Below are 57671 nucleotides of genomic sequence, written 5' to 3' on the forward strand. Positions count from 1 at the left end.
CAGATGCCGAAAGCGAAAGCCTGAATCCCGACAATAAGGCAGGAAGCCGATGAAGATTTATCGCCCGTTATGGGAAGACGGGGCCTTTTTGGCCCCACAACAGTTCCAGCAACAGGCACAGTGGGACGCGCATGTCACCGATACCGTGGCACGAATGGGGCTGGCTCAGCCATGGGGCGTCATCGCCGCAGAGTTCGACGATGCCGGACTGGCCCTGTCCCGCCTCAATGCAACCCGCCTGGTGGTTCGCTTTCCTGATGGCACGCTGGTGAATACCGATCTGTCGGACAATCTGCCGCCGGTCTGTGACCTGTCCGCCGCAAAAAGTCAGGATGCTGTGGAGGTGGTACTGGCCCTGCCGTTACTGAGCGCCAACGGCGGCAATCTTGACGATAGTCGTGACAGTGAACGTCCGCGGCGCTGGAAAGCTGAGCGGGTAGAGGTGCAGGAGCTGGCCGGGAGCGAGAGCAGCGAGCTGGCTGTTCTCCGCTATGCTATGACGCTTCGCCTCTCTTCACAGGAAAATACCGCCTGGCTAACCTGCCCGGTAACGCGCCTCGTTCGCAATGGCCAGGGGCAGTGGAGCCGCGATCTCACCTTCATTCCGCCTTTGCTGTCTCTGTCCGCGAGCCAGCAGTTGACCGCCGGACTGGGGGACATGCTGAAACGGCTTCAGGCACGGCGTCAGCGCCTGATGGCGATGCGGCGTGAAAGCAACGAACGAATGGCGGATTTTGCTGTAGCGGATGTTTCCCTGTTCTGGCTGCTGAATGCGCTGAACGGCGCTGAACCGGTACTGGCGGAGCTCCTGCAGACGCCCACCCGCCATCCCGAGTTGCTTTACCGGGAGCTGGCCCGTCTGGCTGGCAGCCTGCTGACTTTCTCACTGGAGCAGAATGCTGGCGACATTCCTCCTTACCGACATGACGCCCCGGAGCAGGTATTCCCGCCATTATTGACGCTGCTTGATAAGCTGCTCGAAGCCAGCCTGCCGTCCCGGGTGATCGCTATCCAGCTGGAGAGTGACGATCAGATCTGGAAAGGATCGCTGCACGATGCGCGCCTGCGTGAAGGCGCGGATTTCTACCTCTCCGTACGTTCCTCAATGCCGAACCATGAACTGCAGATGAAATTTCCGCAGCTTTGTAAGGCGGGCAGTTTTGATGATGTCTCTGAGGTGGTCAACGTAGCCCTGAGCGGCATGGTGATTAAACCGCTGAGCCATGTCCCGGCGGCTATCCCGCTACGCCTTGAAAACCTCTATTTTGCGCTGGACCTGAGCAGTGCGGCGGCCCAGTCGATGTTGGAAACCGGTAGCTGTACCTTCTACACCCCACGGTCGCTGGGGGAGGTAAAACTGGAACTTTATGCGGTGCTACGTACATGAATACCTCCGATCTTAGCCAGATAGAACGCATTTTCTACCCCGGATGGCTGATGGTCAGCCAGCTGCGTGGCGGACAGGAAGTCCGGGAGGGTAACACCCTCTATCGTCAGGCCTGTCGTCTGGTGGAAAGTGCCCGTATCGCGTTGACCGAGGCCGGTTACAGCGACACCCACCGGGATCACATGGTCTATGCCCTCTGCGCCCTGCTGGATGAAAGCGTACTCAACCGCGGCGCGTCCGATGATGGTTATCTGACCTGGCGTCGGGACCCGCTGCAGGCACACTTTTTTGGCACCCTGAATGCCGGTGAAGAGTTATGGCAGCGCATCCGTACCATATTGAAAGAAACGGCGCCGGACACCGCCGTGCTGACCTGCTTTTATCGTACGGTACAGCTGGGCTTCGTCGGGCAGTACCGCGCCGGGGATGACGAGCGCCGGGAGGATGTGGTTCGCAAACTGGGCGAGCGTGTACCTCCTTTCACTCTCGTACAGGATGCGCCGATCGTCGCCAGACCTTCACCACTGCGCAGCGGCCGTCGCCTGTACTGGCTCTCCTGGATTGTCGGCGTAGCGGTGCTGGCCGCACTCTGGTTTTTCCTCTCCTCTTCGCTCACCGAAATGGTGAACCAGACAATCAGGCTGGGGTAAGCGATGCGTGATGTTTACCGGGTCCTGCTGAGCGCGCTGACGGGTTTTCTTGCCCTGTGGTTGATACTGGGATTCTGGCCGCTTTCTGTTGGCAGTCGGGTGGCACTCAGTCTGCTGGTGATTCTGATCTGCGGGGTAACGTTGTGGCGACAGTGGGGTACATCGCGTACCCGTCACGATGCTGTCCGGGAAATCACCGATGACAGTTTGCCGCCGGAAGATTTTCAGGGCGCGTTCATTCTTACCTGCGGGGACAGCGCGGCCCTTTTTACGGCTGGCACTCAACACCGTGAAACCCGACAGGGCTGGTATCTCCAGGTAAAAGATGCCGAGCAGCTTCCTTTGCTGGCGCAGCACCTGAGTATCGTGCGTCCGGCGCTGGTCTCACAGATTTCCGTGTTGTTAACGATCCTGCCTGAGCGTCATTACTCCACGGATGATTTCACTCAGGAACTGCGGGGCTGGCAGCGTGCCGTGGCGCAGTGCCGCCCCTGGTTCAACGGCTTGCCGCCGATATGGACCGTGACCTGGGTTTCACCGCCGGGGGCCTGTGCCGGTGAAAATCCCGTCTGGTTTACCGTCGTCAATAACCGGGCTGGTATACAGGTTCACCAACCCGGGCAGGGAAATCTGCCGCTCGCTGACTGGATTAACGAAAGCGGCGCCAGCGGGCGTTTTACCCGCCTGAGTCAGGCACTGTGGCTCGACAGCCTGCTGAGTTGGCAGGGAAATGCGGTAGACAGCCTGCTGACGGAACGGCAGGGAGAACTCGCTGCGTTAAGACCCTGCGCGCAGGGCTTTTGCATGGTACCGCTTAGTGGATGGGCTGACAGTCTTTGGCAACAGCATATCTCCGGCATTACGGCACTGTCGCCGGACAGGGTTGATCCGCCAGATGCGCTTCCTCTGCCGGAACTGCTGCTTTCAGGCCTGCCGCATTGCAGGGGGATCAGCCGACGGATGGCGTTCTGGCGTTATGCAGGCTTACTGGCCGCCATCTTCCTCGTACTGGCGATGCTGGCGTCTTTTATCCATAACCAGCGTCTTATCCGCAGCGTGGCCGATCATCTGACGCTTTACCATCGCCTCAGTGGTGAACCTCCGTTACCGAAAGTGCAGGCGCAGCAGCATCTGCGCGCTGACGGTCGTCTGCTTGATGACTGGCAGCGCCGTGGCGAACCGCTGCGTTATCGCATGGGCCTGTACCAGGGGCTGCGTCTGCTGGGCCCCGTTGAAGCGGCTGTCAGCGACTGGGCTCCGCCTGCGCCGCCGACGCCGGTTATCCAACAAATCGTGCAGGGCCCCAGCACTGTTCATCTCGACAGCCTGTCGCTGTTCGATTCGGGCCAGTCTGAGCTGAAACCCGGCTCGACCAGAGTGCTGGTCAATTCTCTGGTCGGTATCAGGGCCAGACCGGGTTGGCTGATCGTGGTGTCGGGTCATACCGATAACACCGGCAGAGCGCAACTGAATCAGACGCTGTCCCAGCAACGCGCCGGATCGGTGCGTAACTGGATGCGTGATACCGGCGATGTGCCGGAAAGCTGTTTTGCCGTACAGGGCTATGGCGCTGGCCGCCCTGTGGCAACCAACAACACCCCGGAAGGGCGAGCGCTTAACCGTCGTGTTGAAATCAGTCTGGTACCGCAGGCCGATGCCTGTCAGTTACCCGATACAAAAGCAGCGTCACCGGATGTAAGTGACGCATTAACTCAATAAATGGAGAAGTAAATCATGGCAATTCCTGTTTATCTTTGGCTGAAAGACGACGGCGGCGCAGACATTAAAGGGTCCGTGGATGTTAAGGATCGTGAAGGTAGCATCGAAGTGGTAGCACAGGAACACAACCTGTACATCCCAACCGACAACAATACCGGCAAGCTGACCGGTACCCGTATCCACACGCCGTTTGAGTTCACCAAGGAAATCGACTCTTCCAGTCCGTATCTGTACAAAGCGGTGACTACCGGTCAGACGCTGAAATCCGCCGAGTTCAAATGGTACAAAATCAACGACGCGGGGCAGGAAGTGGAATATTTCAACACCCGGCTGGAAAACGTGAAAGTGGTGAAGGTGAACCCGCTGATGCATGACGTCAAAAATCCGGCTTATGAGAGGCACAATCATCTGGAGCGGCTCGAACTGCGTTACGAAAAAATCACCTGGACTTACAAAGACGGCAACATCATCCACTCCGACTCCTGGAACGAACGCGCTACGGCGTAATTTATTGAGCGGGCAGATTTTCTGTCCGCTTTTTTTGGCTGAGTGTCTGCATGGCGGGCACTCAGCCAAAAAACGTAGTTAAACACAATGTGAAAACCTGACCTTATGCGCTTTGGTAAACAGTGATGGGCGGTAGCGTCTCTGGCTGTTAATCGCGGAAATAGAAAAGAGAGTATGAAATGGAAAATTCAGCGGTGCTGTTACGTCGTCTTAATCCCTATTGCGCCCGTGCGCTGGAGAGTGCCGCCAGTCTTTGCCAGACCCGCGCCCACGCTGAAATTACACCTGAGCACTGGTTGCTCAAACTGCTGGAGCAGGGTGAAGGTGACCTGACGGTTCTGGCGCGGCGTTATGAGTGGGACATGGATTCCCTGTGGCAGAGTTTACTGGACTGCCTGGAGAAACTGCCGCGCTCGTTACGCAGCCGCCCGCAGTTGTCAAAGGCTACTGACGCTCTGCTGAAGCAGGCATGGATGTCTGCCTCTCTCGAAGGCAGCGGGCAAATCCGCAGCGTTCATCTGCTGGCGGCGATGATTGAAATGCCAGAATTGCTGCGCTGTGATGGCTTGTGGCCATTGCTGATCTCCGGCCAGAGCCAGCTTGAGCGTCTGCGCCCGCTGCTGGATGCGCAGTCTGACGAACGTTCTGAGGTCCAACAGCAGGAGGAACTGGCGCATATCGGCGGCGGCAACGTGGAGTTTTTCGGTCGGCCGGTTGATGCAGAAATCAAAGAGGGCGAACTCTCCCCGGCGCTGCAAAACGCACTGGATAAATTTACGCTCGACGTTACGGCAAAAGCGAAGGAGGGCAAAATCGACCCGGTATTCGGGCGCGATAGCGAAATCCGCCAGATGGTGGATATTCTCTCCCGCCGCCGTAAAAATAACCCGATTCTGGTCGGGGAGCCTGGCGTGGGCAAAACCGCGCTGGTGGAGGGGCTGGCGTTGCGCATTGCCGAAGGGAATGTCCCGGAGAGTCTCAAACCGGTTAGCCTGCGGGCCCTGGATCTGGGGCTGTTACAGGCCGGGGCTGGCGTGAAGGGAGAGTTTGAACAGCGATTAAAAAACGTAATTGACGCGGTGCAACAGTCGCCGAACCCAGTGCTGCTGTTTATCGATGAGGCTCACACCATCATCGGCGCCGGCAACCAGGCCGGTGGCGCGGATGCGGCCAACCTGCTGAAACCGGCGCTGGCTCGTGGCGAACTGCGCACCATCGCCGCCACCACCTGGAGCGAGTACAAGCAGTATTTTGAACGTGACGCCGCGCTGGAACGCCGTTTCCAGATGGTGAAAGTGGACGAGCCGGATGATGATACCGCCTGCCTGATGCTCAGGGGGCTGAAATCCCGTTATGCAGAACATCACGGCGTACATATCACCGATGATGCGGTACGTGCAGCCGTTACCCTTTCGCGTCGCTATCTGACCGGACGTCAGCTGCCGGACAAAGCGGTCGATCTACTTGATACCGCGAGCGCCCGCGTGCGCATGAGCCTCGATACCGTGCCGGAAGCGCTGACCCGGTATCGCACGCTGCTTACTGCTCTCGATATCGAAAAACAGGCGTTACTGGAGGACGCCGCGTTCGGCAACAAGACAAACGATCGGCGTCTGACGGCGATTGAACAGCAGCAGATCGCCCTGGTAGTGGAACTTGATGAGCTGGAAAGCCAGTATGGCCGCGAGCTGAGCCTGACAGAGCAGCTGCTGGAAGTGCGTCAGGATATCAACCGTCAGACCGACATTTCCAATCTCCACAATCAGCTATTCGCACTGCGGGGCAATACGCCGCTACTGTCGCAGGATGTTGATTTTCGCACCGTGGCCAATGTGATTGCCGACTGGACCGGCGTGCCGCTCTCTTCATTAATAAAAGATGAGCAGAGCGAACTGCTGAGTCTGGAAAATCAGCTGGAAAAACGCGTGGTCGGCCAGCCTGCTTCGCTCAATGCCATCGCGCAGCGTCTTCGCGCTGCCAAAACCGGCCTTACTTCCGAGAACGGTCCACAGGGCGTGTTCCTGCTGACTGGCCCAAGCGGCGTGGGTAAAACCGAAACTGCGCTGGCGCTTGCCGATGTGCTGTACGGCGGTGAAAAATCCCTTATCACGATCAACCTGTCTGAATATCAGGAACCGCACACCGTCTCCCAGTTAAAAGGCTCGCCGCCTGGCTACGTGGGTTACGGGCAGGGCGGTGTTCTCACCGAGGCGGTACGCCAACGCCCGTACAGCATTATTCTGCTGGACGAAGTGGAAAAGGCCCATCGCGACGTGATGAACCTGTTCTATCAGGTGTTTGACCGCGGCTTTATGCGTGATGGTGAGGGCCGTGAAATCGATTTCCGCAACACCGTCATTCTGATGACGTCCAACCTTGGCAGCGATCGGCTGATGCAGTGGCTGGATGAACAGCCAGAGGCCAGTGAGGCCGATTTGCAGGAGCTGCTGCGTCCAGTCCTGCGCGATCACTTCCAGCCTGCGCTGCTGGCCCGTTTCCAGACCGTGATTTATCGGCCGCTGGCAGAAGCGGCGATGCGCACCATCGTGGAAATGAAACTTGCGCAGGTGAGTAAACGCCTTAACCGCCATTACGGCCTGACCACCCGCATTGCGGAACCTCTGTACGATGCGCTGACCGCCGCCTGCCTGCTGCCGGATACCGGCGCGCGTAATGTCGACAGCCTGCTCAACCAGCAGATCCTGCCGGTGCTGAGTCAGCAACTTTTGCAGCGCAAAGCCAGGCAGCACCCCACCGCCGCTCTGATGCTGGGCTGGAATGAGGAAGAAGGCATCATGCTGGAATTTGGCGGCCCGAGGGCGATTGACTAAAGGATTACCATTGTGGACAGTGCGAAAGAAATGGCCAGAGACATGCTGGAAGCCATTAATGTCGAGAGTACTGGATTGCTGAAGGCAGTGGCGAAGGGATTTATTTCATTCCCGGTTAGCCTCGGCTATCTGGGATATGACTTTATGGATACTGAGCATCGACGGGAGAACCTGGAGGATAAACACCGTCTGGCCCGACTGGTTAAGAATGGTGCTTTTAATCGCGGTGCTATTGAACAGGTTATTAGTGTATCGCTCAATAATTTTGTCGCTCTTGTCAATTCAGAAAGGACGGCGCCCGTAGTGAAAAATATTTCTGGCGCGTTAGTCGGTAAGATGATCTTTACTGAATTTACAGGTTTTAAACTTGGCGAAACCCTAACCTCCCGAGGCGTATCTGCTTTTTTCGCCGGAAGTTCGGTTGGGCTACTGCTCTCCTTAGGGGCTGAAACATCCAGAGCTATTTATACATCCAGATACCTCAAAGGCAGAAACCCGGTATTGCATTATAAGCTGATGATATTGGGGGATCTGGATCTGCTCTATTTCCTTGTTGAAGATATTGTGAAACCTTTTGAACTGGCCTGTGATGTTGGTGACAGAAATCCCGCAGAATTTGATAAAATTTGTGAGTTTTTTTTCGGTGGCATATGAAAATAAAAATAATTTTCCTGATAATGATATCCAGACTTGTTCGCGGGATTGGGATGGGGTTAGGAGCTTCAGCTATCGCGTTTATTATTTGGTTCCTTTTTTTCTCTGTCGATGAGTATAAATACTTCTGGGCCTTTCTGGCGATATTGCAATTCTTTGTTGGCTATCTGATGTATCGCTTCGCATATTCATACATTTATGATGAGTGATATCGAGTAAGTCTGGCGTATCTTCTTTACGTCTTCATTGGAAGATAGCATTATCGGCTTTATTGCAGGGCGGGGCATTTTGCTAATCGCTATTGGTTTTTATGTATCGCTTTGCATTTCCATATGTCGGGAAAATGGAATGATTACAATTGAGGTGCAGAATGAGTATGAAAAAAATTTTTCCTTTTAATTATTTCTCAACTTGTAGCTGGAACAGGAATGACGCTAGGTCTTATTAGTACGGTTTACTCTGTTTGTAAATTATTTTTCCCGAGCAAGCCTTATGATTTTTTTTGGGGATGCATAGGTGTTTTAGGGTTCTTTGTTGGTTATGGCCTTTATAAGTTCGCTCTGACATATATATACAATGAGCAGGATCATTATCATTAGCCAGAAATATTAATGAAAACTAGAGTTGTCTTGCTTTATATTATTACTTATGGAAAAGGAAATTATAAACATGGAAAAGATATTTGAGATGACGGGAACCACGCTTAATCGCTACAGTCTCAACATGCCTTCCTGTCCTTATCCGCTGGATGTGGAGAGTTTTGAAGGCCTGGAGCAGATGAGTGTTCTCTACCATTACACTATCCGCTTCACCAGCCCTCACCCGGATCTCACCGCTGAAATGATGCTGAGTAAACCTGTCACCTTGAGTATGGAGAGGGGGGAACTCTTCAACCGGCTGCCGGGGAAAGTCGTACACGGAGTAGTAACGAGTTTCCGACGCCTTAACGGTTCCCGCGACCAGGTCCAGTACGAAATTATTATCGAACCTTTCCTCGCATTGCTGAACAAGCAGTTTCGATCGCACCGCTTTTTTGTTAACAAATCGGTGCCCGAGGTGGTAGCGCAGATCCTTGATGAGCACAGCCTTAAAGACTGGGAATATGAATTCGCCCTGAAAGCGGAATACCCGAAACGCGAGCAGATTAACCAGTATCAGGAAAGTGACCTGGACTTTATTGAGCGTCTGCTGGCGGAAGTGGGGATTTTCTACTTTTTTACCCTACAGCCGGATACGCAAACGGAAGTCGTGCATTTTGCTGACCGGCAGAGTGCCTGGCAGTTTGGTAAAACGCTCCCGCTGAGCAGCCCCTCCGGCACCAATGATAACGGTGTTGAATCCGTCTGGAATGTGACCGTCCACCACAATGTGGTGGAAAGCTCGGTGACGGCCAGCGATTACAACCATCGTGAAGCGCAAAAGGTCCTGACGTCCGCTGCGGCGGATATGACCCGTGGCGAGGGTGACGGCGTGACCTACGGTGAAGTGTACCACTATCGTCCGCGTCATCTGGAAAGCGGCGACAAGATTGACCCGGCGGCGGAGACTGGAAACTTCTGGGCGCGCCTGGAGCACGAACGCTATCTTTCCAGCCAGACGACGATAACCGGCAGCAGTACCGACGTGACCCTGAGCCCGGCACAGGTGCTGACCATCACTGAACTGGCGATACCGGCAACGCTACCCGAGATCGTCGGGAACGGGCTGGTTATTTTACGTACCGGCTACAGCGCCAGCCGCAAGAATGCGCTACGGGTTACGTGGTCTGCGATGCCCTATAGCGAAATCCGCTGCTGGCGTCCGCCAGCCAAACCGCGACCGGTGGTCAGCGGCACCCTGACGGCGCGGGTCACCAGCGCCAAAGATAACGATATCTATGCCTGGCAGGATGAATCGGGCCTGTACCGGGTGAAATTTGATGCTGACCGGGATAATAAAAGCCAGGGGCGGGAGAGTATGCCGGTACGGCTGGCTAAACCCTATGGTGGTGATAAATACGGTTTTCACTTCCCGCTGATCCAGGGCACCGAGGTAGCGATTGCCTTCCACGAAGGCGACCCGGACAGGCCGTACATTGCCCACGCCCTGCATGACTCCCGTCACGTTGACCACGTCACTGAGAAGAACAGCACGCGCAACGTCATGCGAACCGCCGGTCTGAATAAGCTGCGAATGGAAGATAAGCGCGGTGAGGAGCATATCAAGCTCAGCACCGAGTATGGCGGTAAAACGCAGCTGAATTTAGGGCATAACGTCAACAGCGCTCGTGAACTTCGCGGTGAAGGGGCCGAACTGCGTACTGATGACTGGGTGAGCATTCGCGGTGGGAAAGGCGTGTTTATCAGTGCTGATGGTCAACCCCAGGCGCAGGGACAGATGCTGGCGATGGATGAAGCCCTTTGCCAGCTTCAGCAAGCGCAGCGTTTAACTGAGTCATTGTATAGCGCAGCTGAGACAGCAAAAGCAGAATTGGCGGATTTGCAAACGCAAAAGATACTACTCAGTGATGCGCTCACCGCACTTAATCAGTCCGCGTTGATATTCACAGCCCCTGCAGGTATTGCGCAAACGACGGCTAAAAGTTTGCAACTGTCTGCGGGGGAAAACCTCATGTCAACCAGTGGTAAAAATACTGACTTTAGCGTGCTTAAAGCCTTTACGGTAGCCGCGGGAGAGGTTGTCAGCCTGTTTGCGCAAAAAATGGGAATGAAGTTTTTCGCGGCGAAGGGCAAAGTGGATATTCAGGCACAGGGAGATGAGATGTCGCTGGAAGCGCTAAAAGATGTGCGTATCAGTAGCAGCGAAGGGAAGGTAATCATCCGCGCCGAGCAGGATATTTTACTGGTGGGTAGCGGCGGTGCTTATTTACGGATAGGTAATGGCGAGGTAGAGAGCGGAGCCCCGGATAAGGTAATACAGCGGGCAGCAGTATGGCAGAAATTTAACGGACAAAGCGCTAGCGAGATGGCACAGAAGTGGGATAAAGCTGAATACGGCCTAACCCCAGAGGTACTTTGGCCTTTTGATAATGCACCAGCGGTAGGGCTGCAGGTAGAAGCTTTTAGCGTTGAGGGGAAAAACCAGTTGCTAACCACCGTAGCAGGTGAAACGGCCCTGCATAAGAGTCCAAATGCTGATGTTGTTAATTTTATTGTGCATAACAAGGAATAGTGCATGAGTAAACAAAATCCCAATATTCTCCCTCCCATCTATACCGATGGCCCTCAGCCACATTATCAGGCAGTAACTGCCTCTATTGAAGAAAATGCCAGAGCCCTTATCTATAAAATGCCAGACCGGGTTATACCCGTTATTTTTCTACCGGGTGTGATGGGAAGTAATCTGAGATCGGATGATAAAAAAGCGCCTGTCTGGACGGTTAACGATAAGGCGTCGATGCTAAATTGGGCTTTTAAAGGGCCAGATAAAAGAAAGAAACTGCTCAATCCATTGAATACAGAGGTTGATCCCGGAGGGGAGGTTGTTGCAGAAAGTGCCCATGAACGTGTCATGTTTAAGTCACGAGCTTCCCGTGGCTGGGGAGAAGTGGCAGCAATGAGTTACGGCACCTTTTTGCCCTGGCTGCAGGATGCACTGAACGATCATCAGTCGCTGATAAGTCATCGCACTTCGGGTAACGGTAAACAAACGCTCAGGGAAAAATTAATAGCTGGCATTACTAACAGCGCTGTTAAGGAGTTGACGCTGGCAGCTGATGAGGTTTCGCTGAGCTATAAGTATCTGTTTCCGGTACATGCGGTGGGCTACAACTGGCTGCAGTCGAACGAGGATTCCGCAGTGAGACTGAATGAGCAGGTTGAAAAGATAGTCCTTGATTACAAGACTGCCGGTTTCAGTTGCGAAAAAGTCATTCTGGTAACTCACTCCATGGGCGGCCTGGTAGCCCGCTATTATTCAGAAAAATTGGGCGGGAGAGACCGAATATTGGGGATTGTTCACGGCGTAATGCCGGTTCTGGGGGCACCTATTGCTTATAAACGCATGAAAACGGGTGAGGCTGGTACGATCGGTAAGGTGATTGGGGCAAACGGTGCGGAGATGACTGCAGTAATGACTCAGTCGCCGGGGCCTCTGCAGTTGTTGCCGGGTAAGCGTTATGGCAGTGGCTGGCTGCAAATTGAGGGTATGCAGCAGGCGCTGCCAAAAGAAGCCGATCCCTATACCGATATTTATCTTGAGCGTTCGGCCTGGTGGGGGTTGTGTGAAGAGCGGTTTATTAATCCGGACAATAAAATAATGGATAAAATACAATTGGACAAGGACTGGAAAGATTATGATTTTCTAGTGCAAAGCAAAGCAAAGCAAAGCAAAGCAAAGCAAAGTTAAGCCTGTTATTGAAGAATTACACGGCCATTATCATTCCTGCACATATGTATTTTATGGAAATAACGAAAAAAAATGTCTTTCCTATGCCACTCTGCGTTGGAAAGATACTAGCTATAAAAGTTTTCGGGGGCCAGAAAGTCAGCCAGCGACTGAGAAAGGGGGCATTTTTTATCCACCGCAGCGTTACAACCAGACAGTCAGAATTGCCGGTTTTGTTCCTCCTGATGGAGAAACCATTTTAAAAGAGTTTACCCTCTCGCCACCGCAGGATGCGGGAGATGGAACGGTACCGGTGCGTGCAGCAGTCATTAACTCCCCCTATGTCCAGACTCAAACCGAATTACGCGTCGACCATGAAGGGGCTTATAAAGAACTCGATGACGGGAGTATAGATTCCCGCTGGTTCACCCTGTGGTCAATTATAAAAATCACACAAAAAATTAAAAAAACAGAGCTGGCATATGCTGAGTAAATATAAACCGCTAATGCTGGTAGTGCTGTTAATTATTGTTATTATAACCGGCTGGTATTTTACCCGTTCTTATCCGCCACAGAGTAAACTATCATCAGTAGAGGAAATACATGTGAAAGCCCTATTAAAAGAGATGAAGACCCACTGTGTTGGTCGTTATCTGGTTGACCTGCCTACCTCTTTTACGCTATCGACGGGGGCTGAACCGCTGGATAAAAACCAGTGGATTGCCAATGTCAAGTGGCCAGAACGGTCTTATAATACCTATATTACCAGCAAACGCATGTACTATCCGGCTTTTGAACAGATGCTTAAACGGCGTGAAAAAGAGCTGTCGAAAACACGAACTGACAATCCGGCCAACATGCCGTTTCTAAAAAAAATTTGGCCGCTGCCGGCGGGAATGAATGGCGTTATTTTTGAAAGGAATCTGGGTATCAGTGCGGATGACGCGATAAGGACGTTAGAGGCCTATATTTATTCTGAAGGTGTGGCAATGAAAATTCAAAAAGAAAGCATTAACGATCTGGCTCCTCGATATAAAAAGGATCGTGAAAGACGAGGAAGTGAAACAAATTATATTCCTGGTGATCTTGATAAACTCAGCAATTTGCTCTCTCGTTTAAGAGGGCGGGAGGAGGATGAAATCCCTCGTGGGGCAGGGAGCTGTATCGCTAATGCATTTATCGCGGCGCAGACATCATGGCGCGAAGAGGAAGATATCGCATTCGTATTTTCCAGTGAAAACCTGCTAGGGATTAACTTTGTTATCGATACTGATAATTCCACTCGGGAGGAAATTAGTTTACTGGATAGGGCTGATGAAATAACTAAAATATTGTCCGAGGTTGATGCGAAAATTATCAGGAAAGGTCGTCGTGAAATAAATAACATGAAGGCGGAAGAAATGCTGGCGTCAGGGCCTAAGTGGGGCAGTGTCAACCCGGTTTATATATTTAATCTTTTTATTAATGAAACGCAGGGTAGTAACAAGACTCCTTACTTTAACGCAATTTTAACAAATGAAGGGAATTCAGATATCCCTTTCACAGGCTACAATCAGGATGAATTGATGGCTATGTGGGATACCATCACCCAAACTGTACGGATGCGGCCGGGAACACTCTGATAGTAGATTTTTTGTAGTACAGTATATTATTTTCAGAAAATAATTTTTTGCTGCTGTCGAAATTGTCTGTGGAAGGGGTTTTATTTTAATTGTAAGTTTATGGGTTTTTTATAAATTATAATCGTTGTTCCTGGAGTGACGTCTACCTAAATACTTTACTAATTAACTATTTTTTAAACTTCTTAATTAAAAAGGTAAACATTATGTCAGCACTGGCTTGTCTGGGAGATGCCACTACGCATGGTGGTAAAATTATTTCTGCCACCTCTACTATATTTATTAATGGCATCCAGGTGGCACTGGTTGGCGACCTGGTGTCTTGCCCTGAACACGGCACCAATCGAATTGTTGAGGGGGACCCTACAGCCTATGAGAATGGTGTGTCCGTTGTGGTTGATCGTTGTTTATGTGAATGTGGTTGCAGAGTTATCAGTTCCCAAACTGACAGCGCTATCGAGTCCTGATTATGCTATGGCCTATTCCAAAAATTCCCGCAAAGGCGGTAATGTCTAAGCCGGACTATAAGCGCTGGATAATAATTTTGCTGATTATGTCTCAGGTAGGAACATTGCTTGCGCTTTTTCTGGGGAAAGTGACAAGTTACGATCAAGCTTTGCTGTATGGTATGTTGCCAGCAATATTACTCTGGTTGTTATTTTTTGGTCTGGCATTTTCTCGCTATGAGCACTCTGTTAATGCGGCTCTGCTATGGAATGAAGAAACAGAGATAACCAAACGTCACTGGCAGCGCTGGAGCAGAAAACAACAGATTGTGGTGAGTAATGTCGTACTGAGCCCAGAGGAGAATGGCATAGGGGCATTGCTCGGAAACCTTGCAGATATCCCTGCATATCCTGCAAAAGCAAGACCTCTTTTTATTGATTTACCGGGACTGATTAATCGATTGGAATTTATTGACCAAGAAACAGAAAAGCAATGTCCTGGCTATCGTCATTATCTCAGTGAAATTTTTATTCAGTTTTCAGGGAAATATCAAAAAGAAATGATAGGTCAGGAAGTTTATAAACAATGGGACCTGTATCCGAAATATTCGGATAAAGTAGAATTATTTTGTGCTAATGATGAAAATGAACTGAGTGGTTTGGTCCTGCTGATTTTTTTGCAGGGCTGGGACAGCAGGCATACAGAAAAGTACAGCGAATTTATCACCGCGCAATTAATCGCTTCTGACCATTTCGTTAGCCAATATACTCTCCCCATCATCTCCGCAGTAGGGAGATGTCTTTCTTCTGACTCATTGTTCGGGGCATTGGATATGTTATCTGAATATAATCGATTGAAGAGTGAGTCGATTCGTTATGTCTGGGTCTCGGGTATGGATGATGAACGGGAGAAGTTAGTAAAGCACCTTCTGGAAAAGTCTTGGGCTTTGCCTGACAAACGTCCTCTGATTTCCCTGGACCACTCATTCGGTCCGCCCGGTCCGCTAATGTTTCCGCTGTCGGTTTCCCTTTTGGTTGACGCAGCAAAGAACACTGGGGAAGTTCAATTACTTATTCTTCGAAACGAGGAAAGCAGGTATTTACTTTGTCTTATTGTCCGGGAGCTTTTTTTATGACAACGGATATGTCATCGCAAAAATTCCGCCTTGGTATTACTGGATATGTCATTGTCATTATGTCTCTGGCAGGAATATGTGCTTTCCTGATATGTATGTTTCAGAATGAACTTGTTTCCAGGAATATAACAAAGCAGACGGCGTGGACTGTCTGGGGATGTTCTTTTTCTTTTTTTCTGGTTCTGATAGTTATTGTTTTTTTTCTGCAACGGAATAAATATAAAAAAGAGCAGAGTTCATACCGTCCGGAAAGTATTCTGTGTAATTGTGATGGAAAACCATTAAAGACACTCTCTTCTGTCAGGCATTTTCCCTCCGTCGCCGAGATCCATGCAGCGATGCGCAATCTCTATGGCCGGGGCTGGTCACGCAAAGTCCGCATTCTGCTTATTACTGGCAGTTCCAGTGACGTTGAGCAGCTCACGCCTGGCCTGACCTCGCAATACTGGCAGGAAGACCGGGGAACGCTGCTGCTATGGGGCGGTGACCTGAATAGTCAGCCGGACATGCAGTGGTTAACCGCACTACGCAAGCTTCGGTATCGTCCGGCAGACGGGATGGTATGGGTGACCACGGCGTTTGACCGGTTCTCCACAGCGGATCTGTCGCCGCCGCCGTCAGTGCCTGACGACAGCACCATGGATAGCTTTGCCCATGCCATCAGCGCCTGCAATGAGGTGCTGGGCTGGCAGTTACCGCTGTACGTCTGGTCTTTGCATCCGCGTGCGGGGGCGCAAAATGGCCGTATTATTCAGGCCACAGGGTGTCTGTTGCCTGCTGGTTGCCCGCCTGGCGCGCTGGCTGACCAGCTGCGGGAGCTTTCTCCGACGTTACTCTCACAGGGTATCCAGCAAATCAGCGGTGAGTCGCAGTTCGCCTTTCTGCTGATGCTGGCTGACCAGCTAATTAATCAACCTGAAAGCATAGCCGCGCCGCTGGCGGTCCTGCTCAACCCCTATCGTCCATTACCGCTGGCGGGGGTGGTCTTTAGTCAGCCCTCTTACGGTGCTGAACGCAGCGTGAAACATCACTGGGGAATGGATAAGCGCTGGGAGGTCTTGCCGGAGTCCATACGTTCGCTACCGTCCGCGCTGCGTCCGCGAAAACCGGGTATCAACTGGCGGCAGGGGATAGCTTTCACCCTGAGCCTGCTGATGGTGTTATGGGGGAACTGGCTGCTGGTCTCCTTTGTCAGTAATCGCAACCTGATTGTCGGTGCCCAGCAGCAGGCGGCGCTGGCTGCAGAGCAACATCAGCCGCTGGCAGAGCGTTTACACGCGCTTCTGGCGTTACAGAAAACGCTGGCGCGCCTACAGTACCGTGCAGAACACAGCGTGCCCTGGTACAGCCGGGCAGGACTTAATCAGAACGGTGAACTGTTAACTGCGCTCTGGCCACGCTACTGGGATAGCGCACGGCCGCTGCTGCGTGATGCCGCCGCCACCCATCTTCAGCAACAGCTCAATGCCTTCGTACAGCTGCCGCCCGGCAGCCCGCTACGCGAGCAGATGGCCAAATCCACTTACCAACGGCTAAAACTGTATCTGATGCTGGCTCGTCCAGAGCATATCGACGGGACGTGGTTCAGCACGGCGTTAGCGGATGACTGGCCGAAGCGGTCGGGCGTAAAAGAGAGCCTGTGGCAGGGGATGGCCCCGTCGCTGCTGGCGTTTTATGCCACCAGTCTGGCGCTCCATCCGCAATGGAATCTGTCGGCAGATGAGAATCTGGTCAGCCAGGCACGTTCGCTATTGGTTCGCCTGATGGGGATGCGTAACAGTGAATCAACCCAGTATCAGAAGATGCTGGCGCAGGTGGTGAATCACCATGCCGATATGCGACTGGCAGAGATGACTGGCGACACTGATGCCTCACTTCTGTTCACGACGGATCGCGTGGTGCCCGGTATGTTCACCCGTCAGGCCTGGGTGCAGGCGGTACAGCCAGCTATTGAGGCCGTGATTAAAGCGCGCCGCGACGAAATTGACTGGGTGCTGAGCGACAATAAACCGCAACCCCAGCAGGAAACCTCACCAGAAGCGCTACAGCAACGGTTAACGGAACGCTACTTCGCCGACTTCAGTCGCGCCTGGCTGGATTTCCTGAACAGCCTGCGTTGGAACCGCGCGGCGACGCTGTCTGATGCTATTGATCAGCTCACCCTGATGGCCGATGTGCGTCAGTCTCCGCTGGTGGCGCTGATGAATACCCTGAATGTGCAGGGGCGGACCGGCCAGAGCGGCGAGGCGCTGTCCGATTCACTGGTGAAATCCGCTAAAAATCTGCTGGGTGGCGGAAGTAAAGATGCCATCGATCGGAGCGTCGGGGCGCAGGGGCCACTGGATGCCACCTTTGGGCCGGTACTGTCGCTGATGGAGAAAAACAGAGCGGGAAATCAAACCCAGAGCCTGCAAACTTATCTGACCCGTGTTACCCAGGTGCGTCTGCGTTTACAGCAGGTCACCAACGCCGCTGACCCGCAGGCGATGACTCAGGCGCTGGCGCAGACCGTGTTTCAGGGCAAAGCCGTGGATCTGACCGAAACCCGTGATTACGGCAGTCTGATAGCGGCTGGCCTCGGTCAGGAGTGGAGCGGATTTGGACGGACGGTGTTTGTCCATCCGATGGAGCAGGCCTGGCAGCAGGTACTGGCCCCGGCGGCGGACAGCCTCAATGCCCTGTGGCAGCAGGCGGTCGTCAGCGACTGGAACAGCGTTTTTGCTGGTCGCTATCCGTTTAACCACTCCGCCAGCGAAGCCTCTTTGCCGCTGCTGGCAAAATATCTGAATGCGGACTCGGGGCGCATCGCAGAGTTCCTGCAAACGCGTCTCAAAGGCGTGCTGCACCGTGAAGGCAGCCACTGGACGCCGGACAGCATAAATGCTCAGGGGCTGACTTTTAACCCGGCATTTCTTAGCGCCATCAACACCCTGAGCCATATCGCTGACGTGGTGTTTACCCAGGGCCATGCCGGGATGAGCTTCGAGCTGCGTCCGGGCACGGCGAGTGGGGTGATGCAGACGAATATGATTATCGACAGTCAGAAGCTCACCTACGTGAATCAGATACCGGCATGGAAGCGATTTTCCTGGCCTGGCGATACCGAATCGCCGGGCGCCAGTCTGAGCTGGATCAGCGTTCAGGCCGGCACCCGCCAGTATGCGGATATGCCGGGCTCATGGGGATGGATTCGTCTGCTGGATAAAGCCTCGGTCACTGCGTATCCGGGCGTCGGCAGCAGCTACAGCCTGCTCTGGAAGGCGCAGGACGGCCGTCATCTGAACTATACGCTGCGTACCGAAGCCGGAGAAGGCCCGCTGGCGCTGCTTAAACTGCGCAACTTCCGCCTGCCGGAGACTATTTTTAGTGTCGACCCGTCGCAGGTGCAGGCCTCTCTGGCTGCTATGGACGATGCCGCCAGACAGGAGACGTACTAATGCCATCGCTAAACTCTCTGCTCAATGCCTGCCAGGCAGAACAGGAAACACTGTTACAACAAACCCATCAACGTATTGCGCTGTGGAACAACTGGCTGCTGCCGGTGCCAGGTGCTTCAGCCGTCGGGGAAGATCCGGGTTATGACGATGACTTCCAGCAGATGCGTGAAGAGGTGAATAAGCTTTCCGGAGCAGACAGCGAGCTCGTCTGTCGGCTGGCGGAAAAACTGCTGACCAACACCGCGAAGGATATCCGCGTGGCCAGCTATTATTGTTGGGCCAAACTGCACCGTGAGGGCGAAAGCGGACTGGCTGACGGCCTGGCGCTGCTGGCGGGGCTACTTGAGCGCTATGGCGCGCAGCTCCACCCACAGCGAGCCCGCAGCCGCAAAGCGGCGCTCGAATGGTTAGCGGGTTCACGCATGGTGGACAGTCTGTCTCTCTATCCCGAAGTCGTCAGAAAAGACGCGCTGCACACCGTAGGAGCCCTGCTGGTCATAATGCAATGGGTCGACGGCGAGCCAGACGAAACGCGCCCGCAGCTCAATGGCTTGTTCAGTGCGCTGGAATACCGCCTGATGAAATCCGGCGGTGTGGATGCGGTGGTGCCGCAGAACGCCAGCGATACGCCGTCGTTCTCTTCAGCCATCAACGGTCATGCCCCCGAGCTGAGTCGCGTTACCTCCGGGCAGGAGCTGCTGGCCCAGGGACGCACGCTGACGGCTTACCTGCAGGAACAGCCTGGTGGCTGGCTGCCTGCGCATCATCTGATGAAAAGCCTGCGCCACGACACGCTTCAGGAGCTTCCTGCGATGGCAGGCGATGGTCGTACCCGTATTGAACCGCCTAAGGCTGACCAGCGGGCGCTGCTAAAACGTCTGTACCTACAGCAGAGCTGGGGAGAAATACTGGAACAGGCCGACAGTCTGTTCTCACGCGGCGCCAACCATTTGTGGCTGGATTTGCAGTGGTATATCCATCAGGGATTACTAAAATCGGGCCAGAATACCCTGGCCGATATTATCGCCGCTGACCTGAAAGGGCTGCTTACGCGCCTGCAAGGTCTTGAAACGCTGGCTTTTAACGACGGCACGCCGTTTGCGGATGAAGTGACGCTGAACTGGATACAGCAGGGCGTGATGGAGACGGCTGGCAGTTGGGGCTGCGAAATCACGACCGTAGCGGATAGCTGCGGCGATAACGATATTCTTCAGCTGGAACCGGAAGCGGTGGCACTAGCCGACAGCGAAGGCACTGACGCGGCGTTGAACTGGCTCCAGAACCGTCCGGGGATTGCCAGCGAACGCCAGAAATGGCTGCTGCGTTTGCTGATGGCACGCGTTGCGGAACAGTATGGTAAAAACGAACTGGCAATGCACCTGCTGGGTGAGCTGGATACGCAGGCTGGCGGCGTCACCCTGGATAAATGGGAGCCGGGGCTGCTGTTCGAAGTTCGCGCGCGGCGTCTGAAGTTGCTGCGGATGAAAGCCGGACGCAGCGAGGCCGACAAAGCCCGTCTCAGCCCGCTAATGGAACAGCTGCTCGCCGGACTTATCAGTCTCGATCCGGTAAGAGCGGCGGTGCTGTGTGGCTAACGCCTCATGGGGAAAAATAAAATGGAAGATTTAACCCTGCGCTATTACGACGCAGAAATGCGCTATCTGCGCGAAGCCGCAAAAGAATTTGCTCAGACCCACCCCGATCGCGCAGCCATGCTGGACCTGGATAAAGCCGGCACGCCGGACCCGTATGTGGAACGCCTGTTCGAAGGCTTTGCCTTCTCAATGGGACGGCTGCGCGAGAAGATTGACGACGATCTGCCGGAGCTGACCGAAGGGCTGGTCAGTATGCTGTGGCCGCACTATCTGCGCACCATCCCGTCACTGTCCGTCGTCGCCTTCACGCCGGCGTTGCAGGCGATGAAAATGGCCGAACAGGTGCCTGCCGGGCTGGAAGTCTACTCCCGGCCAATCGGGCCGAAGAATACCGTCTGCCGCTATCGCACTACCCGTGAGGTAATGCTCAACCCTCTTAGCGTATCCCGCGTCACCATGAGCATGGAACCAGATGGACGATCGCTGCTGCGAATTCGCTTTGCCTGTAGCGATCAGGCCGACTGGTCACAGGCTGACCTCCGTCGTCTCAGCCTCTACCTGGCTGCCGAAGCCCCGGTGAGCAGCCATCTGCATCTGATGCTTACCCGGCGGCAGGCGGCACTCTATATGCGTCTGCCGGGGCAGGCCGATCGTATCCGGCTCGATGGCTATTTCTCGCCGGGTGGATTTGCTGAAGAAGATGGCCTGTTGCCAAAGGGGGAGTCGGCATTCAGTGGTTACCAACTGCTGCTGGAGTATTTCACCTTCCGCGAAAAGTTTATGTTCGTCCATCTCAACGGGCTGGATGGGCTTACGCCACCGGTCGGCGCGGCCTATTTTGACATAGAGGTAGTACTCAGTCAGCCGTGGCCATCAGAGCTGCCGGTGACGGATGAGGCTATCCGTCTGCACTGCGTACCGGTTATTAACTTGTTCACCCTGGAAGCTGACCCGCTCACGCTCTCCGGTCTGGAAAGTGAATACCTGCTGCGGCCAAAGCGCCTGCAGGATGGACATACCGAAATCTATTCCGTTGACGCGGTCATCGGCTCTGGCCGCTCCAGCGACGCCGAATACGTGCCGTTCAGCAGTTTTCGCCATAAGGGCGGGATGATGCGCCGCCATGCGCCGCCGCGTTATTACCACACGCGGGTAAAGCGTGGCGTCACCGGGTTGCACGATACCTGGCTGATCCTGGGGGGACAGCAGTGCGATCAGGACCGCAGCATTGCCCGTGAAACCGTCTCATTACGTATCACCGGCACCAACGGCCAGCTACCGCGCCGCGCCCTGCAAGGCACGTTGCTTGACCGCAGCGAACAGGTGGTCCAGACCAGCGTCTCGGTCCGAAATCTCTGCAAGCCCACGCTGCCGGTCTATCCGCCGGCGGAAGACCGTTTTCACTGGCGCGTGTTAAGCCATTTGGGATCGGGTTTTCTCAATATGATGAGCAGTGCGGAAGTTCTGCGTGGGACGCTGGCGCTGTATAACTGGCAGGAAGACGAACTGAATAACCGCCGGCTGGAAGCCATACAGCGTGTGGAGCACCATCGGATTCAGCGTTTTGAGCACGGTTTTTTGCTGCGCGGTCTCGATATTGCGGTAACCCTCGACAGCAGCGGTTTTACCGGCGAAGGCGACATCCATCTGTTTGGTGAAATGCTCAATCGCTTTTTTGCGCTGTATACCGATATGAACCAGTTTAATCAGCTCACACTGCTCGTTCAGCCAGAAGGAAAATGCATCCGGTGGAAAGAGAATCACTGTCCGCGCCTGCCAGCCTGATTGCGCAGCTGGGTGACCGGCTGCCTTTCATCCACTTTTACCGCTTCTGCCAGCTACTGGAGCAGAGCCAGCCAGATAAGCCGGTGACCGGCAGCAGCTGGCAGGTTCGTCATGAGCCGGTACGTTTTCGCCCGCACCCCGGCATGGGGTTTCCGGCGGCGGAAATTAAGCGACTGGAGCCAGCGCAGCATCCACACCTGCCGCCAACGATCAGAGTCACCTTTATGGGGCTTTACGGGGTGGAGTCGCCGCTGCCTTCGCAGTATATCGACGATATCACTCAGCGGCGGGAAGGGCATGAGGCCACGACGGATTTCCTCGATATCTTCAATCATCGGCTGATTGCTCAGTACTATCGCATATGGCGTAAATACTCTTACCCGGCGACGTTTGAAGCCGGAGGAAAGGACAAAACATCGCAATACCTGCTGGGGCTGGCGGGGCTTGGGATTAACGGCTGTGCGGAAAATATTGCCACTCCGGCCTCCCGCTTTCTGGCGCTGCTTCCGGTGTTGTTGCTGCCAGGGCGCACGGCAGAAGGGATGGCGTCTCTGGTCAGCCTGCTCGCGCCGGATACTCAGGCTCAGGTCTGGCACCACGATCGGCGGCGTATCCCGTTGAAAAGGCCCCTGACGCTGAGCGTGCGCCAGCCGGTGAGCCTGCAAGGTCGCCCCGTTATGGGGGGCTGGGGGACCGACGTCAACAGCCAGGTGTTGATGCGTCTGACCAGCAGCAACCCGGAAGAGGCCAGAGGCTGGCTGCCGGGCGGCGATCTGCATACTGACCTGATCGCGCTGCTGCACGTTTATCTGGGAGCCCGGCTGGATGTGCGCCTGCAATTGTGCGTGGACAGGACTCTGCTGCCACACGCCCGGATAAGCAGCGCGCCCGGCCAGGCCAGCGTGCTGCTGGGACGCACGGCGGTCATGCGCCAGCTGGGAGCGGATAATGTACCGCCAGGCAAGACCATTATTATCAATTTGGGGCGCTACGAGCGTGTTCAGGAGAATATTTACCGAAGGGAGTCAGATGAAGATGGAGAATATCGCTGGTAACACCAGGTTATGGATTATGGCGTCTGGGATCGCGTTGCTGCTCGCCGGTTGCGGGCTGGGCCAGAAAGTCACGGAGGGAACGGTTGCGGTGACCAAATCTATTTTTTATAAGCAGGTGAAAACCCTGCATCTCGATATCCGCGCCCGTGAAGCGGTGAACAGTAACGCCAGAGGAGAAGCGCTTTCCACCGTGGTCCGTATCTATCAGTTAAAAGAGCGTAAAACGTTTGACGCCACGGATTATCCTTCGCTGTTCGCCGATGACAGCCAGGCTGTTAAGGCGGATCTGCTGGCTGAGAAAGATGTCCGCCTTACCCCTGGCGGCGCCGTGCAGGTGGATATGCCGGTGGAAGAGGGAGCCAGATATGTGGCGGTGGCCGGGATGTTTATGTCGCCGGAGCTGGCTAATAACAGCTGGCGGCTGGTGCTTTCCCTTGACGATCTCGATCCTGACCGGGCCAGAATTATCGAAGCTGGTAACAATCGTCTGACGTTGAAAGCCTTCAGGAAAAACTGAAAGCAGGCAATGAGTCAGGCAAGGCGAAAGTGCTGTTGATAAGCAGATGAGCGCTTCCGGAGAAGCGCTCCGTTCAATTACTCAAAATCAGCGTGCCGGGTAAACATGCTTTCGCTGGTTTCGCCAAGCTGGGCCATCAGCTCAAGCACAATGGCATCATAAGTGAGGAAGCACAGCTGCTCAAAGGCGGACCCCATCGGCTGAGAGAACTGGTCAGATCCCCGGGCGTTTTCATCTTTCACCGTTCCCGGTAAGACCAGTACGCTGGTTGCCAACTTACCGATTGTCGAATCTGCTTTCATGGTGACCAGCGCCACCTCGACGCCGCATTCCACGGCTTTTTGCGCCAGGCTTTTCAGGCTGGACGTTTCACCACTGCCGGAACCAATAATTAACAAATCTCCCGGTTTTGAATGAGGTGAAGAAATTTCACCTACAACGCTGACGGAGAAACCCAGATGCAACAGACGATTAGCAAAACCCCGGATGGCGATCCCGCTGCGTCCTGCGCCTTGCAAATAAATATGCTTTGCGCTGCGAAGTTGAGAGATAAATTTTGATGCCTGCGCATTATCAATCTTCAACGCATTCTGCTCTAATTCCTTTAGAATACTTACTGTAAACTCTTGAACACCCATTTCTTTTCTCCCATTCAGGCAATAGTGCGGCCGCCATCCATGAGGATTGTTTGCCCCTGGATGTAGGAGTTCGCTTTGTCAGCCAGAAAGATCGCCAGATTGGCGACATCTTCAGTCGTACCCAGACGGCGCACCGGGATTTTTTCCAGCACCGCATCCAGATCCGCCTGAGTAGGGTAGTTGACTCGCATCATTTCACCGGTATCGATTAAACGCGGCGCGATGGCATTGACGTTAACGCCTTTCGGTCCCAGCTCTTTCGCCAGCCCGCGAATTAAACCTTCGCCACCGGCCTTGCTGGCTGGGTAGCTCACGCCGCCGCCGGTGCCGGAAAGCGCAGAACCCGAGGAGATGTAAACAATGGCGCCCTGGTTAGTTAAGAAGTCATCGTAAAAGGCTTTTACGGTAGTGAATAAGCCGGTCAGGTTGATTGCCAGCGTTTTATTCCACTCTTCAAAAGTGATGTCTTTAACTTTATTGGCAAAGGCCACGCCGGCATTGAGCACCAGAATATCAATGCGGCCGAAGGTGGTGAATACTTCATTTCGTACATCGATCAGCGCTTGAGGATCGGAGACGTCAGCTTTGATAAAAATCGATTTCACTTTGCCAAAGGTCAATTCGGCTGCGGTTTCGCTGCCGGTCGCTTCGTTATAATCGACAATAACGGTGTGAGCGCCACGTTCAGCGAATTGCTTTGCAATACCTTTACCGATGCCATGCGCGCCACCGGTAATTAGCGCTACTTTACCTTCGAAATTACTCATTAGTCTTTCTCTCCTGAACTTTTCTCAAAGGGGAGGGGAGCCTCCCCGTGTTGACGACAGAAATTCTGTTCATGCGTGCAATATAAGGGCACGGGACCGGACAGCGATCAGACCATTGCGGCTTTTAATGCCTGGTAGCTGGATTTTGGGCTGTCGTTGAATAATGCTCCGCCGACAACAATTAAATCTGCCCCTGCTTCCTGCACTTTTTTCGCAATCTCCAGATTAACGCCGCCGTCTACTTCGATCTGGATATTGCGACCAGCAATCATTTTTTTGGTGTTTCTGATTTTTTCCAGACTTTTATCAATAAAGGTTTGTCCTGGCTGACCGGGGTTAATGGTCATAATCAAAATGTAATCAATATCATCTAAAAGATATTCCAGTAACCTTTCGGGCGTTCCCGGATTGATAACTACCCCCGCTTTACGTCCCGCCTTTTTGATCTTCTGCAAAATGAAATGTACGTGTGGCGTCGATTCATAATGCACTGAAATCATCTCCGCTCCGGTATTGATAACCTCATCAATATGCCTTTCCGGATTAGCCAGCATCATGTGCACGTCAAACATCATTTTGCTGCCTTTCTTCATCGCCGCAATCTGGTTCGGCCCAAAGGCAATATTGCTGACATACGTTCCGTCCATTAAGTCAACGTGCAATATCTCAGTGCTTTCGTCTTCTAAAAAACGGATCTCATCCTGTAGACGTAAGATATTGGCGCCGAAAATTGAAGGTAAAATTTGTGCCATGGTAAGCAAACCTCATTGTTTAAATCAATGGAATACAGTGCTCAACCAGTACGTTACTACTTCCCACGGGCCAGTTAATACAAAGTCAGTACCCTGTCCCTGCAGGCCAACACCTGCGCCCTGTAAGAATTGCGTTGCACCAGGGGCGACATAGCCACCTAAATACATCACGACAACACAGAACAGTAAGGTTGAGATAATCGAGCGAATCACGTTGCCGTTGCTGACCATCACGGTCATCGTCGTCATGTAGATAATTGACATCAGCACGCCGATTGGGAAAATCATGATCCCCGGGAGAACGAGTGCGCAAAGCATGGTCAAAGGAATGGTGATAACGGTGACCGTTACGGTAGCGGGATCGCCCAGCGCCAGAGCGCAGTCCATACCGATATTCAGTTCCGCATCTTTTCCCATTTGCTTTTGCATAATCTCTTTGGCGCTTTTACCAATTGGCGACAGCCCTTCCATCAGCACGCCAACCACCTTCGGCAGCAGTACCATCACCGCAGCAATACCCATTGCCATTGGTACGATTTTGGTAATGTCTTGTTTGGTCAGAATGCCCAGCAGGCAACCTACGATAACGCCAATGATCGCGGGTTCGCCAAACACGCCGAGACGTTTCTGCACGCTTTCCAGGTCGACGTCGACCTTATTCAGGCCTGGAATAACATCAATAATTTTATTAACCAGCCAGGCAAAGGGGAGTGTCCAGCCGATATGGATCATGGTGGTGCAGGTCGTGCCTTCCAGTCCATAATATTTCTGCCAGCGCGGCGCAATTAAATCGCCAATAAACAGCGCAATAACGCTGAGCGCTACCGCAACGGCCAGGCCAATGAAGAAGCTGTCGAAAACGAAATAAGCCAGAGCGCCAGGCACCAGGAAGTGCATGTAGTTCCAGATATCCACGTTCAGCGTTTTGGTTAATTTCAACCGCACCAGAAGCAAGTTCAAAATAATACCGATGGGCACCACCAGCGCGGCAAAGGGGGCCACCCATGCCGCAGCGCCTACGGCTGGCCAGCCAATATCGGCAACCGTGAAGCCGCTGCCAATTTTGGAATAGTAGGCAATGGCTGGCTGCAATGACGTATTGAGCAGGCCGACAACCAGACCTAAACCAATAAAACCGATGCCGACGGTGATGCCTGCTTTAATGGCCGCACCGATTTTCATTCGGAACACCAGACCTAAAATGAAGATGACAAGTGGTAGGATAGCCGTTGCCCCCATGCTTGTTATCGTTAGCATTATACTTTTTAACATTTCCATCTTGTCATCCCCTGTTTTTTCTTATTAATTTTTATTCAGCTCTGTTAATAATTCCCCTAGTCTCTGGCGTAAGGCTCCCTCATTAATTCCCGTGATAAACCCTGCCACGCTCATATGCGGCTTGCCAATTTCGCCTTTATAGTTATTGGTGGTTAAAACCACATCGGCGTTCTGCAATTCAGAAGGCAATTCAGACATGCTGCACTTATTGATCTTGTAGTGGGTAATACTATATTCGGCGCAGACGGATTTGACTTCATCTGCTGCCAGAGTAGAAGTTGCGACACCACTTCCGCAGGCTACGAGGATATTTATCATAATAATACTCCGGTAATCAGTTATTGCATTATTGTGGATATGAAAAGCGCTTTCGCTTTATCAGCAGGAAGCTCCAGCAAATTATGGTAGAAGTCTTCTCTTTGTAGATTACTGAACAGGGCTTTCAGCAGCTGTAGCTGATTAGCCGGATCGGTGACCACCAAATTTATCACCAGCTTTACCGGTAATTTATCGTCGCCATCGGCCTGATTAACCAATACAGGCTCCGGCAAACGAATGATGTAAATGGACGGGCGATTTGCGTGCGGACTGTCGCAATGTGGAATCGCCACGGCGTAACCCTCCAGTAAGATCCCGGTGGGATACTCGGCTTCGCGCTCACGCAGCGCGCTCAAATAAGACTCTTTGACAATATCCTCAGCACGGAGTTTGTCGTAGATATGCTGCTGGACTTCATCGTAGTTTTTGAACGCTGCGCCATCCGCGACGTTAATAGCAACTGTACTCACCGACTTCTCCTTTACGCTACGAATGCTCATGAGAGCGATAAAATCAATCATGTGAGCATTTATAGCATATCGAATTTTTAGGGAAACGCTGAGCATGCAAAAGTTATACGTTGATCACATAAAATCACATTGGGGCGACATTTAAAATGCTCATATGTTGTTTTGGATTCCATCCTGAACGCGAAGTATATTTGTATTTATTTGAAATATATGAATTTTGTCAAGTGTGATAAAATTTTGGCTTGAGCAGGATGAGATTTTTGTTGTGCTCATATGAGCATGGCTGACTTTCGCCCACGACATTCAGGGCAGGGCTGAGATTTAACGTGCGGGGGAACCGCAGGTGCTGCGGGTCAACCTGAAGGAAGGGTAGCAGATGACTGGATGCTATAAAGCGTTGGTTCACTGTTGCTGCTGGCTGGCATAGCGCTGAAATCAGGTAACACGGCTGGGGTGTTACCTGATTAACGGGCGTTAATCCAGCAGCTTAATGGCGGTATCAAAATCGGTGATCAGCACGTCCAGCAACCCCGAACGGAGTGAAGCGACAACGCCGGCAAACTTCTCTTCCCCCCCGGCCACGCCAATAACTTGTCCGGTATTTCGCAATTGCTCAGTTGAGATGCCGAACCCCAGGCGACTCATCGGGCTGTCCAGCACGTCGCCCTGGCCGTTGAGCAGGGTAACGCAGACGTCAGCCGTAATATCCTGTTCAAAGAGAGGCTTCTGCCAGGGCACGGGGAAAATATCGCACAGGCTGGAGGAACCCGTCTTCCATGCGCCAATCCCGGTGATCACCACATCCAGCTGTGAATAGTACTGCTGCGTATCCAGCACCGCCTGATCGCTCGCCAGTTTTTCAGCCAGGCTCTCGTCATCAACCCACATGGGGACATACATCGGGTGTGCTTTACCGTTGGAGATAGCGGCGATTTTATGAATGAGGTCAATCGGCCCCTGACTGAATTCGATACCTGGATGGACGCCGGAGAGTTGCACCACATCCAGCGTCGGTAAGCTGGTGAGTTGGCTAACCGTACTGGACAACACTCTTCCCCACGCAACGCCTATCTTCATGCCTTCCGTAAGGGTGTTACTGAGATAGCTGGCGGTAATGCCGCCCAGCTTCTCGTTCAGTTGCTCATGGCTTGACCAGGATTCAGAGACGGAGAGGACAATGGCATCTTGCAGATGGTATTTTTCACAGATATTGCTGGCGATCTCTTTATCCAACAGCTGCTGCTTCGGAAAAAGAAACTTCACATATTCCTGCTCAATGGCTTCATCAATCAGACGCGCCACTTTGAAGCGTGATACCCCAAGCTCTTCGGCGATCTCGATTTTGGTCTTCATCTCGGCAAAATAGCGTCTGACCACCAGGGAATAGATATAACGCGGATCGTAATCTGACCAGCGAGTGCTCTTTTTTGATTTGGGCATAGCGCTTTCCATTTTCAACCGATGACAAACCACCGGGGGTAACCGAATGTACCCTAAAGTAAACCTCAAAAGAGTATACTTATACATGCTCAAAAGACATGCACATATGAGTAGAAATATTCAGGTTATGTGACGGAAAACACGCATGAAGTCAGGGGCGACAAAAAATCCACGCGGCGGCGTGGATTTTATCGGCGTTTCAGGTTTTACAAGAGCCGGTGAAATCTTACCGTATGCGGCGAGAAAGATTGCCAGCTATCAGCTACTTAATTTTGCAACGATTGCGGCAACAGCGCGGCGGGTATGTCCTGATAACAGACCGGACGCAGGAAGCGCTGAATCGCCGTTGCGCCAACGGATGTAGTGTGCGCATCGCTGGTGGCGGGGTAGGGACCGCCATGCACCATCGCGTAGCCGACATCAACGCCGGTGGGGAAGCCGTTGGCGAGAATGCGTCCGGCGCGCTGCTCCAACAGCGGTAACAGTTCCGCTGCCAGCGGCTGATCCTGCGCTTCCAGCTGTAGCGTGATGGTTAGCTGGCCCTGCAACACCCGTAGCGCCGTCAGCAGCTCCTGCTGGCTGGCGCAGCGCACCAGCAGCGACACTGGACCAAAGACTTCGTTCTGCATGCGCGTCTCAGCGATAAAATCACGCGCGCTGGCGATGAACAGCTGTGGCTGCCCCTGGTTCGGCCCGGTTTTTTCCTGACCTCGCGCCAGGCACTCCACGCCGCTCAGCGTTGCCAGTGCCGCAGCGTGCTGTTCGCAGGCCCGGGCAATCGCTGGCGTCAGCATGGTGGCGCTCGGTTTCAGACGGAGAGCTTCGCAGGCGTGCTGTACAAACCGATCGAAATCCGCGTTGTCGAGGGCAAAAACGATGCCTGGATTCGTGCAGAACTGACCGCAGCCGAGCGTCAGCGAATCAGTGAAGCCCTGCGCCAGCGATTCGGCACGCTGCCGCAATGCGCCGGGAAGCAGCAGCAGCGGATTAATGCTGCTCATCTCGGCATAGAGCGGAATCGGCACTGGACGCTGCTGCGCCAGCTGCAACAGCGCTAAACCGCCCGCGCGTGAACCGGTAAAACCAACGGCGCAGATCGCCGGATGTTTCACCAGCGCGCTGCCGCTCTGCACCGATGTGCCGTGCAGCAGCGAAAATACCCCCTCCGGCAGTTCGCACTGCGCCACCGCTTCCGCAATCGCGCGGGCCACTAATTCACTGGTGCCGGGATGCGCCGGATGCGCTTTCACCACCACCGGACAACCTGCCGCCAGCGCTGAGGCGGTATCGCCGCCCGCCACCGAAAAAGCCAGCGGGAAGTTGCTGGCGCCAAACACCGCCACCGGGCCAGACGCCGCCAGGCGCTGACGCAAATCAGGGCGTGGCAGCGGTTTACGGTCCGGCAGGGCGCTTTCGATAATCACACCCTGAAACGCGCCGTTCTCTACCACATCGGCAAACATATTGAGCTGGCCAAGGGTGCGCCCTCGCTCGCCTTCAATACGCCCGCGCGGCAGCGCTGTCTCCTGCATCGCGCGCTCAATCAGCGCGTCGCCAAGCGCCAGAATGTTTTCGCCAATCTGGCGCAAAAATCGCGCCCGTTGCGCCAGGTCGGTCCGGCTGTAGGCGATAAACGCTTCTGCGGCCAGTTGGCAGGCGGCATCAATTTGTGCGGCGTCAGCCTCATAAAACACCGGCTCCAGCGCGCGATCCTGCTGCGGATCGATTGCCTGAAAAGCCTGCGCGCCGCCGCGCTGTCGCTGTGCGCCAACGATCAGTTCTCCGCTAAGCATCATGATTTCTCCTCCGTCAGTGATTCAACCAGGCGCAGCAGCGCCACCATGCCGGGATCGTCCATCCCCTGCGATTTCTCTGCAAACATGCGCGCGCGTCCCATACGGTTTGGCAGGGGGCGGAAGCGATCCAGAGCCTCCTGCACGCTGCGGCGCAGGTCGCCCGGCTGTGCAGGCTGTTCCAGCGTGACGGCTAATGCCTGCAAGCCATCCAGTACCGTTTTATCGCCCAGCGCTGCACCGCCTCGCTGCGCCAGAGTATCAATGATTTGGTGCAGTAAGGTGGCCGTCTCCGGCCGGGTCAGTACGGTTTTACCGCTGCTGAATTTGCTGGCGGCGATCAGGGCCTGCGCCAGTAAGGTGCCAAAACTGGAGCCGGACGCCTGCATACAGGCCATCGCAGAGAGACGAAAGACTTCGCTGAGCCCGACTTCCGGCGAGGTATCCTGCAATGCAGCACCGGTCAGCCGCGCGCATTTTTCCAGCGTAGCGCCCAGATCGCCATCGCCGAGCTGGCCGTCGAGGGTATTCAGTTCGGCGGTGAAGCCAGGCACCTGCGCACAGACATGGCGCAATTGGTTGATAAGTTGAGCAGAGGCGATCATGGCTGGCTCCAGAAAGGGCTTGAGGCGGGGGCGCTAAGCAAGTCTTCAAGTTCGCTGTCGAGCGCGCACAGGCTGAGTGAGAAACCGCTCATCTCCATAGAGGTGGCGTAGCGGCCAATCAGTGGTTGCACCAGCGACACCTGACGATCGGCCATGCGCTGCGCAACGCTGCGGTAGATAATGTAGAGTTCTTCCAGCGGGGTAGCGCCAAGGCTGTTGACCATCACGCTGAGGCGTTCGCCGCGTCCGGCGGGGATCTCTTCCAGCAGGCGATCGAGCATTTCATGGACCAGCGTATCAGCGGAGCGCATCTCCCCGCGCCAGATGCCGGGTTCGCCGTGGATACCCATGCCAAAGGCGATTTCATTGTTGTCGAGGGTAAAAGCGGGAGTACCCGATTCAGGCACGATACAGGGCGAGAGCGCCACGCCAATCGAGCGTACCGCGCTCACCGTTTTCTGCGCTGTCGCGGTGACTTCCCGCAGACTGGCTCCGGCAGCGGCTTTGGCTCCCGCCATTTTATAGGCATAGACCAGACCGGCCACGCCACGCCGCTTGTGCGCTTCCTGCTGCGGCGCGCTGGCGACATCATCGGTCATGCGCACCTGGGTCACTTCCATGCCCTCCAGTTCGGCCATCTCGGCCGCCATCTCGAAATTCATGCGGTCGCCGCCGTAGTTACCATAGAGCTGCAATACGCCTGCGTTATGGTGGCTGACCTGCATCGCCGTCAGACAATCGGCGACGCGCGGTCCGGCAAATACATTACCAATCGCGCAGGCATCCACCAGTCCGGCGCCGACATAGCCGTGGAACAGGGGGAGGTGGCCGGAGCCGCCGCCGGTGACAATCGCGACTTTGGCCTCAGCCTGCCGCGCGCGCGCCAGCACCCGGCCGCTGTCGCCGAGGCGTTGATAGCGGTGAGGATGGGCGGCGCACAGGCCGTCCAGCATCTCGTCGACATAGCGTTGGGGGTCGTTGCAAATCTTCTTCACTCTGCTTCTCCTGTTGCCAGGCGTCGCCCCCTTCGCTGCGTGCTGCGCTACTCAGGCAGCGCGGGGAGATCGCCGTGGTGGGTTGCGATAGAACCTGCGGCAGCCGGGCGAGGCGGATTCCACCCCAGCTCCAGCGAGATTTTGTTAGCCATCTCCATGACCAGGCCAGAAAGGCCTTCGAGACGCGCCAGCGGAAGACGCTCGGCGGCCCCCGACACGCTAATGGCGGCAAATACCTGACCGTTAGCCGCCCGTACTGGCGCGCCGATGCAGTGCACGTTGAGTTCGTTCTCCTGCAGATCGAGCGCATAGCCGCGTTCGCGAATGCGCGCCAGCTCCGCTTCCAGCGCCTCGCCATCGGTGATGGTGTAAGTCGTACGCTCCGGCAGCGAATCGGCGATGATCTTGCGAATCAGCTGCGGCGACTGCCAGGCAAGAAACGCTTTGCCCACGCTGGTACAGTGCACCAGCGCCGCCTCAATACGCGTGATGGTGGTGTTGCCGGTGCTGGACATCTCCTGGCGCTCGACAAACGCCATCTGCGCGCCATCGAACAGGCACATATGCGTGGTTTCGCCGGTGATCAGCTGTAGCTGGGCGGCATAGGGACGCGCGTGGCTGTCGAGATCCAGGTTCTGGATCACCAGGTTGCCGAGCTGGAACAGCTTCATGCCCAGCTTGTAAGTTTCGCGTTTGCCATTCTGCTCCAGCAGACCAATATCGCGCAGCGACGACACCAGACGGTGCGTGGTGGCGCGCGGCAACCCTGTGCGCATCGCGATTTCCGCAGGCGTCAGGTTGGCGTCGCGCTGCGAAAAACACTCCAGAATTTGCAGTACCTTGGTCAGACTCTTGATTGATGCCTGTTTCAATTTGTCAGCATCGGTTCCGCCATTTGTTCTCATACCCACCTCAAAATCAGCAACAGAAAAGCGTGTGCAGCCTTGTTCTTATACTGAGACGCTGGGGCCAGAATAGCGTCTTTTCTCCAGCATGACAGCAAATCTTCCGTTGCGATACCTTAATATCTCATAATGTGGGATATGATCATTAATATGTACTCGTTAATCCTCATTGTAAATCGGCAAGCGTAGTCTTCTTTCGCGTCGTCCAGCTGGTATAGAAGAACGGATTGTTCATTTAATGACTGATATCAAAGGAATTACAGCATTTTTTTCGTTAAATTGAAGTTGATGATGTGTATTTGTTTTGTTCTTTATATGTGATCTGAATACCACATTGAGAGATTTGAAGTTGAACAATTAGCATTTGTCTCACATTAATTGATTAACGCGAGCCGTTATCGCCTTAATCACTCTCTTCACAGACAGGAGCAGAAAATGAGTCAGCAGATTGAAAGTCAGGCTAAAGAATTGAAAGCGAAACTGCGCGGCGTATTGCCGCCGATCACGATGCCGTTCAATGCCCAGGGGGAGCTGGTGCGCGGCGGCCTGAAAGAGCAGATTGATTTCCTCATTAATGCCGGCGCCAGCGCGATTGTGGTGGGCGGTAGCACCGGGGAAGGGCATACGCTGTCGGACGAAGAGTTTCGCCAGGCGCTGCATGAAGCTTATGAAGCCAATAATGGCCGCGTGCCGTTTATCGCCGGGCTGATCGTCAACAGCACGCGTCAGGCGATTGCTCGCGTGAAAATGCTGGAAGGGATGAAGCTGGATGCGCTACAGGTTACGCCGGTGCACTACCTGTTTAAGCCGGATGACGATGCCACGGTGCGCCACTTCCGCGAAATTTACGAGGCAACGCAGATTCCGATTCTGATCTACAACGTGATCCCATGGAATTACCTGAGCCTTGAGCTGATGAAACGCATTATGGACGAAGTGCCGGGCGTGGTGGGGATGAAGCAGAGCGGCGGCGATCTGAAATCCGTCTCCGATCTGCTGCTGCGCTGCCCGGAAAAAGTCATCGTTAGCGGCGTTGATGCGCTGCTCTATCCTGGCTTTGCCATTGGTTGTCAGGGCGCCATCTCGGCGCTGACCAGCGCGGTGCCGTCAGTGGTGACGAAGCTGTTCAAAGCGGTTGAGCAGAACGACCATGTCACGGCGCGCGATATCCATTTCCGCCTTAACGATCTGTGGTCCCAGCTGCCTCACGACAATCTTCCTGCCTGCGTCAAATACTTACAAAGCCTGCAGGGCGTTACGCTTTACCAGCCGCGTCCCCCAATGCAACCGGTAAGTGATGCGCTCAAAGCCAACATTAAAGCGGCGTTCGACCGTCTGATGCGCTAGTTTGCACCCCGCGTAGCGGCGGGCCATGATAAAAATCACGCCACGACCCGCGAAAACGGGCGTGGCGGAGGTGCAGAAAGATGAAATTTGACCTCTCCCCTACAATTGAAACCACCCAGCGCGACGCTGCGGCAGCATCACGGGAAACGCCTCGCGAAGTCGTACGGCCAAAGCACCATCTGCGCTGGGCCATTATTGGCATCATTACTCTGTTGACCATCACCAACTATCTCGATCGCGGCAATCTGTCCGTGGCCGCTCCCTTAATCATGCAGGATCTGGGCATCAGCCACTCGATGATGGGGGTGATTCTGTCGGCGTTTGTCTGGCCCTACGCCATTATGAACCTGCCGACCGGCTGGGCGGTGGATCGCTTTGGCGTCAAAGTGTTGCTGGCGTTGGCGGTCGGTTTGTGGTCACTGGTGGCGGTGCTGACCGGCTTCGCGCGCAGCATCACTACCTTTATCGGCCTGCGTATCGCGCTTGGCGTCAGCGAAGCGCCGCTCTTCCCCGGCGCGCTGAAAGCCACCGATACCTGGTTTCCGGATCGTGAAAAAGCCGCCGCTACCAGCGCTTATATTGCCGCGACGCAGGTGGGATTAGCGCTGGCGCCGCCGATCTCCACGCTGCTGATGGCGGCGTTTGGCTGGCCCGCGATGTTTATCATCATGGGACTGGTTGGCTTTGTGGCGCTGGCGGGATGGCTGGTGATTTATCGCGAGCCGGAGAAACATCCGTGGTTACACAAAGATGAACTGCGCTACATCCGCGAAGGCCAGGCCACCGCGCAGCAGGCCGCGGATGCACCGCGCGTTACGGTGCGCGAGTGGGGCAGGCTGTTTAAACATGCGTCGGTCTGGTACATGGTGATCGGCGGTTTCTGCCTGCAATATGTGTTCTGGTTTTACATCGGCTGGCTGCCGACCTACCTGCAACAGGCGCAGGGCTTCACGCTGAGCCGCGCGGGCTGGCTGTCGGCGCTGCCCTATATTGCTGGCGGCGTGGCGGTGCTGATTGGCGGACGCTTCTCCGACCGGCTGGTGATTAAAGGTTTCGATCCCTTTAATGCACGACGTTACACCATTGCCGGTGCGGCACTGCTGACGGCAGGGGCTATGTTTGTCACCGCGCTGGCTAACGGTCCGGCGCTGGCGGTGGTGATGCTAACGCTCGGCATGTTCACCTACAGCCTGTCGTCGGGCAACTACTGGACGCTGGCCGCAGAGGCCGTCACCACCAAAAAATGGGTGGCCTCGGTGGGCAGTATTCAAAACTTTGGCGGCTTTCTTGGCGGGGCCTTTGCGCCCGTGGTCACCGGGATCGTTGTGGATCATTTTGGCGGATTTGTGCCAGCGCTGATGCTGGCCGGATTTATGGCGCTGATTTCGGCAGGCATGTACGGCCTGGCGTTACGTCATCGTCTGCCGGTCTGACATTTCAGGAGTGACACCATGGATGCAACATCTCAGCTTGCCACCGCCGAAGCAGGTGAGGCTCGTCCCGAACTGAGCCAGCGCCAGCTGCGCCTGACGCTGATCTCTTCACTGGTTGGCACCGCGCTGGAGTGGTACGACTTTTACCTTTACGGCACCGCAGCGGCGCTGATTTTCAACCATCTGTTCTTCCCGTCGCTGTCCCCGCTGAGCGGTACGCTGGCGGCGTTCGCCAGCTATGGCGTTGGCTTTCTGGTCCGGCCGATTGGCGGGCTGTTCTGGGGCTACATCGGCGACAAGTATGGCCGCCGACCGGTGCTGATTGGCACGCTGATCCTGATGGGCCTGAGTACGACGGCGATTGGCCTGCTGCCGGGCTATGCCAGTATCGGTATCGCCGCGCCGCTGCTGCTCACCTTGCTGCGTCTGCTGCAGGGCTTTGGCGCTGGCGCTGAGTTCAGTTCCGCCATTACGCTTAATGCGGAAAAGGCGCCGCCCAAACGTCGCGGCTTTTACGCCAGCTGGTCTGGCGTGGGCATCGGTTGCGGCGTACTGCTCTCCGCTTCAGCCTTTGCACTGGCTCAACAGCTGCCGCAGGAGGCCTTTATCAGCTGGGGCTGGCGCGTGCCATTCCTGCTCAGCATCATAGCGGTATTCGTTGGCGGCGCGATCCGGCTTTATGTCACGGAGTCACCGATATTTCGTAAGCTGGCGTCGGAGCAGAAGCTGGAGCGTGCGCCGTTCGTGGCGGTATGGCAGAACCAGCGCCGTAACTTCTTTGTGGCGCTGGGTGCACGCATGGCGGAGAACACCGCGGGCTTCTTCCTGCAGGTGTGGAGCATTTCCTACGTCACGCAATCGCTGCACGTCAACAGCGCGATTCCGGTGGCGGGGGTGCTGCTGGGATCGGGCATCGGCTGCATCACCATTCCGCTGTTTGGCGCGTTGTCGGACCGTATTGGCCGCAGGCCGGTGTATATCGGCGGGGCGCTGCTGTTTGGCGTCGGCATGTTCCCGTACTTCTGGCTGCTCAACAGCGGCAATCCGTGGCTGATTATCGGCGCAATGGTGGCGATGATCTCCCTCGCCAACTATTCGATGTTCTCAGTGCAGGCGGCGTGGTTTGCCGAACTGTTTGATGGCCGGACGCGGGTGACCGCTATTTCCATGTCGCGCGAAATCTCGTCGATCTTCGCAGGGGGACTGGCGCCGATTATCGCCAGCAGCCTGTTGATGTGGTCGGGCGGCCACTACGGCGCGGTTGCCACCTATATGATTATCCTCAGTATTATCACCATCGTTTCCGTGTGGCTGGGTCCTGAGACCCGCGGTTGCCGCCTCGACTAACCCCTAACCCAACGTCGGGAGTTCACCATGCACTCACAGGAATTGACTGCCAGCGCGGCGGTCGGTCGCACCGCTACACGCGGAGAAATGCGCAAAATCGTTACTGCCAGCGTCATGGGCACCATCATTGAGTATTACGACTTCACGCTCTATACCACCGCTACTGCGCTGGTGTTCAACAAAATCTTCTTCCCCGCTGAATCTCCGCTGGTGGGGTCGCTGGCGGCGTTCGCGACCTATTTTGTTGGTTACTGCGCGCGTCCGCTTGGCGGCATCCTGTTCGGCCACTTTGGCGATCGCATTGGCCGCAAGTTTGCGCTGATGATGACGCTTATCATTATGGGGCTGGGCACTTTCCTGATTGGCCTGATTCCTCCCTATGCGCAAATTGGCGTCTGGGCGCCCATTGCGCTGGTGGTGCTACGCTGTTTGCAGGGCATTGGCATTGGCGGCGAATACGGTGGCGGCATGACCATGGTGGTCGAGCACGCGCCAGCGGAACGGCGCGGTTTCTATAGCTCGCTGGTACACATCGGCGTGCCTGCCGGATTTTTGTTGCCGATCATTTTTATCACGCTGCTGAATGTGGCGCTTGATGAAGCCGATTTCCTCCGCTGGGGCTGGCGCGTTCCCTTCCTGCTCAGCGTGGTGCTGCTCGGCGTCGGGATGTTCATCCGTAGCCAGATTGAGGAAACCCCGGCATTCAAACGCATGAAGCGCGAAGGGACTCAGGCGAAAGTGCCGGTGCTGGAGGCGCTGCGCCATCATACGCGTGACGTATTGCTTGGTATCGGCGCGAAGATTGCCGAAAGCGGATTGTTCAACATCTACGCGGTCTTCGCCATCAGCTACTGCGTTAATGTGCTGGGCATGAAGAGCCAGATTATCCTCTACGGCATTCTGCTGGCCTGTTTGCTGGAGTGCTTCACGCTGCCGCTGTTCGGCCGCATGGCGGACCGCTTCGGCAAAAAACGCGTCTATATCGGCGGCATGATCGCCCAGGCGCTGCTTGCCGGACCCTTTATGCTGATGCTGGCGAGCGGGCAACTGCCGCTAATTTACCTGGCAATTGCGCTCGGACTGGCGATAGGGCACGGCAGCACCTTTGGCGCGCAAGGTGCATTTTTCTCCTCGCTGTTCCCGGCGCGCGTGCGCTACAGCGGTTTGTCGCTGGTGCAGCAGATCGGCCCCATTCTCGGCGGCGGATTATCGCCGATGGTCGCTACCGCGCTGCTGGTGAGCGGCGAAGGCTATGGCTGGGTGATTGGCTATATGATCTTTATGGCGCTGTTCTCGGCGACAAGCGCGTGGCGTCTGCGCGATGCGAAAATGGAGTAGGGGCTCTAAGGGAGAGCAAAGGGGATAATAAAGCGCCGTCGCTAAATGGCGGCGCCGTATTTCTTCTCTACAGAGCCGGGTCAGCTAGATGGTTTGCCCCCCGGAAACCTCGATGCGCTGTGCGGTAACCCAGCGATTATCGTCTCGCAGGAGGCTGGCAATCATCGGACCAATATCGTCGGGAACGCCAACGCGCCCAAGGGCAGTCATCGCCGCAAATTGGGCGTTAACCTCGGCGTTGTCGCGGACAAGCCCACCCCCGAAATCGGTTTCGATAGCGCCCGGCGCCACCGTATTCACCGTGATACCACGAGGTCCCAGCTCACGCGCCATATAAACACTGAGCATTTCTACTGCGGCTTTTGCGGCTGAATAGGCCGAAAAGCCAGGGTAGGAGACGCGCGTCAGACCAGACGAAAAATTGATGATTCTCCCGCCTTCAGCCAGCAATGGCAGAAGCGCCTGTACAAGGAAAAACACGCCTTTGACATGAACGTCGAACAGCCCGTCAAACTGGGCTTCGGTTGTCTCTGCAATCATGGCAAATTCGCCATGACCAGCATTATTAACCAGATGATCGAACGTGTCGCGTCCCCATACTTCGGACAGTTTAGCGCGCAGTGTATCAGCGAATTTCGGGAAGCTTTCAGTTTGTGCCAGGTCGAGCTGAAGAGCGACAGCCTTACGATTCAGAGCGCGGATTTCAGCCACCACTTTTTCAGCCTGCTCAGCGTTTCCCCTGTAGGCGACGATGATATCGCCACCCTGGTTAGCGATTGAGAGAGCGGTGTTGCGCCCAAGGCCACGGTTGGCTCCGGTTACCAGTGCTATTTTACTCATGGGATATCCTTTCTGTTCGGTGAGAGCACTACGATAGAGCGGGGCGGCCGTCGCGCATTGCCTGATTCTTGCTATTTTTTGCCTGTTTCTCTGTCTCTGATTTTTTTTATGCTGAGGTGAGGCATAATGTAGCGATAAAACTTGCCTGAAAGGATGCCATGCGCGACTCTCTGCTTGATCTCTGTCGGCGTTATGCCGATGCTCATGTCGACCCGTGCGGCGTTGCCATTACGCCGGTTACCGGATTATCGATCGTACGGGCTCTTCATCCTGGGGAATTGCAGGCGGCCGTCTGCAGACCGCTTATTGCCATGCTGCTGCAAGGGCGCAAGCGCGTGACTACCGGCATTGAGAGTTTCGAATACGGCCCTGGGGAAATAATGGTTATCGCTGCCGATGTTCCTACGGTCAGCCAAATCACCCAGGCAAGTCTCGGCGCGCCTTATTACTCCCTGGTCCTGGAGCTTGATATTGCTATCCTGCGCGAGCTGCACGGTTCAACGCCAGCAGAACAGGCACACACCGCCAGCGTGCGGGTTGGGCCCGTTGATGAAGAGGTGTCTGACGCCGCTTACCGGTTAGCAAGACTGTTGGGGCAACATGATGCTCTTTCTGCCTTGGGAGAAGGGCTGCGGCGGGAATTCCACTACTGGCTGCTCAGAAGCGTACAGGGGCCTGCTATACGAGCGCTGGGCGCTGCCGACAGTTATGCTGAGCGAGTCAGTCGCGCGGTCGCTATTCTGCGTAAAGATTTCATGCGTACGATAAGAGTCGAAGAGCTGGCCGATGCTGCCGGGATGAGTGTTTCCGTGTTTCATCAGCATTTTCGGGCAATAACTACGCTCTCACCGCTGCAATTTCAGAAGCAACTTCGCCTTATTACCGCCAGACGGCTGATGCTGACCGAGGGCGTGGGTATAGCGCAGACAGCCTACGCTGTCGGCTACGCCAGCGTATCGCAATTTACCCGCGAGTATGCCCGAATGTTCGCCACTCCACCGGGACGTGATGTTCGTATGGCAAAGGCGAGCGCTTGAAGTGAATTGGCCTTATTAACAGGTTAATCAGTTGCTATATATTTATACTATAGATATCTCTTTAAAGTGAGTTTACCAGATGTTTGCTTCTGCTTTTTGACCGAATGATGATCGATCTTTTGTTTTAATCATCCACAAAATGAAATGCGTTACAGGGAGGTAATAGTGATGGATTAGAAAGAGAGTAACCGCTACTGGAACCTGGATTATTCCCGGCATCACCACCATTACCATCCCCAGATCTGTTATTAGAACTATTATTAGAACCTTTTGATCCATCAACAACCCTGTCAGGCATTTATCTACCATCTATGAAAAAAGATAAGCTATAACAGATGGTTAAACAAATTTAGTGAGTTGTATAAACGCATGATTAGAAAAAATTCACGCTCGAAATATATACATGCCGATAACTAGAGTTTATAGTGACCGTGATTTCATAAGGGCGTGATATTTCTATTTTTTATAAAAGGAGTTATTTTGAATAAGTTTGATCGTTTTTCCCTTTTAGCTGTAATTTCTCTCTTGTTGCTTAGTGGTTGTACGCAAAATCAATCCAGTCCTCAACGGCACGCCAATCACTTTATCATGGCTACTGCTGATGATTCTTCGGACCCGAACTTCCGTATGAATAAGGCAGACTCAGGACGTATGATCACCCCGTTTTTTGAGCAGTTTTGGCAGCAGGGTAGAAAAGACCGGGACGCTGGGGTATCCAGAGAAGAAGTGGAACAGCGTCTAAAGTATTTTCACAGTAATGAGTTTGCTAATGAAATTCGTGGTAAATCTCGTTTTGCGGGGACCGATTACAATCAGGACCGTCCAGTCTCATCGCGTTGGCGTAAAGAGATGTCTCAGGCTGTATCTGAAACCTATATGGACGGATACAACGGAGTTAAGTAGTTGGTAGTACCTTTAAACAGCTGGAGGTTGTGATGTCCTTCAGTTATTTAAGATATTCTGTGGCTACTCTCTCACCCGATAACTTGAGACGATCGTTCTGCACTTCAATCCTGTTGAAGACCGATCTCCGACATCTGATTTGGCAACATTCTTAGCGGACAGTGACTCGTATCACATTTGAATGTGAGCTGTAAGTATCCCGGTAAAGCGAGCCGTTCACTTTTAGAGATCTTCCGACATACTGACTATGTCCCTGGAGGAGATCGCCCTGCGCAAAGCACGATTCACCGAACACCAGATCATCACCGTTCTGAAGTCCGTCGAAGCCGGACGCACCGTTAAAGACGCCTGCCGCGAGGCCGGGATCTCTGAGGCCTGGTACTACAACTGGAAAGCGAAGTTCGGCGGTATGGAAGCCTCTGATATCAAAAAGATGAAAGACCTTGAGGGTGAAAACCGCCCGCTGAGACAGATGTTTACGGACCTGAGTCTCGAGTGACGCGTACCGAAAGACGTTATTGAAAAACAGGTGTGCTTACACCTGATGCGTCGCGAAGTCCGCTACGAGCGAACAGCGGAAATTGCTATCATCACAGTGAATTAATAAACGGGGATTAGGCCAGTCAGCCACTCGTTTCTTGCCGTAATAACATCTTTACCTGTTAAGCTGAACTGACCGAATATCGTCAACATACTAGTTGGATGGTGTAGAACTTACTATTCACAATCACGAGCAGTGGTTATGATTGAAGAATATCATTTAACACTATCAAAACGTCAATTTACGATGACAGACCTCAATGTTCTGAGAATTTTTATCGCAGCGGCTGAGCTTGGCAGTTTTTCTGCGGCGGCAGCCAGACTTAACCTGACGCGTTCAGCTATTGCTAAAGCCATCGCCCGACTCGAACAGAGCACAGACACCCGACTTTTTCACAGGACGACACGAATCATCACGCTGACAGATGAAGGTCGTGTGCTACTTGAGCGGTGTGCAAAAACCATCGAAGACCTTGAAGATGCCCTTGAAGATATGTCCTCAAGACGAAACGAGCCGCGGGGGATATTACGTGTGGCGCTTCCTGACGCTTTTGGCCGAAGTGTGGTCATGCCTGTGCTTTGTAAGTATCTTGACCGCTGGCCGAGAGTGGATGCAGAAGTCAGTTTCAGCGATCGCACGGTAGATTTTCTCGCTGACGGATTCGACCTTGCCGTACGGTTGGGAGGACAAAATATCAATGAAGATCTCGTCTCCAGAGTTATCGCTCGCCAGCGCTTGAGTTTTTGTGCATCGCCATCGTACGTTGAAAAATATGGCCTACCCAGAACCCTCGTAGAAATACAACAGCACAGGGGAATTCATTTTTCGCAACGTGGTAAACTGCTTCCATGGCGGCTAAAAAATGAGAGGGGTGAGCAGATACAAATCGAAACACCTGGCCGAATCAGATTAGATGCAGGTGAAGCGCTAAGGGACGCTGCTGTTGCCGGATTTGGTATCGCGCAATTGCCCGAATTTCTTATCAGACGAAATGTGGAAGAAGGCAAACTTGTCAGGATTTGCGAGGAATTTGAGCCGGAATTGATGCCTGTTTTGGTACTGTATCCAACAAGGAAGTTTATGTCGCCTAAGGTCAGGCATTTTATTGATAGTCTTGTAGAGGCGAGAATATAAAGTCTGACGAGATTGCGTATAATCCTTATACGCAGTCCCTATTTACGCTAACTCACTTGACGAGCCCTTACATCAGCTTATTTTCATTTGGTGTGTTTCATATGCCAGACGGTATTCTTCGATGCCGTCAATAAAAGTCGTTTTTGTTTCACTCCAACCGATATCCTTGCGGATTTTATCTGACCCCACCCATTGCCAAAAATTAGCCAGCCCATGAACTGTAGCGAAATCAATTTCCCCTGTCGGTGCTTCAAATTCGAGTGTAAGACCATAGGATCTAGCCAAAGCTTCACCAATCTGTCGCGCGGTCTCGTACTGCTGATTTGAGATGTTATAAGCTTGTTGAACAATTTTTTCTCGGTTTGCATATTCTGCCAGCATGACGTAAGCCTTAGCGCAGTCATCAACATGTAATGAGTGCATGACGGCATTAGGATCAGCAACTAACCTGAGGGTTTTATCACTTCGGGATGCGAGTTCAAATAAAGGGCCGTAATGGCTGGAAGAGTGGCCGTAAACAATGGTGGGACGAAGAACTACCGCATCGTAGTCGGGATTCTTTTGTTTGAGCAGGTAAGTGCCGTAGAGTTCACGAGGCAGCAGCGGCGCGGGTGTATTCATTGGGCTGCTTTCTGTATGAGGGGCCAGTCCCTCATCGCCATGTTTTTTATCCATCATCCCATAATCTTTACAGCCACTGGTGAACATAACCAGAGGACGGACACCCGCTGACTGGCTAATGCCAGCAATCTTTTCAATCATGGCGTTGACATGCTTCAGATGTCCAGCCATGTCATTTCTGTCTTCAGTATTTGAGATAATCACATCGAAGACTACACCATCTGTTTGTTCCAAAAAAGTCAGATTTGCAGGAGAACCAATTACAGGGTGTATTTCATTTAATGCGAGGTTACGTGCATCTTTTTCATTTCGAATCAGACCATATGTTTTCCAGCCTGCCCGGTTAAAAGCTTTGGCGATTGCGTTGCCAATGTAGCCGTTTGCACCGGTAACAAATGCTGTTCTTTGCGGATTATGCATAATCATTCTCACTCATATTGTCGTTTAAATTCATCGCAACATGATTAGAGCACATTGATTGTTGAATGTTTTTCTACAAAGTGATGCTTTGTAATCATCACGGTTAACTGATTCCTTTTAATATATGGACTTAGGGACGGTGCTGCGTTTTTTTGTCAAATCTGTCAGTGGTCGATTTTATGAAAAATAATGTGTAACCAGTACTTCCGCTGCTGGCACGAAGCGGAACTTGATGAATGAGTCCTATCCCATGTACTCATTTTTGACTGCATTTTTATGATATAAGTTGAGACTCTGTGAAATGAAAAATCCACGCAATTGCGTGGATTTTATAGGTTTTTTCGATTCTCATGAGATTCAGCGAAACCTCATGAGACAACAAATTTTATTTAAGACGTTGAACCGTGATTTCAATTATATTTTATTGATATTTATGTTTTATTTAAAAATTAGTCTTCAAAATACTCAGTCTTGTACTCATTTTGGAGTTGGCTTGCTTTCGTAAGGCGAAGTACTCCTATTATCGCACCAATCAAGTATCTCTCAAAGTCTACTCCAGTTCACTGAAAACCATTATAATCAGTATCTTACAGCTATCTCTTGTATTCCGACATCTACTGCCCCCCCCCCTAAATCTACATGCATATGGGGGTACATTTGGGGTATGTTCTGTTCGGTCTTATGGATATCCCCCCAGTGAAACTTAACGCCCGTCAGGTTGATACCGCAAAGCCAAAAGATGAACCTTACAAACTCTCTGATGGTGGGGGACTTTACCTTTTGATTATTGGCGGCTTAAGTACCGTGTTGCTGGCAAGGAGAAGTTGCTTGCTCTTGGGGTTTATCCCGACGTGACTTTGGCTGATGCTCGTAGTAAACGTGAAGAGGCTAAAAGGGGCATTGCTGTTGGGATTGCTCCCAATGTAGCGAAGAGAGAAGAGAAACTAGGCCGATGCCCTCATTGCCGAATCAGCCTACCGAGAATTTATGCAGAGAAATCCGACGCTGCTAACCAATCAGAGACAAAAGGAACAGGAGGAAATCCGTGCTCAAGAAGTTGAACGTCACCAACGTAGGAATTTTATACAGAAACTTGCTGTATGGTTTGTTCGTGCCACTGGAGCATGAAATGCATTCTGCACGGTTCGCCGTCGGTGAGCTCATTTCCTGTTAGCAGAGTCAGTTCTGAGAGCAAATAGATAAGGATAATTGCCGCCAGTTCTGCATCCATGTAACAGCTACTCGTAGGTTTATGCAGAACCAATTCAACTTCATTCTGATGTGAATGACTTACAAGCATTCGCATCCCTTCAAAATTTCTGCTTGAAAAGCATGGTTAATCAATAATTATTTCCCTTTAAACCAATAAATTAATTTTGATTGCATTTTGGTTTGAACCCTTGCGATTTAGACGTATTATTTTGAGATTAATCCACTTGCCCAACCTTCATTGCTGCTTGTGAGTGTGCGTGAGGAATGATTTTAAGGTTATATATCATGGAGTTATTGAAGTTTCTGGCGGCGATTTTAGTAATTTACTTGTTGTTTTTTAGAAAGAAAAAACGTAAATCTCCAAAGTCTTATGCTTCAAGCCCCGTGAAAGCACCGCCAAAAGAATGGCTCGCTGACATCAAGAAAAAAGAGGCGGTTGTGCGAAACGATGATAGTGAAGACGATAACCTTGCAACTTTTACATTGAGCGGTGGCCGGGGTGTTGAACTTCGGGTGGCAACCAATCATTACCGGAACACCTCAAAGTCAGCAGGTGCACTAGCTCGATGGATACTTCCGGGTGAGATGATAACTGTAGCTGGTGTAGCAATTAGCGGTGGCCACATATACTTGGGGCAACGTATGAAGCCCTCCGGTCAGGAATCAGGCGGCTATTATGACGATGGAAATGAGGCATCATTAATTGATGACACATGTAAGATAAAACCTACTTCTTATCTTTACGAGGACAGTTCATTAGGATACTGGCCCAGTTTTTCCTCTCTTTCCCCAGAAGCACGCGGTGCGTATGTCAGTTGGCTCGCCAGCGATAGGTCTGATCCATCGTGTCCTATCGGCTATGTTTTTATCTACCTCTATGGCCTGGAAAGAAAAGCGCTCATAGATTCCACTGACCCAAAATTCCCTGATGCTGAGTTCCGTAATCTGTTCAATGAAGTAGCTCGGTTAAGATCCGTATTCATTGAGAACCGCTCATTCCGTGGATATTCGGCCCAGTTACTCGAAGCCATGTCTATTCTGCGCCCGAACATGGGCTTAGCCACTGAGCTCGATAGCAATTCAGGTTTCAGCAACAGCATGCAATTTAAGCTGGCTCTGGCAAAAACTGTACATGAAGGAGTTCCTGTATCAGCTGAACTGGCGTTGAACTGGGTAATAAACCACACCGAGTATTCGCTGCGTACCCCGGCTCGCCGCTGTGCTAAAGAGTTTGCTGCGCTTTTCAAACGGCGTTACACCCTCAAATATGGTGAAGGGATGGTCGTTAAGGCGAATAAAACGCGCCTAAGGTTAGATTACACACCAGCAAGTCCTAGTTTGCGAGGTGTTCGACTCCCTGTTCCCGACCTGCCTGATCCAAGTGCGTTGAAGAGCCCTGTCCAGAAAATTATGGCTCTTGCCGAGATATGTACGGATGAACTTGATGCTTATAGTCGCTACCTTGGTAGGAAAGGTACGTCAGTCAATGATACGGCTGCAATTATGTTGCTCCCTTCTGAGATCGTTAATGAAAGCGCAGAAAAAATATTAAGCTCATTCAAACGCTGGGCTGATGAGGCGATCCGCGTCAAGGAGGGGTTAGTCTCAATTGCTGATTTTTGGGCACATATGAATGCCAGTTGCCCCAATAAAATCAATAAAAAAGAGGCCGATTTGATGCAGGCCTTTGCTCTGAAGATGGGTTACGGTCTGGCACCTGACCCGTATTATCACCATGTGAAGGCGGATGTTGATGGGACACTTGTTCTATTCCCTGCCGCCGAAGGTGGACGCTTCTCACCTTCTTCTGAATTTATCTCAGCAGTAATGACGCTCAGATTAGGGGCGATGGTCGCCTTGATTGACGATTCTCTTGATCAAGCTGAACAGAAAGTGCTTGAGAATGCCATCAACAACAATACTGGCTTCACCGATGATGAAAAACGCTCTCTACATGCGTATTTAACGTGGCAACTTCATACCCCAGCCAATATGACAGGAATGAAAAGCAGGATTGAGTTGATGGGGGCCGCGGAAAAAGCTGCTGTGGGTAAAGTTATCGTTAGTGTTGCCTGTTCGGATGGGACAATAGCGCCTGCCGAAATCAAACAGCTTGAGAAGATTTATTCAAGTTTGGGGCTGGATCCCTCATCTGTCTCGAGCAATATCCATCAGCATTCCGCAACTGAACATGATCTCGTCTCGTCTGTACCAACTGATCAGCCAGCAGTAGGGTTCACACTGGATGCTAATGTACTTGCCCGCCACGAATCTGCCACGGATGATGTTCGTAAATTGCTGAACACAATTTTCACCGAAGAAGAACCGGAAGAGCCAGAAAGCGCTCCAGCCTCATTAACGGAGGCGGGGGGGCTAGACTCCGTACATAGCCAGCTTTATCGCAGTTTGCTGGAGAAAGAACAGTGGTCCCGGAAAGAGGCGACAGAATTGTGCGGAAATTTGAATTTGATGCTCGGCGGTGCGCTTGAGGTGATTAATGACTGGTCCTATGCGGTGGTTGATGCTCCGGTACTGGACGATGCCGATGATGATATCTGGGTTGACCTGGAAATTGCCAAAGAATTAGAGGGATAGTGAATGTCTGTAACACGTATAAGAGTGAAAGAACGCGACGCTATTATTCAGTCACTTAAGTCAGGTGTAACGCCAAGGATAGGCATTCAACATATCCAGGTTGGCCGCGTGAATGAGATCACCGCTCTCCACCAGGATATTGAGAGGATTGCTGACGGTGGTGCAAGCTTCAGACTTATCATCGGTGAATATGGTTCTGGTAAAACGTTCTTTCTGAGTGTTGTGCGCTCTATTGCGCTAGAGAAGAAGCTGGTGTCAGTCAGTGCAGACCTTTCTCCTGACAGACGTGTTCACTCATCGGGAGGTCAGGCTCGTAATCTCTATTCTGAGCTTATGAAAAACATGTCCACCAGAAACAAGCCGGATGGTAATGCGTTACTTAGCGTTGTTGAAAGATTCGTTACGGAGGCAAGAAAGGAAGCGGACACGGACGGCTCCGAGGTTTCATCAGTTATTCATAAACGCCTGGCAGCTCTGTCAGATATGGTCGGTGGATATGACTTTGCGAAGGTCATTGATGCATTCTGGCGCGGGCATGAGCAGGATAACGAAACGCTAAAATCCAATGCTATTCGCTGGTTGCGAGGAGAGTACACTACCAAAACTGATGCCCGTAACGATCTCGACGTTCGAACTGTTATCTCAGACGCTTCATTCTATGATTCATTGAAGCTGATGAGCCTTTTTGTCCGCCAGGCAGGCTATGCTGGTCTTTTGGTCAGCCTCGACGAAATGGTGAACCTCTTTAAGCTGAATAATACGCAAGCAAGAACAGCGAACTACGAACAGATTTTGCGGATCCTGAATGACTGCCTGCAAGGCTCAGCCGAGAACATTGGTTTTATCCTCGGGGGTACGCCAGAGTTCCTTTTCGATCCGCGTAAAGGTCTTTACAGCTATGAGGCGCTCCAGTCGCGTCTGGCGGAAAACCGGTTCGCGCAAAAAGCAGGGGTGATTGACTACTCATCCCCCACTTTGCATCTTGCCAGCCTCACCCCTGAGGAACTGTATATTTTACTGAGAAATCTTCGCCATGTTTATGCGGGCGGAGAGCCAGAGAATTATCTGGTTCCAGATGAGGCACTGACTGGGTTTCTGCATCACTGTAGTAAAACTATTGGAGACGCTTACTTCCGTACCCCCCGTAACACCATAAAAGGTTTCCTGGACATGCTGGCCGTGCTGGAACAAAACAGAACGATGAACTGGCAAGCACTAATAGAGGGTGTGGCGATTGAAGAGGACAGACCCAGCGATATGGTTGACGCCATTGTGGAGGAAAGCGATGACGACGACGGCCTGGCGAACTTTAAGCTATGAGCAGTGCCTACGATAGTCTCGATCCCCGCGTCCGTAAGTGGGTTTACAAGCAGGGTTGGTCTACATTAAGGCCCTTGCAGGAGAGCGCTATCCCGGCAATTTTAGCCCGTGAGCGAGACGTGCTAATCAGTGCAGGTACAGCAGCGGGTAAAACAGAGGCTTTCTTTCTTCCTGCCTGTTCGGCGGTTGCAGATCTCACTAATGGATTTGGCATCGTCTATATCAGCCCGTTGAAGGCATTGATTAACGATCAGCACCGTCGTCTTGAGAGCCTTGGAGATGCATTGGAAATGCCAGTGACTCCCTGGCACGGGGATGTACCACAAAGCAAAAAGAAGAAGGCTCGGACGAATCCTGCTGGCATTTTACTGATTACACCTGAGTCACTTGAGTCTTTGCTCATAAACTCAATGGGCTGGCTCAAACAGGCGTTTTCTTCAGTCGCATACATCGTTATTGATGAGTTTCATGCTTTTATTGGCTCAGAGCGTGGTGTACACCTGCTTTCTCTGCTCAATAGAATTGACCATGTGCTAGGACGCCAGGTAAATCCAATTCCCCGCGTTGCGTTGAGTGCCACGCTGGGGGAACTGGAGAAAGTGCCAGAACTGTTGCGCCCGGACAAACGACTCCCCTGCGTAACTGTTACAGATAGTAATAGCACGGCCACTCTTCAGGTGCAGGTCAAAGGGTACCTGGAGCGGGTGATCCAAAAAGAGGAAGAACTTCAGAGTTCAGCTGAACATGACGTTTGCGCTGACATTTTTAGGCTGTGCCGTGGCGATTCTCATTTGGTCTTTGCAAACAGCCGAAAGCGCACTGAAAGTATTGCGGCAACGCTGAGCGACATGTGTGAGGAACATATTGTTCCGAATGAATTCTTTCCCCACCATGGTTCCCTTGCCAAGGAGTTACGTGAGGCGCTTGAAGCTCGTCTTCAGAAAGGAAATTTGCCCACAACAGCTGTTTGTACAATGACGCTCGAGTTGGGAATTGATATTGGTAAGGTTAAGTCGGTTATACAAGTTACGCCTCCGCATACTGTTTCCAGTCTGCGTCAGCGTATGGGACGTTCTGGGCGACGCGACTCCCCATCAGTTCTAAGAATGCTAATTACAGAAAATGAGCTTACTGTGACTAGCAGTATCGTTGACCACCTACGGCTGCAGTTGGTCCAGTCGATGGCAATGATCAGATTGATGATCTCTAAACAATGGTTTGAGCCTGCCGATTCCCAGCAGATGCATTACTCCACGCTGCTACACCAGATTCTTGCAATTACCGCGCAATGGGGCGGAGTTCGTGCCGATCAACTCTGGTCACAGCTATGTCAAACAGGCCCGTTCCGTAATGTGGATATAGGCGATTTCAAAAGCCTGCTTAAACATATGGGGGCATGTGGCCTGCTCACTCAACTCGCTAGTGGAGAAATGGTTGTTGGGGCAGAGGGGGAGAAACTGACTAACCATTACACGTTTTATGCCGTGTTCAACACACCAGAAGAGTTCCGCATTGTCACCGGAAACAGAACGCTTGGAACAGTGCCTGTGGACTCCCCACTGCTACCAGATCAACACATCATCTTCGGTGGGCGGCGCTGGAAAGTGACAGAGATAGAGACAGAGAAAAAAGTTATCTATGTAGAGTCGACCAAAGGCGGTCAGCCACCACAATTTAGTGGAGGGGGAATGTCTGTTCATGATGCCGTTCGTCAGGAAATGCTCGCTATCTATAGGGAAGGTGATTACCGCATAGCAATAGGTAGCAAGAGAGTAGATTATGCCGATTCTGCCGCCAGAAACCTCTTTGCGGAAGGCTGTAGTAACTTTCACCGTTATAACCTGCAAAATGAGTATTTTATTACGAGTGGGCAACACTGTTATGTAATTCCCTGGATGGGGGATAAAATTGTGAATACGATTACAGCCTTGCTCATACGTTGTGGTTTTAAAGCAAATTCATTTGGTGGTGTTATTGAAATCGATAACTCCAGTGCAGCTTCCGTTCAGCACGCGCTCAAAGAAATGCTGTTGTCAGGCTTGCCATCTGCATTTGATCTTGCCACATATGTTCCAGAAAAGTTCCTGGATAAATACGACGAGTATTTACCAGAGTCCCTGCTTGCGAAAGGATTTGGGGAAAAAGCGTATGACATTGAAGGCACACGTAATTGGTTGAAGAAGTACCTTCAGTAAACTGGCCTCAATCTAAGGGGGAAATGTTCCCCCTTAGATTGAGGCCGATTGATGATATCAATGTTCGCTCTTGGCTCGGATCTGCCAGAAATCGAGGTCATAAGGTCTGCTTTAAGCGAGAAGCGGAAGTTGGCGCTAAAAAGATGACTACCGATGCCGTGTCGATTCAGTCCTTGTCCTAGGGGATGTTGTCATGATCAATCTCCTTTGGGTTAGGAGATGTGATTATGGTTGTCTCATATGAGTGAGGAGCGGGAGTTGGCGATTGTTATCATCCGTCAGTAAGGTATTACTAGCATTATCATGTGTAAATTTAGGAAGCAGGCCTGCTTGAAATGGGGAGGCATTGTTTATTGTGCCCCAATCCTAATGCTGGCATAGTGCAAGGATAAAAAACGAAAAATTCATATAAAGGTCTCTCGTATGAGCGAATCACGTAAGCAATTTATATTATCTAAAGGTGCGGTTTGCAATAACTGGAACTGGAGTTGGTCATTTGCCAACCATGAAGAAAAAATTGTTATCTTTGGTGCGTGGGATTTCAATACTGACAATGATAAATCGTTGATAATGCATAAAAGTTGGGAATATAAAAACAATCGCCGACAACCAGGATACTCTCAAGCAATCGAGCATTTGAAATTATTAGATCAAGGATATAGCCTATATATCTTTCATCAAGAAAATATTGGTGATGATGAAGATGAACCAAAAATTGGAAGAATTAGTGACAATATTTTAAAAGCTCACATAAAACATGATGGAGAAGCTTGGTATGCATACCGAAATGTATTCGACTATTTACCTGATGAAATAGGTGAAGAAGAAGAGTATTTTGAAGGGACTCGAAATTTAGTGTCTGTAAATTCTTATGAACGAAATAAGGATGCTAGAGAGAAATGCATTAAAATTCATGGTTATAAATGTAAAACTTGTGATTTTGATTTTGAAAAGAAATATGGTGATCACGGTAAAGGCTTTATCCATGTACATCATATCATACCCTTGAACATGATAGGAAAACGTTATAAGGTCAATCCAGAACATGATCTGATTCCTTTATGTCCCAATTGCCATGCTATGGTACATCGCTTTAAAAACAATGAATTAGATTTAGAAAAACTGAAGGAAATTATATCATCGTGCAAATAATAATATTAACTACCTTCTCGCCTTTAACCGTCATCAAGTAGCTGACATTAAATTCCTAGCGAGTAAACAACCTCAGTATCTGATTCTAATCGCCCATAAATACGCCTCTACCTACTCTGCGTAATTCATTTAACCACTGAATGACTTTTCCCCTATTTACTTCTCTAATAGGATATTTTCTAGCTTTACAAATTTCTTGAGCACCAGGAGAAAATGATGATGTTGTTACAATTATTCCACCCTTAGCATTTTCATCAATAACATCTGCCCAGAGAGATTTTACCAACACCTTGTCAATTTTTGATTTTGTTCGTTTGCATTGAATAAGCTGAACGGGAGGTGCGCTGGCATTTGCATTAGGGTGCCAAACTCGAACATCAATGCCACCATCATTCCTTCCACTTCCTATCTCAACTTTATATCCTTTTCGTTCAAAGTACTCAGCAGTTAGAGCTTCGAACTGTCTCCAATGTATTGAGCCGAGTTTTTCAGTATTAATTGATAAATAGTTCAAATATCTTTGATCTATGAACATTCCGTACATTGCATCTAATGATTCGCTCTCAAACAAGCCCCTAAGCTCAAGTGGTGATTCCCAATCAAGTACTCTTGCTGAAAGCCAGTCCCAAGGGCTAGCTTCTTCACTATCTTTCGTTAATTCAACGAGCCTATGTGCAATAATCAACGCTTCACTTCCAAATTGTATTTGGATATTTTCATAGTATTGGCTTTCATTAAAATCGTTGAATATCGATTGTTTTTCTTTGTCAAAGTGAATCTCTCCAAGATAACGTAATACTTGTTGCAATAGTTTTCTCCTGCTTGGATCATTCCTAAATTCCATCTCGAGTAATGTTGGTGCATGACCAATAAAGTCTTGTGATGTGACACCTAGGCGATACAAAAACTTTTGAAAAGTATCTTCAATGTGATTTGTTCTGATGCGACACAATTCCTCTTTCTGACTAGTGAAAACATCAAATAGTGGATCATCTTTATCTAAAAGTTGAATCATTTCATCGTTATTGAGTGCCAGCCCTGATTTATAACCTATTCTATCGCTAAAAAATGACCTAAATGATGTATTTATTGTAATCCATGTGCCCATTAAGCTATCCTCAAAGCATGAATTTAGTTTCATTTACTCTTATATTTAAAGCTACCCCTAAGGAAGTCAAATCCATTTCAAATCAATACTTCAGACTATTCATTAGTAATATAACAAACTCAGTAGAGGTACAACGTTTGCATTCAAAAATCTTGCAAGGTCCGCTTCTGGCACGAGGCGGACAGGACATGGGGACATGACGTCAGCTCTAAGCGAGGAGCTGATGCTAGCGGGGTGGGTTCAGTACGATCATAGAAGATCCAAAGTGTGCAGACACTGACTAAATTAAAGAAAATAGCATCTACGCTATATGGACATTAATAATGTCTATGACGAATATCATTATACGCAGCCTCGGAAAGTTCGAATCTCCGATCCAATCCGGAATGGGGTAATTCCACAACCAATCCCCGCTGAATAAGTTTATCGATCTGCATTAAAGCTATTTTATCTACAATAGATCGAGATAACTTAGGCGTTGCACCCAATAATACAGATTTATATACTTCCATAATTCTTACAATACTAGGCTCCCGATTACTATGCCTTAATTTAATAGCGCGAGTGAAACTAGGAAGCGAAAACTGTCGTCCTGACATGTTAAGTTCAACATGTCCATAGAACATGTTAAATAGAATTCTTCGAAGTCCTTCATCAGATGATAAATAATCTATTAATTCTTCTTGTCTCTTTTCTTGAATCCAAGTTCTAATAAAGAGCCATCCTGATAATAACGATACACATAATAGATAATATTGCGAATTAGGGAGCTGTAGCCAAGGACCAATGATTGGGTTATCTTTAGCCGTATTGGGAAACGTAAAAAAGAAAGCGCTTAGCGTCGCAAATACTCCTGACCCCAATCGAGGGAGAAATGCACGGGATCGTGTATCACTCCGAACTTCTGACTTTATTAATGAAGGCGTCAGACTAACAGTCTGAGTTCCTGTCGCAGTAATCACTTTAACCAAATCCATCACTTGTGACATGGGTATCAACTGTTTGTCATTTTCATCCGTAGATTTCTCAATAGACTGATTATCAATGAATTCTTTTGCTGAATTAAGGTGTTGCCATAGATTTTTTGACTCATCATCAATAAAAATACCACTAGTGTTGTCTGGATGTATTGATGCCATTTTTCTGACTATTGCTTGGCGTAACCCATTTGGGTCACTTTCCATAACATTCGAAAACTTAAAATATGCAGCAATTTCTTTATTATTTTTCCAGTCCATAGTAATTCTGCCCAATGAAGTAAAATATAAAATTTTATTTTTTCGTTTAGGTTGAGGTTTAATTAACAAAAGCATTAATGCTAAATCAAACGATAGTTTGCAATGACAACATAAGCGTTTTCAGTGAGTTAAGCAATACTAGGCACTTATGAGACAGATTACGTCGCCTCCACCATAATGATTAACGAACCGTACTATTTGCAAAATCCACAATTGGCACGAAGCAGACATGCGGGCGTAAATGGTCCGCTTTGAGCGAAAAGCGGAAAGTGATGACAGCATTCTTTTTAAATCAACGGCGGGGCAGATGGTAATGGCACAGGCTTTATGGTCTGGTAATGATCGCTCTGAAAGCGATCATTCCTGCAATCCCGCGTCTTCTTGTTCCGGAAAGCAGTTTTATAAGCGTGTATGGTTTATGTCAAGCATCTCAACTGAAACCGTTCATGGGACCGATGATTAAGTGACGCCGTACACAATGAACGCCTCGGCTCGCTGGCCAGCCTGAGTATCTGTCGACTGCGCGAACCGGCAGAGCACGGCTCCACTGGGCCGCAAAAAGTAGCGTTTCGGGCCTGACGACCATGGTCTGATGGAAAACAAAGTGGACGGATATTAAATCAGTACCTCTCGCAGTCTGATGGGGCCGTCTCCCCTTGGGAATACACTGGCGCTCAGACTGTATGAGCCTGCCGGATCCCCTCCAAGTATAATCATTACAGGCTCCAGGCACTGGTAGTCAGGGTTCGCTGCAATGCTTGTCATGGACCTGAAATCATCACCACTTGGCTCGGGTGAGCCTCCTGGATGAAAATGCCACTCACCAACATAATACAATCCCGTTTTCCATCGGGCATGAAGTAAAGGCCTAAGCCCTCTGACGCCCCGTTGAAATGTCGTCCGTCCAGCGAGTGAATCCGCTGGACGGGTCGTGGCTTCCACGATCATTGCCGTAGAACTGTCTTCGCTGTATGAGCCAATCAGAATGCCACCTGTTTCATTTACGCCAGCTTTAAGACATTCGGAAACCATCTGCTCAATGGTTGAGGAGCTAATGACGACCGTATAAAAAAGTGCACCCTCACTCGAAAAAGTCGCATCTTTAATACTCATGCGGCTCTCTCTCGACAGTGCCATCAGGCATCTGCTTAAAATATTCATAGATTCTCCCTGGCGCACTGACCACCCGGCAAATGAATTTTGTACCGACGGCCGCCCATAACTGTACGTCATCGGCACGGGCCGGAAATACAGGATGCCAGCACCCGATGCCTTCTATTCTCGCCTCATCCATGTCGATCTCAGGTGACGCCGAGGCCTCGAAGCGGCTGGAAGCATCCGTCACTGGAAAAGTTATTTCACTGGCAGCAAACGCAAATAAACCTTCAGCCCGCCATGTCATAGCCAGGCTGATAAATATTTTTTCACTTTGCCAGTCAAATGCCGCCAATGACTTAAGAACACCATCATCACCGGTACAATCAATGATCACGTCATACTGACGCAGTGAGTTTTTTGCGACCTCACTCTCAGGGGGAAACGCGCAGCTGAATGAACGTGCACTTGCGTCAGGCAGAATACGATTCAGATGTTCAACTAGCGCGGCCGCTTTGTTATGGCCAACTGACGTCATTGTCAGGGCGTGACGGCTCAGATTTCCGGTCTGTAGGAGGTCTGCGTCCAAAATGCCCTGGCTGACAACACCTATGCGCATCAGGTTTTCTGCAATCATGCTGCCCAGTGAGCCTGCACCGATTATCAGCACCTTTTTGCTGCGAATGTCGTTGGCTGCTTCGCCACGTGTTCTGAGCTGGTCGGCAGCCCAGTTCTGCGTCCTCACCCATCTGATGGGTTCCTGTGAAAGTGGCTGTTCGCGATCCCAGGTTCGATGATTCCGTTCTGTTGGGCGGAATCCGGGGCGTTTTGTCATTGTATTACTGAGACCGGCCAGACGCAGTGCCAGCCAGTGAATGCGCGCTGGCTCATCTCCAATTTTGTTTTCCAGCGGAAAACCCAGCAAGAGTAATTCGGGCGCGCGTTGCTTGCGCAGGGCTCTGACAGAACGCCCAATATCTGAAAAGAGGTCCGACAGTGATAACCCGCATTGTGCGAAGCAATGGCTGAGCTCCTGCCAGGTCCTGGGGGCTTGCCAAGGAGCCAGAATGGGGAGAGTAGGCAAAACAGACCACACTGCGTTCGTAGTTCTCGCGCCTTTGCGCATGAACGGGGACCATTTGGTTGTCCGGATTAGCTTTCCTTTGTTAT

45 protein-coding genes and 2 pseudogenes (1 of these 47 running past the window's edge) are annotated in these 57671 nt (G+C 51.9%); 30 read left to right on the top strand and 17 right to left on the bottom strand.

Annotated elements, in window-relative coordinates; genetic code table 11:
• Positions 1–49: 49 nt before the first annotated feature.
• The 17 genes from tssK (at position 50) to tssJ (ending at position 23664) form a co-directional block, all read left to right on the top strand.
• Positions 50–1387 (top strand): type VI secretion system baseplate subunit TssK, encoded by a 1338-nt coding sequence (gene tssK / locus NG99_RS02360; protein WP_034888031.1) that lies wholly within the window; start codon positions 50–52, stop codon positions 1385–1387.
• A complete protein-coding gene (gene tssL, locus NG99_RS02365; RefSeq protein WP_034888033.1) occupies positions 1384–2037 on the top strand; it encodes a type VI secretion system protein TssL, short form in 654 nt (217 codons plus the stop codon). Before tssK ends, tssL begins: the two co-directional genes overlap by 4 nt.
• 3 nt (positions 2038–2040) lie before the next feature.
• Entirely contained in the window at positions 2041–3756 is a 1716-nt protein-coding gene (locus tag NG99_RS02370; protein WP_084110359.1) for an OmpA family protein, read from the top strand.
• Between the two features lie 15 nt (positions 3757–3771).
• Positions 3772–4263, top strand: coding sequence for a type VI secretion system effector Hcp (hcp, locus tag NG99_RS02375; protein ID WP_034888035.1), 492 nt, complete (start codon positions 3772–3774; stop codon positions 4261–4263).
• 179 nt (positions 4264–4442) lie between these two features.
• The gene (gene tssH / locus NG99_RS02380) at positions 4443–7094 is read left to right on the top strand and encodes a type VI secretion system ATPase TssH (protein ID WP_034888037.1); all 2652 of its coding nucleotides are present in this window, start codon (positions 4443–4445) and stop codon (positions 7092–7094) included.
• Positions 7095–7106: 12 nt separating this feature from the next.
• Positions 7107–7748: a hypothetical protein gene (locus tag NG99_RS02385; RefSeq protein ID WP_034888040.1), complete on the top strand. Its 642-nt coding sequence runs from the start codon at positions 7107–7109 to the stop codon at positions 7746–7748.
• A 669-nt stretch (positions 7749–8417) separates the two neighbouring features.
• On the top strand, positions 8418–10919 hold the full coding sequence (locus NG99_RS02395; RefSeq protein WP_034888042.1) for a type VI secretion system Vgr family protein: 2502 nt from the start codon (positions 8418–8420) through the stop codon (positions 10917–10919).
• A gap of 3 nt (positions 10920–10922) precedes the next feature.
• Entirely contained in the window at positions 10923–12095 is a 1173-nt protein-coding gene (locus NG99_RS02400) for an esterase/lipase family protein (protein ID WP_052130519.1), read from the top strand.
• A gap of 292 nt (positions 12096–12387) precedes the next feature.
• Positions 12388–12567 carry a hypothetical protein gene (locus NG99_RS29840; protein WP_052130521.1) on the top strand — a complete coding sequence of 60 codons (180 nt, stop codon included), beginning with the start codon at positions 12388–12390 and terminating at the stop codon, positions 12565–12567.
• Positions 12557–13696 carry a T6SS immunity protein Tli4 family protein gene (locus NG99_RS02405; protein WP_052130522.1) on the top strand — a complete coding sequence of 380 codons (1140 nt, stop codon included), beginning with the start codon at positions 12557–12559 and terminating at the stop codon, positions 13694–13696. Before NG99_RS29840 ends, NG99_RS02405 begins: the two co-directional genes overlap by 11 nt.
• Positions 13697–13899: 203 nt before the next feature.
• Positions 13900–14160 carry a PAAR domain-containing protein gene (locus tag NG99_RS27875; RefSeq protein WP_072017510.1) on the top strand — a complete coding sequence of 87 codons (261 nt, stop codon included), beginning with the start codon at positions 13900–13902 and terminating at the stop codon, positions 14158–14160.
• Positions 14161–14201: 41 nt separating this feature from the next.
• Positions 14202–15275 carry a hypothetical protein gene (locus NG99_RS02410; RefSeq protein WP_052130523.1) on the top strand — a complete coding sequence of 358 codons (1074 nt, stop codon included), beginning with the start codon at positions 14202–14204 and terminating at the stop codon, positions 15273–15275.
• A gap of 8 nt (positions 15276–15283) precedes the next feature.
• Complete coding sequence (locus NG99_RS02415; RefSeq protein WP_084110368.1) at positions 15284–18712, top strand: ImcF-related family protein; 3429 nt, start codon at positions 15284–15286, stop codon at positions 18710–18712.
• Entirely contained in the window at positions 18712–20307 is a 1596-nt protein-coding gene (gene tssA / locus NG99_RS02420; protein WP_034888050.1) for a type VI secretion system protein TssA, read from the top strand. The genes NG99_RS02415 and tssA overlap by 1 nt, the downstream gene beginning before the upstream one ends.
• Positions 20308–20328: 21 nt before the next feature.
• Positions 20329–22092: a type VI secretion system baseplate subunit TssF gene (gene tssF, locus NG99_RS02425; protein ID WP_034888118.1), complete on the top strand. Its 1764-nt coding sequence runs from the start codon at positions 20329–20331 to the stop codon at positions 22090–22092.
• Positions 22047–23147, top strand: a complete 1101-nt coding sequence (tssG, locus tag NG99_RS02430) for a type VI secretion system baseplate subunit TssG (RefSeq protein ID WP_034888052.1) — start codon at positions 22047–22049, stop codon at positions 23145–23147. The genes tssF and tssG overlap by 46 nt, the downstream gene beginning before the upstream one ends.
• Positions 23128–23664 (top strand): type VI secretion system lipoprotein TssJ, encoded by a 537-nt coding sequence (gene tssJ / locus NG99_RS02435; protein WP_157032533.1) that lies wholly within the window; start codon positions 23128–23130, stop codon positions 23662–23664. Before tssG ends, tssJ begins: the two co-directional genes overlap by 20 nt.
• Positions 23665–23741: 77 nt before the next feature.
• Here the strand turns inward: tssJ and hxlB are convergent, their stop codons facing one another.
• The 11 genes from hxlB to NG99_RS02490 all read right to left on the bottom strand — a co-directional run bounded on the left by hxlB (position 23742) and on the right by NG99_RS02490 (position 33625).
• On the bottom strand, positions 23742–24302 hold the full coding sequence (gene hxlB / locus NG99_RS02440) for a 6-phospho-3-hexuloisomerase (protein WP_034888056.1): 561 nt from the start codon (positions 24300–24302) through the stop codon (positions 23742–23744).
• A gap of 14 nt (positions 24303–24316) precedes the next feature.
• Positions 24317–25069 (bottom strand): SDR family NAD(P)-dependent oxidoreductase, encoded by a 753-nt coding sequence (locus tag NG99_RS02445; RefSeq protein WP_034888057.1) that lies wholly within the window; start codon positions 25067–25069, stop codon positions 24317–24319.
• Positions 25070–25176: 107 nt separating this feature from the next.
• Positions 25177–25821 (bottom strand): ribulose-phosphate 3-epimerase, encoded by a 645-nt coding sequence (gene rpe, locus NG99_RS02450; RefSeq protein ID WP_034888059.1) that lies wholly within the window; start codon positions 25819–25821, stop codon positions 25177–25179.
• Positions 25822–25845: 24 nt separating this feature from the next.
• Entirely contained in the window at positions 25846–27099 is a 1254-nt protein-coding gene (locus tag NG99_RS02455; RefSeq protein WP_034888061.1) for a PTS transporter subunit IIC, read from the bottom strand.
• Positions 27100–27123: 24 nt separating this feature from the next.
• Positions 27124–27417, bottom strand: coding sequence for a PTS sugar transporter subunit IIB (locus NG99_RS02460; RefSeq protein WP_034888063.1), 294 nt, complete (start codon positions 27415–27417; stop codon positions 27124–27126).
• Between the two features lie 20 nt (positions 27418–27437).
• Positions 27438–27887, bottom strand: coding sequence for a PTS galactitol transporter subunit IIA (gene gatA, locus NG99_RS02465; RefSeq protein ID WP_034888066.1), 450 nt, complete (start codon positions 27885–27887; stop codon positions 27438–27440).
• 474 nt (positions 27888–28361) lie between these two features.
• Positions 28362–29327, bottom strand: coding sequence for a sugar-binding transcriptional regulator (locus NG99_RS02470; protein ID WP_034888067.1), 966 nt, complete (start codon positions 29325–29327; stop codon positions 28362–28364).
• A gap of 266 nt (positions 29328–29593) precedes the next feature.
• On the bottom strand, positions 29594–31123 hold the full coding sequence (locus NG99_RS02475; protein ID WP_034888120.1) for an aldehyde dehydrogenase (NADP(+)): 1530 nt from the start codon (positions 31121–31123) through the stop codon (positions 29594–29596).
• Positions 31120–31725, bottom strand: coding sequence for a dihydroxyacetone kinase subunit L (locus NG99_RS02480; protein ID WP_034888069.1), 606 nt, complete (start codon positions 31723–31725; stop codon positions 31120–31122). Before NG99_RS02480 ends, NG99_RS02475 begins: the two co-directional genes overlap by 4 nt.
• Positions 31722–32720 (bottom strand): dihydroxyacetone kinase subunit DhaK, encoded by a 999-nt coding sequence (locus tag NG99_RS02485; protein WP_034888070.1) that lies wholly within the window; start codon positions 32718–32720, stop codon positions 31722–31724. Before NG99_RS02485 ends, NG99_RS02480 begins: the two co-directional genes overlap by 4 nt.
• 47 nt (positions 32721–32767) lie before the next feature.
• Positions 32768–33625 carry an IclR family transcriptional regulator gene (locus tag NG99_RS02490; RefSeq protein ID WP_052130524.1) on the bottom strand — a complete coding sequence of 286 codons (858 nt, stop codon included), beginning with the start codon at positions 33623–33625 and terminating at the stop codon, positions 32768–32770.
• Positions 33626–34060: 435 nt separating this feature from the next.
• Here NG99_RS02490 and NG99_RS02495 point away from each other — a divergent pair, with 435 nt between their 5' ends.
• The 4 genes from NG99_RS02495 (at position 34061) to NG99_RS02510 (ending at position 39090) form a co-directional block, all read left to right on the top strand.
• A complete protein-coding gene (locus NG99_RS02495; RefSeq protein ID WP_157032531.1) occupies positions 34061–34972 on the top strand; it encodes a dihydrodipicolinate synthase family protein in 912 nt (303 codons plus the stop codon).
• A gap of 80 nt (positions 34973–35052) precedes the next feature.
• Positions 35053–36405 carry an MFS transporter gene (locus NG99_RS02500; RefSeq protein ID WP_052130525.1) on the top strand — a complete coding sequence of 451 codons (1353 nt, stop codon included), beginning with the start codon at positions 35053–35055 and terminating at the stop codon, positions 36403–36405.
• An 18-nt stretch (positions 36406–36423) separates the two neighbouring features.
• A complete protein-coding gene (locus NG99_RS02505; RefSeq protein WP_052130526.1) occupies positions 36424–37752 on the top strand; it encodes an MFS transporter in 1329 nt (442 codons plus the stop codon).
• A 27-nt stretch (positions 37753–37779) separates the two neighbouring features.
• Positions 37780–39090: an MFS transporter gene (locus tag NG99_RS02510; protein WP_034888071.1), complete on the top strand. Its 1311-nt coding sequence runs from the start codon at positions 37780–37782 to the stop codon at positions 39088–39090.
• A gap of 84 nt (positions 39091–39174) precedes the next feature.
• On the opposite strand, the gene NG99_RS02515 is transcribed toward NG99_RS02510, so the two are convergent.
• The gene (locus tag NG99_RS02515; protein ID WP_034888072.1) at positions 39175–39930 is read right to left on the bottom strand and encodes an SDR family NAD(P)-dependent oxidoreductase; all 756 of its coding nucleotides are present in this window, start codon (positions 39928–39930) and stop codon (positions 39175–39177) included.
• A gap of 158 nt (positions 39931–40088) precedes the next feature.
• Here NG99_RS02515 and NG99_RS02520 point away from each other — a divergent pair, with 158 nt between their 5' ends.
• From NG99_RS02520 to NG99_RS02540, 4 genes and pseudogenes are all read left to right on the top strand, one after another.
• Positions 40089–40967, top strand: coding sequence for an AraC family transcriptional regulator (locus NG99_RS02520; RefSeq protein WP_034888073.1), 879 nt, complete (start codon positions 40089–40091; stop codon positions 40965–40967).
• A gap of 480 nt (positions 40968–41447) precedes the next feature.
• Positions 41448–41870: an Exc2 family lipoprotein gene (locus NG99_RS02530; protein WP_034888076.1), complete on the top strand. Its 423-nt coding sequence runs from the start codon at positions 41448–41450 to the stop codon at positions 41868–41870.
• 268 nt (positions 41871–42138) lie between these two features.
• Positions 42139–42429 (top strand): annotated as a pseudogene (locus NG99_RS02535) (transposase); the annotation flags it as partial.
• A gap of 183 nt (positions 42430–42612) precedes the next feature.
• A complete protein-coding gene (locus NG99_RS02540; protein WP_232298152.1) occupies positions 42613–43545 on the top strand; it encodes a LysR family transcriptional regulator in 933 nt (310 codons plus the stop codon).
• A 72-nt stretch (positions 43546–43617) separates the two neighbouring features.
• Here NG99_RS02540 and NG99_RS02545 read toward each other — a convergent pair whose 3' ends face one another.
• Positions 43618–44592, bottom strand: a complete 975-nt coding sequence (locus NG99_RS02545) for an NAD-dependent epimerase/dehydratase family protein (protein WP_232298153.1) — start codon at positions 44590–44592, stop codon at positions 43618–43620.
• A gap of 690 nt (positions 44593–45282) precedes the next feature.
• Between NG99_RS02545 and NG99_RS27885 the strand changes: the two are divergent.
• The 5 genes and pseudogenes from NG99_RS27885 to NG99_RS27890 all read left to right on the top strand — a co-directional run.
• Positions 45283–45539, top strand: a pseudogene (locus NG99_RS27885) (Arm DNA-binding domain-containing protein); the annotation flags it as partial.
• 544 nt (positions 45540–46083) lie between these two features.
• Complete coding sequence (locus tag NG99_RS02555) at positions 46084–48393, top strand: tellurite resistance TerB family protein (protein WP_034888082.1); 2310 nt, start codon at positions 46084–46086, stop codon at positions 48391–48393.
• A 3-nt stretch (positions 48394–48396) separates the two neighbouring features.
• On the top strand, positions 48397–49713 hold the full coding sequence (locus NG99_RS02560) for an ATP-binding protein (RefSeq protein ID WP_034888084.1): 1317 nt from the start codon (positions 48397–48399) through the stop codon (positions 49711–49713).
• Entirely contained in the window at positions 49710–51908 is a 2199-nt protein-coding gene (locus NG99_RS02565; protein WP_034888086.1) for a DEAD/DEAH box helicase, read from the top strand. The genes NG99_RS02560 and NG99_RS02565 overlap by 4 nt, the downstream gene beginning before the upstream one ends.
• A gap of 423 nt (positions 51909–52331) precedes the next feature.
• Positions 52332–53060 carry an HNH endonuclease gene (locus NG99_RS27890; RefSeq protein WP_072017511.1) on the top strand — a complete coding sequence of 243 codons (729 nt, stop codon included), beginning with the start codon at positions 52332–52334 and terminating at the stop codon, positions 53058–53060.
• A gap of 85 nt (positions 53061–53145) precedes the next feature.
• Here the strand turns inward: NG99_RS27890 and NG99_RS02575 are convergent, their stop codons facing one another.
• From NG99_RS02575 to NG99_RS02595, 4 genes are all read right to left on the bottom strand, one after another.
• Positions 53146–54168 (bottom strand): restriction endonuclease, encoded by a 1023-nt coding sequence (locus NG99_RS02575; protein WP_034888089.1) that lies wholly within the window; start codon positions 54166–54168, stop codon positions 53146–53148.
• Positions 54169–54485: 317 nt separating this feature from the next.
• Positions 54486–55406: a hypothetical protein gene (locus tag NG99_RS02580; protein ID WP_034888090.1), complete on the bottom strand. Its 921-nt coding sequence runs from the start codon at positions 55404–55406 to the stop codon at positions 54486–54488.
• Positions 55407–56021: 615 nt separating this feature from the next.
• Positions 56022–56519, bottom strand: coding sequence for a Mov34/MPN/PAD-1 family protein (locus NG99_RS02590; protein WP_052130527.1), 498 nt, complete (start codon positions 56517–56519; stop codon positions 56022–56024).
• A protein-coding gene (locus NG99_RS02595) for a ThiF family adenylyltransferase (RefSeq protein ID WP_052130528.1) crosses the window boundary here: on the bottom strand, positions 56509–57671 show its 3' portion. It continues 640 nt past the right edge of the window; only the last 1163 of its 1803 coding nucleotides appear in the window; the start codon falls outside the window, past its right edge — the gene reads right to left on this strand; it ends in the stop codon at positions 56509–56511. The genes NG99_RS02590 and NG99_RS02595 overlap by 11 nt, the downstream gene beginning before the upstream one ends.

This window comes from Erwinia typographi, from assembly GCF_000773975.1.
Classification (GTDB): domain Bacteria; phylum Pseudomonadota; class Gammaproteobacteria; order Enterobacterales; family Enterobacteriaceae; genus Erwinia; species Erwinia typographi.

What these genes read in the sequence shown, in the direction of transcription:
- tssG (WP_034888052.1), top strand. Translation starts at nt 22,047, where the DNA reads ATGCATCCGGTGGAAAGAGAATCACTGTCCGCGCCTGCCAGCCTGATT.
- NG99_RS02415 (WP_084110368.1), top strand. Translation starts at nt 15,284, where the DNA reads ATGTCATCGCAAAAATTCCGCCTTGGTATTACTGGATATGTCATTGTC.
- NG99_RS02555 (WP_034888082.1), top strand. Translation starts at nt 46,084, where the DNA reads ATGGAGTTATTGAAGTTTCTGGCGGCGATTTTAGTAATTTACTTGTTG.
- NG99_RS02395 (WP_034888042.1), top strand. Translation starts at nt 8,418, where the DNA reads ATGGAAAAGATATTTGAGATGACGGGAACCACGCTTAATCGCTACAGT.
- NG99_RS02405 (WP_052130522.1), top strand. Translation starts at nt 12,557, where the DNA reads ATGCTGAGTAAATATAAACCGCTAATGCTGGTAGTGCTGTTAATTATT.
- NG99_RS02460 (WP_034888063.1), bottom strand. Translation starts at nt 27,417, where the DNA reads ATGATAAATATCCTCGTAGCCTGCGGAAGTGGTGTCGCAACTTCTACT.
- NG99_RS02495 (WP_157032531.1), top strand. Translation starts at nt 34,061, where the DNA reads ATGAGTCAGCAGATTGAAAGTCAGGCTAAAGAATTGAAAGCGAAACTG.
- NG99_RS02410 (WP_052130523.1), top strand. Translation starts at nt 14,202, where the DNA reads ATGTCTAAGCCGGACTATAAGCGCTGGATAATAATTTTGCTGATTATG.
- tssF (WP_034888118.1), top strand. Translation starts at nt 20,329, where the DNA reads ATGGAAGATTTAACCCTGCGCTATTACGACGCAGAAATGCGCTATCTG.
- NG99_RS02575 (WP_034888089.1), bottom strand. Translation starts at nt 54,168, where the DNA reads ATGGGCACATGGATTACAATAAATACATCATTTAGGTCATTTTTTAGC.
- NG99_RS02565 (WP_034888086.1), top strand. Translation starts at nt 49,710, where the DNA reads ATGAGCAGTGCCTACGATAGTCTCGATCCCCGCGTCCGTAAGTGGGTT.
- NG99_RS02580 (WP_034888090.1), bottom strand. Translation starts at nt 55,406, where the DNA reads ATGGACTGGAAAAATAATAAAGAAATTGCTGCATATTTTAAGTTTTCG.
- NG99_RS02500 (WP_052130525.1), top strand. Translation starts at nt 35,053, where the DNA reads ATGAAATTTGACCTCTCCCCTACAATTGAAACCACCCAGCGCGACGCT.
- hxlB (WP_034888056.1), bottom strand. Translation starts at nt 24,302, where the DNA reads ATGGGTGTTCAAGAGTTTACAGTAAGTATTCTAAAGGAATTAGAGCAG.
- NG99_RS02475 (WP_034888120.1), bottom strand. Translation starts at nt 31,123, where the DNA reads ATGATGCTTAGCGGAGAACTGATCGTTGGCGCACAGCGACAGCGCGGC.
- tssJ (WP_157032533.1), top strand. Translation starts at nt 23,128, where the DNA reads ATGGAGAATATCGCTGGTAACACCAGGTTATGGATTATGGCGTCTGGG.
- NG99_RS27890 (WP_072017511.1), top strand. Translation starts at nt 52,332, where the DNA reads ATGAGCGAATCACGTAAGCAATTTATATTATCTAAAGGTGCGGTTTGC.
- tssH (WP_034888037.1), top strand. Translation starts at nt 4,443, where the DNA reads ATGGAAAATTCAGCGGTGCTGTTACGTCGTCTTAATCCCTATTGCGCC.
- hcp (WP_034888035.1), top strand. Translation starts at nt 3,772, where the DNA reads ATGGCAATTCCTGTTTATCTTTGGCTGAAAGACGACGGCGGCGCAGAC.
- NG99_RS02590 (WP_052130527.1), bottom strand. Translation starts at nt 56,519, where the DNA reads ATGAGTATTAAAGATGCGACTTTTTCGAGTGAGGGTGCACTTTTTTAT.
- tssK (WP_034888031.1), top strand. Translation starts at nt 50, where the DNA reads ATGAAGATTTATCGCCCGTTATGGGAAGACGGGGCCTTTTTGGCCCCA.
- NG99_RS02490 (WP_052130524.1), bottom strand. Translation starts at nt 33,625, where the DNA reads ATGAGAACAAATGGCGGAACCGATGCTGACAAATTGAAACAGGCATCA.
- NG99_RS02560 (WP_034888084.1), top strand. Translation starts at nt 48,397, where the DNA reads ATGTCTGTAACACGTATAAGAGTGAAAGAACGCGACGCTATTATTCAG.
- NG99_RS02520 (WP_034888073.1), top strand. Translation starts at nt 40,089, where the DNA reads ATGCGCGACTCTCTGCTTGATCTCTGTCGGCGTTATGCCGATGCTCAT.
- NG99_RS02400 (WP_052130519.1), top strand. Translation starts at nt 10,923, where the DNA reads ATGAGTAAACAAAATCCCAATATTCTCCCTCCCATCTATACCGATGGC.
- NG99_RS02370 (WP_084110359.1), top strand. Translation starts at nt 2,041, where the DNA reads ATGCGTGATGTTTACCGGGTCCTGCTGAGCGCGCTGACGGGTTTTCTT.
- NG99_RS02510 (WP_034888071.1), top strand. Translation starts at nt 37,780, where the DNA reads ATGCACTCACAGGAATTGACTGCCAGCGCGGCGGTCGGTCGCACCGCT.
- NG99_RS02540 (WP_232298152.1), top strand. Translation starts at nt 42,613, where the DNA reads ATGATTGAAGAATATCATTTAACACTATCAAAACGTCAATTTACGATG.
- NG99_RS02455 (WP_034888061.1), bottom strand. Translation starts at nt 27,099, where the DNA reads ATGGAAATGTTAAAAAGTATAATGCTAACGATAACAAGCATGGGGGCA.
- NG99_RS02470 (WP_034888067.1), bottom strand. Translation starts at nt 29,327, where the DNA reads ATGCCCAAATCAAAAAAGAGCACTCGCTGGTCAGATTACGATCCGCGT.
- NG99_RS02445 (WP_034888057.1), bottom strand. Translation starts at nt 25,069, where the DNA reads ATGAGTAATTTCGAAGGTAAAGTAGCGCTAATTACCGGTGGCGCGCAT.
- NG99_RS02545 (WP_232298153.1), bottom strand. Translation starts at nt 44,592, where the DNA reads ATGATTATGCATAATCCGCAAAGAACAGCATTTGTTACCGGTGCAAAC.
- NG99_RS02505 (WP_052130526.1), top strand. Translation starts at nt 36,424, where the DNA reads ATGGATGCAACATCTCAGCTTGCCACCGCCGAAGCAGGTGAGGCTCGT.
- tssL (WP_034888033.1), top strand. Translation starts at nt 1,384, where the DNA reads ATGAATACCTCCGATCTTAGCCAGATAGAACGCATTTTCTACCCCGGA.
- NG99_RS02515 (WP_034888072.1), bottom strand. Translation starts at nt 39,930, where the DNA reads ATGAGTAAAATAGCACTGGTAACCGGAGCCAACCGTGGCCTTGGGCGC.
- rpe (WP_034888059.1), bottom strand. Translation starts at nt 25,821, where the DNA reads ATGGCACAAATTTTACCTTCAATTTTCGGCGCCAATATCTTACGTCTA.
- NG99_RS27875 (WP_072017510.1), top strand. Translation starts at nt 13,900, where the DNA reads ATGTCAGCACTGGCTTGTCTGGGAGATGCCACTACGCATGGTGGTAAA.
- NG99_RS02480 (WP_034888069.1), bottom strand. Translation starts at nt 31,725, where the DNA reads ATGATCGCCTCTGCTCAACTTATCAACCAATTGCGCCATGTCTGTGCG.
- tssA (WP_034888050.1), top strand. Translation starts at nt 18,712, where the DNA reads ATGCCATCGCTAAACTCTCTGCTCAATGCCTGCCAGGCAGAACAGGAA.